This is a genomic window from Pseudomonas capeferrum, from assembly GCF_013523055.1.
In the GTDB taxonomy this organism is placed as follows: domain Bacteria; phylum Pseudomonadota; class Gammaproteobacteria; order Pseudomonadales; family Pseudomonadaceae; genus Aquipseudomonas; species Aquipseudomonas capeferrum_A.
In genome coordinates, this window is sequence record NZ_JAAMQM010000008.1 from 57,672 (window position 1) to 115,064 (window position 57,393).

Annotated in this window: 50 protein-coding genes (1 of these 50 cut by a window edge); 24 read left to right on the forward strand and 26 right to left on the reverse strand. The window is 62.7% G+C overall.

From position 1 onward, the window contains the following. The 4 genes from G7009_RS10750 to G7009_RS10765 all read left to right on the forward strand — a co-directional run. Window positions 1-913, forward strand: the 3' portion of a protein-coding gene (locus G7009_RS10750) for an aryl-sulfate sulfotransferase (protein WP_181130040.1). Its footprint begins 803 nt before the window's first position; 913 of the gene's 1,716 nt are visible here — the last part of the coding sequence; the start codon falls outside the window, past its left edge; the stop codon is at window positions 911-913. A gap of 510 nt (window positions 914-1,423) precedes the next feature. Beyond that, window positions 1,424-2,866 (forward strand): NADP-dependent succinate-semialdehyde dehydrogenase, encoded by a 1,443-nt coding sequence (gabD, locus tag G7009_RS10755; protein ID WP_181130041.1) that lies wholly within the window; start codon window positions 1,424-1,426, stop codon window positions 2,864-2,866. A gap of 183 nt (window positions 2,867-3,049) precedes the next feature. Continuing rightward, entirely contained in the window at window positions 3,050-4,330 is a 1,281-nt protein-coding gene (gene gabT, locus G7009_RS10760) for a 4-aminobutyrate--2-oxoglutarate transaminase (protein WP_181130042.1), read from the forward strand. 137 nt (window positions 4,331-4,467) lie between these two features. Then, window positions 4,468-5,727, forward strand: coding sequence for a response regulator (locus G7009_RS10765; protein WP_181130043.1), 1,260 nt, complete (start codon window positions 4,468-4,470; stop codon window positions 5,725-5,727). A gap of 18 nt (window positions 5,728-5,745) precedes the next feature. Here G7009_RS10765 and G7009_RS10770 read toward each other — a convergent pair whose 3' ends face one another. Beyond that, window positions 5,746-6,753 (reverse strand): sensor domain-containing diguanylate cyclase, encoded by a 1,008-nt coding sequence (locus tag G7009_RS10770; RefSeq protein WP_181130044.1) that lies wholly within the window; start codon window positions 6,751-6,753, stop codon window positions 5,746-5,748. A 91-nt stretch (window positions 6,754-6,844) separates the two neighbouring features. Further along, window positions 6,845-8,029, reverse strand: a complete 1,185-nt coding sequence (gene desA / locus G7009_RS10775) for a delta-9 fatty acid desaturase DesA (protein WP_181130045.1) — start codon at window positions 8,027-8,029, stop codon at window positions 6,845-6,847. Window positions 8,030-8,180: 151 nt separating this feature from the next. Between desA and dibA the strand changes: the two genes are divergently transcribed. Beyond that, complete coding sequence (gene dibA / locus G7009_RS10780) at window positions 8,181-10,079, forward strand: phosphodiesterase DibA (RefSeq protein WP_181130047.1); 1,899 nt, start codon at window positions 8,181-8,183, stop codon at window positions 10,077-10,079. A 15-nt stretch (window positions 10,080-10,094) separates the two neighbouring features. On the opposite strand, the gene tcyN is transcribed toward dibA, so the two are convergent. Genes tcyN through tcyJ form a run of 3 tightly spaced genes read right to left on the reverse strand, consistent with a single transcriptional unit; the run spans window position 10,095 to window position 12,313 of the window. Then, complete coding sequence (gene tcyN / locus G7009_RS10785) at window positions 10,095-10,850, reverse strand: L-cystine ABC transporter ATP-binding protein TcyN (protein ID WP_181130049.1); 756 nt, start codon at window positions 10,848-10,850, stop codon at window positions 10,095-10,097. A 3-nt stretch (window positions 10,851-10,853) separates the two neighbouring features. Beyond that, window positions 10,854-11,522 carry a cystine ABC transporter permease gene (gene tcyL / locus G7009_RS10790; protein WP_181130050.1) on the reverse strand — a complete coding sequence of 223 codons (669 nt, stop codon included), beginning with the start codon at window positions 11,520-11,522 and terminating at the stop codon, window positions 10,854-10,856. Further along, window positions 11,519-12,313, reverse strand: coding sequence for a cystine ABC transporter substrate-binding protein (tcyJ, locus tag G7009_RS10795; protein ID WP_181130052.1), 795 nt, complete (start codon window positions 12,311-12,313; stop codon window positions 11,519-11,521). Before tcyJ ends, tcyL begins: the two co-directional genes overlap by 4 nt. Window positions 12,314-12,634: 321 nt before the next feature. Here tcyJ and epsC point away from each other — a divergent pair, with 321 nt between their 5' ends. Further along, window positions 12,635-13,570 (forward strand): serine O-acetyltransferase EpsC, encoded by a 936-nt coding sequence (gene epsC / locus G7009_RS10800; RefSeq protein ID WP_181130054.1) that lies wholly within the window; start codon window positions 12,635-12,637, stop codon window positions 13,568-13,570. A gap of 292 nt (window positions 13,571-13,862) precedes the next feature. Next, the gene (betT, locus tag G7009_RS10805) at window positions 13,863-15,863 is read left to right on the forward strand and encodes a choline transporter BetT (protein ID WP_181130056.1); all 2,001 of its coding nucleotides are present in this window, start codon (window positions 13,863-13,865) and stop codon (window positions 15,861-15,863) included. 57 nt (window positions 15,864-15,920) lie between these two features. On the opposite strand, the gene tauD is transcribed toward betT, so the two are convergent. Genes tauD through tauA form a run of 4 tightly spaced genes read right to left on the reverse strand, consistent with a single transcriptional unit; the run spans window position 15,921 to window position 19,412 of the window. After that, window positions 15,921-16,754, reverse strand: a complete 834-nt coding sequence (gene tauD / locus G7009_RS10810) for a taurine dioxygenase (RefSeq protein ID WP_181130058.1) — start codon at window positions 16,752-16,754, stop codon at window positions 15,921-15,923. Between the two features lie 46 nt (window positions 16,755-16,800). Then, window positions 16,801-17,637: a taurine ABC transporter permease TauC gene (gene tauC / locus G7009_RS10815; RefSeq protein ID WP_181130060.1), complete on the reverse strand. Its 837-nt coding sequence runs from the start codon at window positions 17,635-17,637 to the stop codon at window positions 16,801-16,803. Continuing rightward, a complete protein-coding gene (gene tauB / locus G7009_RS10820) occupies window positions 17,634-18,428 on the reverse strand; it encodes a taurine ABC transporter ATP-binding subunit (RefSeq protein WP_181130062.1) in 795 nt (264 codons plus the stop codon). Before tauB ends, tauC begins: the two co-directional genes overlap by 4 nt. Before the next feature lie 12 nt (window positions 18,429-18,440). Beyond that, window positions 18,441-19,412 (reverse strand): taurine ABC transporter substrate-binding protein, encoded by a 972-nt coding sequence (gene tauA / locus G7009_RS10825; RefSeq protein WP_181130064.1) that lies wholly within the window; start codon window positions 19,410-19,412, stop codon window positions 18,441-18,443. Window positions 19,413-19,909: 497 nt separating this feature from the next. Between tauA and G7009_RS10830 the strand changes: the two genes are divergently transcribed. The 8 genes from G7009_RS10830 to G7009_RS10865 all read left to right on the forward strand — a co-directional run bounded on the left by G7009_RS10830 (window position 19,910) and on the right by G7009_RS10865 (window position 27,334). Next, window positions 19,910-21,241, forward strand: a complete 1,332-nt coding sequence (locus G7009_RS10830) for an OprD family porin (RefSeq protein ID WP_181130066.1) — start codon at window positions 19,910-19,912, stop codon at window positions 21,239-21,241. 157 nt (window positions 21,242-21,398) lie between these two features. Continuing rightward, the gene (locus G7009_RS10835; RefSeq protein WP_181130068.1) at window positions 21,399-22,037 is read left to right on the forward strand and encodes a peroxiredoxin; all 639 of its coding nucleotides are present in this window, start codon (window positions 21,399-21,401) and stop codon (window positions 22,035-22,037) included. A gap of 580 nt (window positions 22,038-22,617) precedes the next feature. Then, window positions 22,618-23,211, forward strand: coding sequence for an NADPH-dependent FMN reductase (gene ssuE, locus G7009_RS10840; protein WP_181130070.1), 594 nt, complete (start codon window positions 22,618-22,620; stop codon window positions 23,209-23,211). A 93-nt stretch (window positions 23,212-23,304) separates the two neighbouring features. Then, the gene (locus tag G7009_RS10845) at window positions 23,305-24,270 is read left to right on the forward strand and encodes a sulfonate ABC transporter substrate-binding protein (RefSeq protein WP_181130071.1); all 966 of its coding nucleotides are present in this window, start codon (window positions 23,305-23,307) and stop codon (window positions 24,268-24,270) included. A gap of 54 nt (window positions 24,271-24,324) precedes the next feature. Continuing rightward, window positions 24,325-25,473 (forward strand): FMNH2-dependent alkanesulfonate monooxygenase, encoded by a 1,149-nt coding sequence (ssuD, locus tag G7009_RS10850; protein WP_181130073.1) that lies wholly within the window; start codon window positions 24,325-24,327, stop codon window positions 25,471-25,473. A gap of 10 nt (window positions 25,474-25,483) precedes the next feature. Further along, complete coding sequence (gene ssuC / locus G7009_RS10855; RefSeq protein WP_181130074.1) at window positions 25,484-26,281, forward strand: aliphatic sulfonate ABC transporter permease SsuC; 798 nt, start codon at window positions 25,484-25,486, stop codon at window positions 26,279-26,281. Beyond that, window positions 26,278-27,090, forward strand: a complete 813-nt coding sequence (ssuB, locus tag G7009_RS10860; protein WP_181130075.1) for an aliphatic sulfonates ABC transporter ATP-binding protein — start codon at window positions 26,278-26,280, stop codon at window positions 27,088-27,090. Before ssuC ends, ssuB begins: the two co-directional genes overlap by 4 nt. A 28-nt stretch (window positions 27,091-27,118) precedes the next feature. Continuing rightward, window positions 27,119-27,334 (forward strand): TOBE domain-containing protein, encoded by a 216-nt coding sequence (locus G7009_RS10865; RefSeq protein WP_181130076.1) that lies wholly within the window; start codon window positions 27,119-27,121, stop codon window positions 27,332-27,334. Window positions 27,335-27,471: 137 nt separating this feature from the next. On the opposite strand, the gene G7009_RS10870 is transcribed toward G7009_RS10865, so the two are convergent. From G7009_RS10870 to G7009_RS10885, 4 genes are all read right to left on the reverse strand, one after another. Further along, window positions 27,472-28,098 (reverse strand): TetR/AcrR family transcriptional regulator, encoded by a 627-nt coding sequence (locus tag G7009_RS10870; RefSeq protein ID WP_181130077.1) that lies wholly within the window; start codon window positions 28,096-28,098, stop codon window positions 27,472-27,474. Beyond that, complete coding sequence (gene gshA, locus G7009_RS10875) at window positions 28,098-29,690, reverse strand: glutamate--cysteine ligase (RefSeq protein ID WP_181130078.1); 1,593 nt, start codon at window positions 29,688-29,690, stop codon at window positions 28,098-28,100. The genes G7009_RS10870 and gshA overlap by 1 nt, the downstream gene beginning before the upstream one ends. Before the next feature lie 139 nt (window positions 29,691-29,829). Continuing rightward, window positions 29,830-30,213: a PaaI family thioesterase gene (locus G7009_RS10880; protein WP_181130079.1), complete on the reverse strand. Its 384-nt coding sequence runs from the start codon at window positions 30,211-30,213 to the stop codon at window positions 29,830-29,832. Beyond that, entirely contained in the window at window positions 30,213-32,534 is a 2,322-nt protein-coding gene (locus G7009_RS10885) for a Tex family protein (protein WP_181130080.1), read from the reverse strand. Before G7009_RS10885 ends, G7009_RS10880 begins: the two co-directional genes overlap by 1 nt. A gap of 228 nt (window positions 32,535-32,762) precedes the next feature. On the opposite strand from G7009_RS10885, the gene ompR reads away from it, so the two are divergent. Further along, complete coding sequence (gene ompR / locus G7009_RS10890) at window positions 32,763-33,503, forward strand: osmolarity response regulator transcription factor OmpR (protein WP_181130081.1); 741 nt, start codon at window positions 32,763-32,765, stop codon at window positions 33,501-33,503. A gap of 124 nt (window positions 33,504-33,627) precedes the next feature. Beyond that, window positions 33,628-34,941 (forward strand): ATP-binding protein, encoded by a 1,314-nt coding sequence (locus tag G7009_RS10895; protein WP_181130082.1) that lies wholly within the window; start codon window positions 33,628-33,630, stop codon window positions 34,939-34,941. Here the strand turns inward: G7009_RS10895 and rimK are convergent, their stop codons facing one another. Beyond that, on the reverse strand, window positions 34,942-35,847 hold the full coding sequence (gene rimK / locus G7009_RS10900; RefSeq protein WP_181130083.1) for a 30S ribosomal protein S6--L-glutamate ligase: 906 nt from the start codon (window positions 35,845-35,847) through the stop codon (window positions 34,942-34,944). After that, window positions 35,844-36,326, reverse strand: a complete 483-nt coding sequence (rimB, locus tag G7009_RS10905; protein WP_181130084.1) for a retropepsin-like aspartic endopeptidase RimB — start codon at window positions 36,324-36,326, stop codon at window positions 35,844-35,846. The genes rimK and rimB overlap by 4 nt, the downstream gene beginning before the upstream one ends. 108 nt (window positions 36,327-36,434) lie before the next feature. Here rimB and G7009_RS10910 point away from each other — a divergent pair, with 108 nt between their 5' ends. Next, a complete protein-coding gene (locus G7009_RS10910) occupies window positions 36,435-36,836 on the forward strand; it encodes an RNA-binding S4 domain-containing protein (protein ID WP_181130085.1) in 402 nt (133 codons plus the stop codon). Here G7009_RS10910 and G7009_RS10915 read toward each other — a convergent pair. Then, window positions 36,833-37,636 (reverse strand): phosphatase PAP2 family protein, encoded by an 804-nt coding sequence (locus G7009_RS10915; protein ID WP_181130086.1) that lies wholly within the window; start codon window positions 37,634-37,636, stop codon window positions 36,833-36,835. The two genes, G7009_RS10910 and G7009_RS10915, sit on opposite strands and share 4 nt — an antisense overlap. Before the next feature lie 109 nt (window positions 37,637-37,745). Here G7009_RS10915 and hslO point away from each other — a divergent pair, with 109 nt between their 5' ends. The 3 genes from hslO (at window position 37,746) to G7009_RS10930 (ending at window position 40,960) form a co-directional block, all read left to right on the forward strand. Continuing rightward, a complete protein-coding gene (gene hslO, locus G7009_RS10920; protein WP_181130087.1) occupies window positions 37,746-38,645 on the forward strand; it encodes an Hsp33 family molecular chaperone HslO in 900 nt (299 codons plus the stop codon). A gap of 180 nt (window positions 38,646-38,825) precedes the next feature. Further along, entirely contained in the window at window positions 38,826-40,367 is a 1,542-nt protein-coding gene (locus tag G7009_RS10925) for a phosphoenolpyruvate carboxykinase (protein WP_181130088.1), read from the forward strand. 158 nt (window positions 40,368-40,525) lie between these two features. Beyond that, window positions 40,526-40,960, forward strand: coding sequence for an acyl-CoA thioesterase (locus G7009_RS10930; protein ID WP_258197909.1), 435 nt, complete (start codon window positions 40,526-40,528; stop codon window positions 40,958-40,960). A 65-nt stretch (window positions 40,961-41,025) separates the two neighbouring features. On the opposite strand, the gene G7009_RS10935 is transcribed toward G7009_RS10930, so the two are convergent. The 4 genes from G7009_RS10935 to yrfG form a co-directional block, all read right to left on the reverse strand. Next, on the reverse strand, window positions 41,026-41,493 hold the full coding sequence (locus G7009_RS10935; RefSeq protein WP_181130090.1) for a glycine zipper domain-containing protein: 468 nt from the start codon (window positions 41,491-41,493) through the stop codon (window positions 41,026-41,028). A 588-nt stretch (window positions 41,494-42,081) separates the two neighbouring features. Then, the gene (locus G7009_RS10940; protein ID WP_181130091.1) at window positions 42,082-44,418 is read right to left on the reverse strand and encodes an FdhF/YdeP family oxidoreductase; all 2,337 of its coding nucleotides are present in this window, start codon (window positions 44,416-44,418) and stop codon (window positions 42,082-42,084) included. A 3-nt stretch (window positions 44,419-44,421) separates the two neighbouring features. After that, window positions 44,422-45,252 carry a formate dehydrogenase accessory sulfurtransferase FdhD gene (gene fdhD / locus G7009_RS10945; protein ID WP_181130092.1) on the reverse strand — a complete coding sequence of 277 codons (831 nt, stop codon included), beginning with the start codon at window positions 45,250-45,252 and terminating at the stop codon, window positions 44,422-44,424. A gap of 163 nt (window positions 45,253-45,415) precedes the next feature. Beyond that, window positions 45,416-46,078, reverse strand: coding sequence for a GMP/IMP nucleotidase (yrfG, locus tag G7009_RS10950; RefSeq protein ID WP_181130093.1), 663 nt, complete (start codon window positions 46,076-46,078; stop codon window positions 45,416-45,418). Between the two features lie 68 nt (window positions 46,079-46,146). Here yrfG and nudE point away from each other — a divergent pair, with 68 nt between their 5' ends. Next, window positions 46,147-46,713: an ADP compounds hydrolase NudE gene (gene nudE, locus G7009_RS10955; RefSeq protein ID WP_181130094.1), complete on the forward strand. Its 567-nt coding sequence runs from the start codon at window positions 46,147-46,149 to the stop codon at window positions 46,711-46,713. Further along, complete coding sequence (gene cysQ / locus G7009_RS10960; protein WP_181130095.1) at window positions 46,710-47,537, forward strand: 3'(2'),5'-bisphosphate nucleotidase CysQ; 828 nt, start codon at window positions 46,710-46,712, stop codon at window positions 47,535-47,537. Before nudE ends, cysQ begins: the two co-directional genes overlap by 4 nt. Here the strand turns inward: cysQ and G7009_RS10965 are convergent. From G7009_RS10965 to rfbB, 6 genes are read right to left on the reverse strand one after another with little or no spacing between them, the layout of a single operon-like run. Beyond that, window positions 47,526-47,981: a YiiD C-terminal domain-containing protein gene (locus G7009_RS10965; protein WP_181130096.1), complete on the reverse strand. Its 456-nt coding sequence runs from the start codon at window positions 47,979-47,981 to the stop codon at window positions 47,526-47,528. The genes cysQ and G7009_RS10965 overlap by 12 nt on opposite strands. Beyond that, complete coding sequence (locus G7009_RS10970) at window positions 47,978-49,387, reverse strand: sigma-54-dependent transcriptional regulator (protein WP_181130097.1); 1,410 nt, start codon at window positions 49,385-49,387, stop codon at window positions 47,978-47,980. The genes G7009_RS10965 and G7009_RS10970 overlap by 4 nt, the downstream gene beginning before the upstream one ends. Further along, on the reverse strand, window positions 49,384-51,198 hold the full coding sequence (locus G7009_RS10975) for a sensor histidine kinase (RefSeq protein WP_181130207.1): 1,815 nt from the start codon (window positions 51,196-51,198) through the stop codon (window positions 49,384-49,386). Before G7009_RS10975 ends, G7009_RS10970 begins: the two co-directional genes overlap by 4 nt. Before the next feature lie 37 nt (window positions 51,199-51,235). Continuing rightward, window positions 51,236-52,111, reverse strand: coding sequence for a dTDP-4-dehydrorhamnose reductase (gene rfbD / locus G7009_RS10980; protein ID WP_181130098.1), 876 nt, complete (start codon window positions 52,109-52,111; stop codon window positions 51,236-51,238). After that, window positions 52,108-52,983 carry a glucose-1-phosphate thymidylyltransferase RfbA gene (gene rfbA / locus G7009_RS10985; RefSeq protein ID WP_181130099.1) on the reverse strand — a complete coding sequence of 292 codons (876 nt, stop codon included), beginning with the start codon at window positions 52,981-52,983 and terminating at the stop codon, window positions 52,108-52,110. The genes rfbD and rfbA overlap by 4 nt, the downstream gene beginning before the upstream one ends. After that, window positions 52,980-54,062, reverse strand: a complete 1,083-nt coding sequence (gene rfbB, locus G7009_RS10990) for a dTDP-glucose 4,6-dehydratase (RefSeq protein WP_181130100.1) — start codon at window positions 54,060-54,062, stop codon at window positions 52,980-52,982. Before rfbB ends, rfbA begins: the two co-directional genes overlap by 4 nt. Before the next feature lie 202 nt (window positions 54,063-54,264). On the opposite strand from rfbB, the gene G7009_RS10995 reads away from it, so the two are divergent. After that, on the forward strand, window positions 54,265-57,174 hold the full coding sequence (locus G7009_RS10995) for an aminotransferase (protein ID WP_181130101.1): 2,910 nt from the start codon (window positions 54,265-54,267) through the stop codon (window positions 57,172-57,174). Window positions 57,175-57,393: the final 219 nt, after the last annotated feature.

The window sequence follows — 57,393 nt, forward strand, 5'->3', positions numbered from 1 at the left end:
TACCAGCGACTATCGTCGTCCGGACGGCAAGCGTGTGCGCTCGATCCGTGACCATATCATCGAGGTGGATGAAGCCGGCGACGTGCTGGACTTCTGGGACCTGAACCAGATCCTCGACCCCTATCGCGGCGAACTGCTGGAAACCCTCGGCAAGGCGGCCATCCAGCTGCCCAAGGGGGTGCGCAAGCAGGACACCAGACTGGCCAACGAACTGCTCGAAGGCGACTTGCCTTTCGGTGATACACCGGGGGTCGGAACCGGTCGCAACTGGGCGCACGTCAACGCCATCGACTACGACGCCAGCGACGACAGCATCATCCTTTCCGCGCGTCACCAGGGGGTGGTGAAGATCGGTCGCGACAAGCAGGTGAAATGGATTCTGGCCTCGCCACTGGGCTGGCCGGAACACCTCAAGGCCAAGGTGCTGACTCCGGTGAATGCCCAGGGTGAACCTCTGGTCGAGCAGGACGGTGTCTACGCCGACGGATTCGACTGGTCATGGACCCAGCACACAGCTTGGCTGACCCCTCACGGTACCCTGACCGTGTTCGACAACGGCTGGGGCCGCAACTTCTCGGCTACCAGACTCGACGGCAACTACAGCCGTGCGGTGGAATACCGTATCGACGAAACCGTTGGCACGGTCGAGCAGGTCTGGTCCTATGGACAGGAGCGCGGAGATGCCTGGTACAGTCCCATCACTTCGGTAGTGGCCTATCGCGGCGACACCGATACGCAGTTCATCTATTCCGCTTCGGTGAACTACCTGACTCCGGAGAAGCTCACCACCACGGTGCTCAACGAGGTCAGTCGCGGTACCCAGGAGGTCCAGGTCGAACTCAAGGTGCACAGTCGCCAGCCGGGCAGCGTTGGCTACCGAGCGTTGGTGATCGACCTCGACAGAGCCTTCTGATCCTGTCGGCGGGGCATCGTGTCCCGCCTTCTTCCGACGAATCGTGAAAGCCGACATTATTCGATGTCCAGATACTCGAACATCGTCAAGGTGCCGAGCCTTTCATGGAGGCTGATGGCCCTATCGCGGGACAAGCCCGCTCGCCACGCGTCTGCGGTGCGACAAATACCGGTGGCGAGCGGGCTTGTCCCGCGATAGGGCCATCAGCCTTACACAATATTCGAAAGCTGCAAGATAAGTCCCGGTATCTGAACATCGCATGCTTGTCGGTGACCCACTGACACCGAGATCGTCCTGCGGACCTTCCCAGGCAATGCTTCACAGTGCCGAAAATCGGCTTCCTACGCCGTTCGTTCTTTTTTTCGAACAGGCTCTTGTCCTTTACCCCAGCAGACCCTAGCATTCGTTTGAGATTTCAAACGGGTGCTGAACACTTCAGCCCGATGTGTGTGACGTTCAACAATCACCAATTCGCTCCGTGCGCGCACGGTGCTGTTAAGGGAAGCCGACATGCAGCTTAAAGACGCTCAGTTGTTCCGCCAGCAAGCCTTCGTCAACGGCGAGTGGCTGGACGCGGACAACGGCCAGACCATCAAGGTGACCAACCCGGCCACCGGTGAAGTCATCGGCACCGTGCCGAAGATGGCCGCCGCCGAAACCCGCCGCGCCATCGAAGCCGCCGACAAGGCCTTGCCGGCCTGGCGCGCGCTGACCGCCAAGGAGCGTTCGAACAAGCTGCGCCGCTGGTTCGAGCTGATGATCGAGAATCAGGACGACCTGGCTCGCCTGATGACCACCGAGCAGGGCAAGCCGCTGGCCGAAGCCAAGGGCGAGATCGCCTACGCCGCCTCGTTCATCGAGTGGTTCGCCGAAGAAGCCAAGCGCGTCTACGGCGACACTATTCCAGGCCATCAGCCGGACAAGCGCCTGATCGTCATCAAGCAGCCGATCGGTGTGACCGCCGCCATTACCCCGTGGAACTTCCCGGCCGCGATGATCACCCGTAAAGCGGGCCCGGCCCTGGCCGCCGGCTGCACCATGGTCCTCAAGCCTGCTTCGCAGACCCCGTACTCCGCCCTCGCCCTGGCCGAGCTGGCCACCCGTGCCGGTATCCCGGCTGGTGTGTTCAGCGTGGTCACCGGCAGCGCTGGCGACATCGGTGCCGAGCTGACCGGCAACTCCATCGTGCGCAAGCTGTCGTTCACCGGCTCGACCGAGATCGGTCGCCAGCTGATGGAAGAATGCGCCAAGGACATCAAGAAGGTGTCCCTGGAGCTGGGTGGCAACGCCCCGTTCATCGTGTTCGACGACGCCGACCTGGACAAGGCGGTCGAGGGCGCGATCATCTCCAAGTACCGCAACAACGGCCAGACCTGCGTCTGCGCCAACCGTATCTACGTGCAGGACGGCGTCTATGACGTGTTCGCCGAGAAGCTCAAGGCCGCGGTGGCCAAGCTGAAGATCGGCAACGGTCTGGAAGACGGCACCACCACCGGTCCGCTGATCGATGGCAAGGCTGTCGCCAAGGTCCAGGAGCACATCCAGGATGCCGTGAGCAAGGGCGCCAAGGTCCTGAGCGGTGGCAACCTGATCGAAGGCAACTTCTTCGAGCCGACCATTCTGGTCGACGTGCCGAAAACCGCCGCCGTCGCCAAGGAAGAGACCTTCGGCCCACTGGCGCCGCTGTTCCGCTTCAAGGACGAGGCCGAAGTCATCGCCATGTCCAACGACACCGAATTCGGCCTGGCTTCGTACTTCTACGCCCGTGACATGAGCCGCGTGTTCCGTGTCGCCGAGGCGCTGGAGTACGGCATGGTCGGCATCAACACCGGCCTGATCTCCAACGAAGTCGCGCCGTTCGGCGGCATCAAGGCTTCGGGCCTGGGCCGCGAAGGCTCCAAGTACGGGATCGAGGACTACCTCGAGATCAAGTACCTGTGCCTGAGCATCTGATCATCGTTTAAGGCTTTACCTCTGCCAGCGGGGCGCGAGAGCGACGTCTCGCTGGCCTTTTTTATACCCGCAGTACCTGGTGGCCCGGGCCCTGCAGCAGTCGATCAACGCATGCTGCCTGCAGTCGAATACCAGCCACCCCCCGAATGAAAGCGTCGCGATCGGCGACGCAATGAGGGCATTATGAGCAAGACCAACGAATCCTTGATGCAGCGCCGTGTCAACGCCGTCCCACGCGGCGTTGGCCAGATTCACCCGATCTTCGTCGATACCGCGAACAACGCTACCGTCATCGACGTCGAAGGCCGCGAGTTCATCGATTTCGCCGGCGGTATCGCGGTGCTGAACACCGGTCACCTGCATCCTAAAGTCGTTGCCGCCGTACAGAAGCAGTTGACCAAGGTCAGCCACACCTGCTTCCAGGTACTGGCCTACGAGCCGTACGTCGAACTGTGCGAAAAGATCAATGCCAAGGTTCCGGGCGACTTCGACAAGAAGACCCTGCTGGTCACCAGCGGCTCCGAAGCTGTTGAAAACGCCGTCAAGATCGCTCGTGCCGCTACCGGCCGCGCTGGCGTGATCGCCTTCACCGGCGGCTACCATGGCCGTACCATGATGACCCTGGGCCTGACCGGCAAGGTCGTACCGTACTCGGCCGGCATGGGCCTGATGCCAGGTGGCGTGTTCCGTGCCTTGTTCCCTAATGAACTGCACGGTGTCAGCATCGACGACTCGATCGCCTCCATCGAGCGCGTTTTCAAGAACGATGCCGAACCTCGTGATATCGCTGCGATCATCATCGAGCCGGTCCAGGGCGAAGGTGGCTTCATCACTGCCCCCAAAGCCTTCATGGAGCGCCTGCGCGCCCTGTGCGACCAGCACGGTATCCTGCTGATCGCCGACGAAGTACAGACCGGCGCCGGTCGTACCGGTACTTTCTTCGCCATGGAACAGATGGGCGTCGCGCCTGACCTGACCACCTTTGCCAAGTCCATCGCCGGTGGCTTCCCGCTGGCTGGTGTCTGCGGCAAGACCGAGTACATGGATGCCATCGCTCCAGGTGGCCTGGGTGGCACCTACGCCGGTAGCCCTATCGCTTGTGCCGCGGCCCTGGCCGTGATCGAAGTGTTCGAGGAAGAAAACCTGCTGGATCGCAGCAAGGCCGTCGGCGAGCATCTGATCACCGGTCTGCGCAAGATCCAGGACAAGCACTCGATCATCGGTGACGTCCGTGGTCTGGGCTCGATGATCGCGGTCGAAGTCTTCGACGCCAAGGGCTCGCTGACTCCGAACGCCGCTGCCGTGGCCCAAGTGGTTGCCAAGGCGCGCGAAAAGGGTCTGATCCTGCTGTCCTGCGGTACGTACGGCAACGTCCTGCGCATCCTGGTGCCGCTGACCGCACCGGACGAGCAACTGGACAAAGGTCTGGCGATCATCGAAGAGTGCTTCGCCGAACTCGTCTAATGTGACTTGTGTCAGAAAAAACCCGCTTCGGCGGGTTTTTTTATGCTCAAGCCAGAACCAGGGCACTATGGTAGAGAGAGGAATCGATCAGGAAGCCGCACAGGATTGCGTGCCAGGTTCGTTTGGAGAGTGACCTCATGAGCAGCGATGCCGACCCAAGCCCACCCTGCGTACTGATTGCCGAAGGCGATCCATGGGTGCGTGACATGCTGCGGGAAATGCTGCTCAGTGTCCGTTGCGATGCCCGCCTGCAGGTGTGTGCCGACGGTTCGCAGGCCTTCGCGGCACTGGCCAGTCGTCCGGACCTGATCATCGCTGCCCGTGAATTGGCCGGCATGGATGGGTTGGACCTGTTGCGAAACGTCCGTGCCAAGGGGCGCAGCCCTTCGTTGCCATTCATTCTGCTGAGCGATCGTAGCGACAGTGCAAGCGTGCGCGAAGCCTTGCCGCTGCATCCGACCGCCTACCTGAGCAAGCCGCTCAACCTGGAGTCCCTGCGCAAGCGCCTGGAAACCTTGCTGGCCATTGGTGAGCAGGTGACCTGCCCGGTCCAGCCGCTGCAACCTGGCGCGAGCCTGCCAGGATTTCTCGAGCAAAGGCGCGTGACTGCCGACGGTGCCCCGCTTTTGGCTGACGTAAGAATGGCCATCAAGCGCGCGCTCGACTCCCACGGTCTCGATCTCAAGGTGCTCGAAGGAGAGGTCCGCGACGATCCGCAGATCACTGCCGTGCTGATCGCCGCTGCCAACAGCGCCGCCCTGCACCGCGATGCGCCGGTCCAGACCTTGTTGCAGGCCCTGAACAAGCTTGGTTCGACGCAGAGCATGAACCTTGTACTGGGCTTGACGCTCAAGCGTAGCGCCCGTCTCAGCGACCCGGCGTTGTCCGCTCATGCCGAGCGGTACTGGCGATTGTCGCTGCATACCGCGGAATACGGTCGGAGCCTGGCCCGCGCCTTGAGGCTCGACGAAGAACGCTGTTATTGCGCCGGCCTGCTGCACTGCCTGGGTGAGCTCGCGGTGCTGCGTTGTCTGCAGGAATGGCAGCTGGCCGGCGGTGAACTCGACGAGCAGCGCATCGTGACGTCATTGCGCGAATTCGGGGCCGCCTTTGGCTCGGCCCTGCGTACCCGTTGGCGCCTGCCGCTGAAGTTGCGCGAATTGATTGCCGCCATCTACCAGCTGGGCGGTGGCGTCTATTCACGGGAGATTCTGGCGATGAGCCTGGCAGGGCAACTGGCACGCCTGCCGAACGACGAAAGCGTGGACAAGCTGGCGCAGAACAAGACAGCCCGCCTGTTGAAGATAGAGGCGGCGGAGCTGGGACGCTTGCGCAAAGTCCATAAACCCAAGGCCGGCGCCACGGCAGCGCCTTCTCCTCCGGCGCCGCCAGACTAAGCATCGACGCCGGGCGCCTTACCCTCGCACGATCCGGTTCTTGCCCTGCCGCTTGGCGCGATACATGGCGGCATCGGCACGAGCGAAGAGCTTGTCCAGCAACTGATCGTCCTCGGTCATGCCGGTGAGCCCCTGGCTCACGGTTACTCCGTAGACATGGCCGCCATGGCTGAAGCTCTGACGCTGGATCTCGCGCTGCAGGCGTTCGGCGATCTGTTCGGCGACCTGGGCCGTGCAACCAGGGAACACAGCGGCGAATTCCTCGCCGCCGATTCGCCCGAACAGGTCGCCGCGACGTAATGTGGCCTTTCCGCTGTCAGCGACGCGCTGCAGCACCTGATCACCCTTCTGATGGCCATAGGTGTCGTTGATGTGCTTGAAATCATCGATATCCAGCAGCAGGAACGCCAAGGGCGAGCCATCCTGCCGAGCGTTCTCGAAAGCTTGCTGCGCGCACTCGAAGAAGTGTCGACGATTGCTGCTCTGGGTCAGGACATCGATCGTGGCCAGGCGTTGCAGTTCGCCTTCGAGATGCTTCTTTTCAGTGATGTCCTCGGCGATACCCACGATGATCACGCGTTGATCCTGGGCGCTCTGATGCTTGATGAAGCATTTGTCGCTGAGCCAGCGCAGTTGACCATCAGATGTGATGATGCGGTATTCGCGGTCCTCCACGGCGCCATCGACCAGTACCTGAGCCAGGCTGCGCTCGGCGTATTCGAGGTCGTCGGGGTAAATGCTGTCGCGCCACTCGTTGTAGTCCGCCAGCACCAGGCCGATCGAGCGTCCGAAGATGCGCTCGTAGGCGGGGCTGACGTACAGGACCTGCCGGGTTTCCCAATCGAAGGCCCAGAGTGCGGCGTTGACACTGTCGAGCAGGGAGCTGTACAGCTGTTCCCGCTCGCTGAGGCGGGCGACTTCGCCCTGGGCATGCAGCAAAGCGAGGAGCGTCTGGGCAGCCTCGGGCGGCGGAGTATTATTGACCATGTTGCACGAATGGCTCTTGGCAGTGACGCGTGCGGCCATGACCCCCGGCCCGCCACGCAGGCGATATTGGCGTTTGGAGTCGTGCGCAAAGGCGTAAGTTCCAGCCTGCGGGGCGCGCGGGCTGCAGGCCTCAGGCTGCGACAGGTCGTAGCGAGTAGGTCTTGAGCTGGGCGGCAAAGTCGCGAAGAGACTGTATGCCGCTGGCTTCGGCCTCGAGTACCCAGTCCTTCATGGCGGCCAGCATGTCGTGCCCATTGGCGCTGGTACGTGCCCAGATCTGCTGCAGGGCCAGACGCTTCTCATAGATGATCTTCAGCGACTGGCTGTGAGCGAGCATGGTCTCGATATGCGCATGATGACGCTCGTCGAGCAGGCTGGGTTCCCTGGAGAGCAAGCGCTTGGCACGGCGGAAGCGATGACGCATCGAGGCATCGACCCGCGCCAGTTCCTGCTTGACCAATGGCGCGATGACCAGCTTGCGGTACTGGGCCATGATCTGGAAGCGGTTGTTGAGGATGGCCATGGCGGTATCCATGTCCAGGCTGCCCTTGCCCTCGATCCGGTGGGCGATGGGTGCCACCCGGTTTACCTTGGCCAGGCGCAACAGGCAGAACAGGCGGATCCACGCCCACCCCATGTCGAACTCCCAGCGTCGGACCGACAACTTGGCCGAGTTGGGATAGGTGTGATGATTGTTGTGCAGCTCTTCGCCACCGATGATGATGCCCCATGGCACCAGGTTGGTGGCCGCGTCCCGGCATTCGAAGTTGCGGTAGCCGAGGGCATGGCCCAGGCCGTTGACCACCCCGGCCGCCCAGAAGGGAATCCACATCATCTGCACCGCCCAGATGGTGATGCCGATGGTGCCGAACAACAGCAGGTCGATCACCGCCATGAGCACGATGCCGGTGTGCTTGTAGCGCGAATAGAGATTGCGCTCGATCCAGTCGTCCGGACAGTTCTTGCCATAGATGCGCAGCGTCTCGGGATTGAGTGCCTCCTCGCGGTAGAGCTCCGCGCCCTTGCGCATCACGGTCGAGAGGCCCTTGATCACCGGACTGTGGGGATCGTCCACGGTTTCGCACTTGGCGTGGTGCTTGCGATGCACCGCTGTCCACTCACGGGTGTTCTGCGCCGTGGTCAGCCACAGCCAGAAGCGGAAGAAGTGCTTGAGCCCGGCATTCAGCTCGAGCGAGCGATGCGCGCTGTAGCGGTGAAGATAGACAGTGACGCTGATGATGGTCACATGCGTCATCAGCAGGGTGACAGCCAGCAATTGCCACGCCGACAGGTCGAGCAAGCCGTAGTACCACATAGGTGAAAAAGCCCTCGGTAACACAGGAGAACCAAGTCCCGCATTATCCTCTCACGGGGAAATAAAACCAGTGGCCCGCGCTGATAGGGAGTCACGGGATGTTTCAGCCTTTATACTGCGGACTCTTTTTTCATGGGCCTACCCACCCGACATGTCCGTTTCTGTTCGCGACGCCTTGCGCATGGCCGCGCTCTACCTGGTGCTCTCGCTTCTCTGGTTGTTGCTGTCCGAGCAAGTGCTGGGCACCTTTGTCGATGATCCACAGACCCTTGTCAGAGGTCGTCACGCCAGCGCCTGCCTGTGGGTCGTGGTCAGTGCCGGGCTGATCTTCGTTTCCCGCGCCCGCCTGCTCAATTTCATGGGCATCGGCGCCCAGTTGCGGCGCGAGGACCGTGAGCGGTTGCGCATGGCCGCGGCGGTGTTCGACAGCACGCTCGAAGGGGTACTGGTGACAGGACGCGATGGCGTCATCGTGCACGTCAATCGAGCCTTCATGCGTATCACCGGCTACCAGCACGACGAGGTATTGGGCCAGCGACCCAGCAAATTCAAGTCCGGTCGCCACGGTGCCGAGTTCTATCAGGGGATCTACAGCGCCCTGTCCAAGAAGGATGAGTGGAGCGGGGAAATCTGGAACCGCCGCAAGAGTGGCGAAATCTACCCGCAATGGCAGACCATCCGTGCCATTCGCGATGACGCAGGCATCGTCAGCCACTATGTGGCAGTGTTCAGCGACATTAGCGCCATCAAGCACTCCGAGCGCGAGCTGGCCTACCTGGCGCACCATGATCCGCTCACCGACCTGCCCAACCGCCTGCTGTTCAACGACCGCGTGGAGCAGGCCATCTCCCTGGCCAAGGGCAACAAGCGTGGCTGCGCTCTGCTGCTGCTCGACCTCGATCACTTCCAGAGCATCAACGATGGTCTGGGCCACACCATCGGCGACCAACTGCTCAAACTCGTCGGGGGGCGCCTGCGCGACATCCTTGGCAGTGCTGGGACCCTGGCACGCCTGGGCGGCGACGAGTTCGCGGTGTTGCTGGAAAACTGCCAGCAGGTCGGCCAGGCGGCAGTGCTGGCGCAACGCGTCATCGACCAGATGAAAGAGCCCTTCGCCTTCGACGAGCACCGACTGTTCATCAGTGCGAGCATCGGCATCAGCCTGTTTCCCGCCGATGCCCAGAGCGCCGAGCAATTGCTGCGCAATGCCGATTCGGCGCTGTTCAAGGCCAAGAACAATGGCGGCAGGGCCTGCTATGCGCTGTACACCGAGGAGTTGACCGCGCACGCCCAGCATCGGGTCGAGACGGCGGGCGAGTTGCGCCGTGCGCTGGAGCAGGAAGAGCTGCAAGTGTTCTTCCAACCCGTGCACGACCTGTCTACCCGCAGGATGGTAGGCGTCGAAGCCCTGGTGCGCTGGGAACATCCGCAACGTGGCCTGGTTTCGCCGGCGGAGTTCATCCCCATTGCCGAGCGCACCGGAATGATCGCCGAGATCGATGCCTGGGTGTTGCGTCAGGCCTGCGGGCAGATGATGCGCTGGCAGGCGCAGGGGCGTGCCCTGGAATTCGTCGCGGTGAATATTTCCAGTCGTCTGTTCGGCCATCGCGAATTGTACGAGCAGGTGGCCGCGGTGCTGCATGCCACTGGCATGGATCCGGCCCTGCTGGAACTGGAGGTCACCGAGAGCGCCATCATGGAAGAGCCGGAGGTGGCCCTGGAACAGCTGCACCGGTTGCGTGGACTCGGCCTGCGCCTGGCCATCGATGATTTCGGCACTGGTTATTCATCATTGCTGCGGCTCAAGCTTCTGCCTGTGCAGAAACTCAAGATCGACCAGGGCTTCGTTGCCGGGCTGCCGACCGACGAAGACGATATCGCCATCGTCCGGGTGATCATCGCCTTGGCCCACAGCATGAACATGCAGGTGCACGCCGAAGGTATCGAGCAGGCCGAACAGGCAAACTTGCTCCTGGAGCAGCATTGTCAGCTTGGCCAGGGGTACTGGTTCGGCCGGCCGGTCCCGTCCGAGCAATTGCGTTGGGATTGAGCCGCGCGGTCCGGCTCAGGGTTCGATCGTGCCGATGAACTTGCGCAGGAACTGCCGGGTCCGTTCCTCGCGAGGATGAGTGAGCAGCGCCTTGGCTTCACCCTGTTCGACGATCACGCCTTTGTCGAAGAACACCACCCGATTGGCCACGTCGCGGGCAAAGCTCATTTCATGGGTGACGATGATCAAGGTCCGTTTTTCTTCGGCCAGCTTGCGAATGGTCGCCAGCACCTCGCCGACCAGTTCCGGGTCGAGCGCGGACGTGGGCTCATCGAAAAGGATTACTCCAGGCTCCATCGCTAGGGCGCGGGCGATAGCCACGCGTTGCTGCTGACCGCCCGAGAGCTTGCGCGGATAGGCGTCCTCCTTTCCGGCCAGGCCAACCTTGGCCAATAGCGCCCGGCCCAAGGTCACGGCTTGATCGCGAGGCGTCTTCTTGACCACCACCGGCCCTTCGATGACATTCTCCAGCGCGGTGCGATGGGGAAACAGATTGAAGCTCTGGAACACGAACCCGGCCTGCTGACGCAGGCGGCGGATCGCGCCTTGCTGATTGTTGAGGGAGCGGTCGGCGTCGATGCTGATGTCGCCGATGCGGATGCGCCCGGCGTCCGGTGTTTCAAGCAGGTTCAGGCAGCGCAGGAAGGTGGTCTTGCCGGAACCGCTCGGGCCGATGATGGCGACCACTTCACCCGTTTCGACGCTCAGGTCGATGCCGTCGAGCACGGTCTGGCCGTTGAAGCGCTTGGTCAGGTGCTCGACTGCGATCATGCTTCACTGCTCCCGGTCATGGCGGTTGGCCCGCGCTTCCAGGCGATGCTGGAAGTGCGCGAGGATACTGGCCAGCACCCAATAGATGAGGGCGGCGGCCAGGTACATGGTGAACACTTCGAAGGTCCGCGCGGTGATCAACTGCGCCTGACGGAACAGCTCCGGCACCTGGATGGTGGCTGCCAGGGCGGTGTCCTTGACCAGCGAGATGAAACTGTTGCCCAGCGGTGGCAGGGCGGTACGCGCGGCCTGTGGCAGGATTGCCCGGCGCATGGCCTGGGCACGTGTCATGCCGATGCTGGCCGCGGCTTCCCATTGTCCTTTATCGATAGAGCCGATCGCCGATCTCAAGATCTCGCAGGCGTAGGCCGCCATGTTCAAGGAAAAGCCGATAAGGGCTGCCGGCAGCGGGTCCAGCTCGATGCCCACCTGGGGCAACCCGTAGTAGATGAGGAACAGCTGTACCAGCAGCGGCGTGCCACGAAAGAACGATACGTAGATTCGCGCCAGCCAGTTCACGGGCCACACGCGAGACAAGCGCATCAACGCCAGGCCAAACCCCAGCAACAGCCCGAAGAACATCCCGCCAATGCTCAGTATGACCGTGTAGTACGCGCCCTTGAGCAGAAAGGGCGCGGAATCGATGGCCAGCTGTACGCTTTCCTCGATCATTTAGTGACATCGGCGCCGAAGTATTTTTCCGACAGCTTGGCCAGAGAGCCATCGGCGCGCAGCTTCTCCAGAGCCTTGTTGATGGCCTCGAGCAGTTCCGGCTCGCCCTTGCGCAGGGTGACTCCCGATTCCAGGCGCGAGAACGCATCACCGGTCAGGGCGGTATCCTTGGCTTTCTTCGCGTATTCGAGCGCGGCCAGCCGGTCGATCAGGATGGCGTCGATCCGCCCCACACGCAGGTCCTGGAACTTGCTTGGGTCGTCTTCGTAGGTTCTGATATCAGCCTTCGGCACTTCCTGCTTGAGCCACTGTTCGTAGTTGGTGCCGAGTCCCACACCGACCTTCTTGTCGGCCAGGTCGGCCGCGCCGTCGATCTTCAGCGCATCCTTTTTCTTCGCCAGTACCAGGGCCTGTATACCGGACACCGTGTAGGGCTCCGAGAAGTCGTACTTTTTCTTGCGCTCTTCGGAGATAGTGACCTGGTTGACCACCACATCGAGGCGCTTGGATTCGAGGGCGGCAAGGATCCCATCCCATTTGGTCGGCTGCAGCTTTGACTTCACGCCCAGTTCCTTGGCCAGCATTTCGCTCAATTCCACCTCGAAGCCGGTGAGCTTGCCGTCCGCGTCCACGAAGCTGAACGGTGGGTAAGTACCTTCGAGGCCGACGTTGATCACGCCTTTATCCTTGATCGTTTGCAGTTGCGCGCCGGCGAACGCCTGGCCGAGCAATCCGGTACCTAGCAACAAGGCAAGGCTGACATTGAGCAATGGTCTGGCGAAGTTGGACATGGCAAGCCCCGCAGGTGTGATGAAGTCGTGGATGGCAACCGTGGGATGGGTTGCGCAGGCTTTGAAAAAATAAACCTCGTGGCCCATCGCCTGGTCTCATGCAGTCGCAGCCCAAGGCGTTTCCGATCGCTGTCGCCTGTGCCGATGAGCTTGCCCGATAGAGGTTAGGCCAAAAATGGAGCTTCGGTTGTCCGCCTTATGTCCAGACGCTAGCAACGTGGCACCAAAGGATGTTTTTGCCCTTGGACTCATTACCGTAAAGTGGTGCGCAAACGGCGGCGCCCAGCGCCCTACCAACTGACCGCCCAGCAGGAGAACACCGTGAGCGAACAACCCGCAACAGGGCATTGGCAATTGCACAGCATCGTCAGTGGCTTGCGCAGTGCCCGTGAACAATGGCGTACCCGCAATGGCCGTAGCAGCGGCGAGCAGGGCGGACGCGAACTGCCTTCGCGCGAAGCCGTGCGGCAGATCCTCGAACAGCTCTGTGGCGCGTTGTTCCCCATGCGACTCGGCCCGGTCGACCTGCGTGAGGAAAGCGAAGACTTTTACGTTGGCCATACCCTGGATGCCGCCCTGACCTCGTTGCTGGCCCAGGCACGCCTGGAACTGCGCTATGCCGCGCGCCAGGAAAAGATCGACGAGGCCGGTGTGGACGCGCGGGCCCTGCGCCTGATCCAGGACTTCGCCGCGGCCCTGCCAGGCCTGCGCGTAATGCTCGATACCGATGTCCTGGCCGCCTACCACGGCGATCCGGCGGCGCGCAGCGTCGACGAGGTCCTGCTGTGCTATCCCGGCATCCTGGCGATCATCCATCATCGCCTGGCGCATCATCTGTACAAGTCCGGTCTGCCCTTGCTGGCACGGATAAGCGCCGAGCTCGCTCATTCGGCCACCGGTATCGATATCCATCCGGGCGCGCAGATCGGTCCGAGCTTCTTCATCGACCATGGCACTGGCGTGGTGATCGGCGAGACTGCCGTGATCGGCGAGCGCGTGCGTATCTACCAGGCGGTAACCCTGGGTGCCAAGCGTTTCCCGGCGGACGAGTCGGGGCAGTTGCAGAAGGGCCATCCACGGCATCCGATCGTCGAGGACGACGTGGTGATCTATGCCGGCGCGACCATTCTTGGGCGCATCACCATCGGCAAGGGCTCGACCATCGGCGGCAACGTCTGGCTGACTCGCAGCGTGCCGCCGGAGAGCAACCTGACCCAGGCCAACCTGCAACTCGACTGTGGCAACCGAGGCGTCTGAGTAGGGGCTCTCGAGAGGGATTCGAACCTTGCGCGTGGCTCCCGCGAGCCACCTGTACGGCCCCTCGGCAAATAGGGATGACCGTGGCGCGGGAGGCTATCCGTGGGCCGCCGCCAGTACCGACGCAAAGGTACCGACGGGCGGCAACGGGTCGCATTGATAGCCGATCCATGTTTAACTTGAACGCTTGTTCAATATAAACGCTGGTCCGCTGCCGGTGTTCAACAGGAGGATAACCTTTGCTGAACCCGTTCAACTCGAACCCTTTCCCCCGCGGTGAGGTGCACGCTCGATGAGTGCATCCGCTACCTCTTCCACCAGTAACATCCGCATGAACCCCCCGGTGTTCTACTTCGCGGCAAGCTTCATCCTGATCTTCGGCCTTGCCGTCATCGCCAACCCGCAAGCGGCGGGCGAATGGCTGCTCATGGCCCAGAACTGGGCGGCCAACACGGTTGGCTGGTATTACATGCTGGCCATGACGCTGTATCTGGTCTTCGTGGTGGTCACCGCCTTGTCCGGCTACGGCAAGATCAAGCTCGGTGCCGACCACGACGAGCCCGAATTCAGCTATCTGTCCTGGGCCGGCATGCTGTTCGCCGCCGGTATCAGCATCACCCTGTTCTTCTTCTGCGTTTCCGAACCCCTGACCCACATGCTCCAGCCGCCCCAGGGCGAGGCAGGCACCGCGGAAGCGGGGCGTCAGGCCATGCAGTTGCTGTTCCTGCATTGGGGCCTGCACGGCTGGGGCGTATTCGCCTTCGTCGGCATGGCCCTGGCCTACTTCGCCTACCGTCACAACCTGCCGCTGGCCTTGCGCTCGGCGCTGTATCCGCTGATCGGCAAGCGCATCAACGGGCCGATCGGCTATGCCGTGGATGGCTTCGGCATCATCGCCACGGTATTCGGGCTGGGCGCGGACATGGGCTTCGGTGTGCTGCACCTGAACTCAGGCCTCGACTACCTGTTCGGCATCGACCACACCCAGTGGGTGCAGGTCGGCCTGATTGTCCTGATGATGGGCGCGGCCGTGGCGGTTGCCGTGGCCGGGGTCGAGAAGGGCGTGCGGGTGATGTCGGACATCAACCTGTTCCTGGCCTGCGCGCTGTTGCTTTTCGTGTTGTTCGCCGGGCCCACCCAGCACCTGCTCAACACACTCATCCAGAACATCGGTGACTACCTCGGTGCCTTGCCGCGCAAGAGCTTCGATGTCTATGCCTACAACGGGCAGAGCGACTGGCTGGGCGGCTGGACCGTGTTCTACTGGGCCTGGTGGATCGCCTGGGCGCCGTTCGTGGGCCTGTTCATCGCACGTATCTCGCGTGGCCGGACGATTCGCGAATTCGTCTTCGGCGTGCTGCTGATTCCCCTGGGGTTCACCCTGGCATGGATGTCGATCTTCGCCAACAGCGCCTTGACCCAGGTTCTCGACCACGGCATGACCGCGCTCGGGCAGTCGGCCTTGGACAACCCGTCGATGACGCTGTACCTGCTGCTGGAGACCTATCCTTGGAGCAAGGCGGTGATTGCCGTCACCGTGTTCATCAGCTTCGTGTTCTTCGTCACCTCGGCCGACTCCGGCACCGTGGTGCTGTCGACCCTTTCGGCTCGCGACGGCAATGCCGACGAAGACGGCCCGAACTGGCTGCGGGTGTTCTGGGGAGCGATGACCGCGCTGATCACCAGCTCCCTGTTGTTCGCCGGTAGCATCGACTCGCTGAAGTCGGCGGTGGTGCTGACCTCGCTGCCGTTCTCGGTGATCCTGCTGACGATGATGTGGGGCTTGCACAAGGCCTTCTACCTGGAGTCGCAACGGCGAATCGCGCAGATGCATTCGCTGGCGCCCTTCGCCAACTCGCGCCGTGGCCGCGGCGGCTGGCGCCAGCGCCTGAGCCAGGCCGTCCACTTCCCGTCCCGCGACGAGGTCTATCGCTTCATGGACGACGTCGTGCGTCCAGCGATCGCCGAAGTCATGGAAGTGTTCGAGCAGAAGGGCCTGAAGATCATTACCCAGGATGACCCGAGCCATGACAACGTCAGCCTCAAGGTCGGTCACGGCGAGGAGCAGCCCTTTACCTACCAGGTACAGATGCGCGGCTACTTCACGCCATCGTTCGCCCTGGGCGGCCTCGGTTCGCAGGATCTGCGCAATCGCCGCTACTACCGCGCCGAAGTGCACCTGAGCGAAGGCAGCCAGGACTATGACCTGGTGGGCTACAGCAAGGAGCAGATCATCAACGACATCCTCGACCAGTACGAACGGCACATGCAGTTCCTGCATCTGGTGAGGTAGCTGAGATATTGCTGTGCGCCTGAGGGCCTGAAGCAGGACCGCCTGGTGGCTTCTGCTTCAGAACGGCGCATCTCCCAGGATCGTCGCTCGGTGCATGACCCGTCGCTGCGGACGATAGTCGTCCACCGCGTAGTGCTGGGTCACGCGGTTGTCCCAGAACGCCACGTCGTGCGCCTGCCAGCGCCAGCGAATGCTGAATTCCGGGCGGGTCGCGTGGTTGAAGAGCAGCTTCAGCAGCGCCTCGCTTTCGTACTCGTTCAGCTCGTTGATGCGGGTAGTGAAACCTTCATTGACGAACAGCGACTTGCGCCCGCTGACCGGATGCGTGCGCACCACCGGGTGGGACAACGGCGGGTTGCTGCGTCGGGTGGCTTCCCAGCGCTCCAGGTCTTGCGCGGTCGTGCCGAAGCGTTCGAGCGGGAAGGACTTGGTGAAGTCGTGGGTCGCGGTCAGTCCATCGAGCATCGCCCGCAGCGGTGCCGACAGTGCCTCGAACGCCGCGATGCCGCTCGCCCACAAGGTATCGCCGCCATAAGTCGGCACCTGCCTGGCACTCAGCACGGCACCCAAGGCAGGCGTGGGCAGGAAGGTGACATCGGTGTGCCAGACCGCGTTGTCGCGCACATCGGTCACGGCGGTGTCGAGGACCAGCACCTGAGGCGTTTCAGGCACGTTCGGGTAGATTGGGTGAATGTGCAGATCGCCGAAATAAGCGGCGAACCTTGCCTGTTGCGCGGGTTCAAGGGGTTGGTCGCGGAAGAACAGCACCTGGTGTGCGAGCAATGCCTGTTCGATGGCATCGCGATCGTCCGGCGCCAGGTCACGACGCAGGTCCACGCCACTGATCTGGGCGCCGAGCGCCGGGCTGAGAGGGGTAATGGTCAGGCTCATGTCATTCTCTTCCAAGGCGCCGAGCTGTCGGCGTAGTCAATCGGGATCAATGGTTTTGCCCATGCCAGGGCACCAGCTTGCGCTGCAGGGCGCGCAGGCCCATTTCCAGGGCAAAGGCGATCAGCGCGATCAGCAGGATGCCCAGGACAACCACATCGGTGACCAGAAATTGCGCGGCCGACTGCACCATGAAGCCCAGCCCGCTGGTGGCGGCGATCAGTTCGGCGGCCACCAGGGTCGACCAGCCCACGCCGAGGCCGATCCGCACGCCGGTGAGGATGTCCGGCAGGGCGCTCGGCAGAATCACATGACGGATCAGCTGAGCCCGGCTCGCCCCCAAGGACTGAGCCGCGCGCAGCTTGGCCGAGTCGACGGTGCGCACGCCGGTAGCCGTTGCAATGGCGATGGGCGCGAAGATCGCCAGGTAGATCAGCAGCACCTTGGACAGCTCGCCGATACCGCACCAGATGACGATCAGCGGCAGATAGGCCAGTGGCGGGATCGGTCGGTAGAACTCGATCAGCGGATCGAGGATGCCGCGCGCCACGCGGTTGTAGCCGATGGCGATGCCGACCGGGATAGCGGTGAGGATCGCGGCACCCAAGGCCAGACCGATGCGCCCCAGGCTCGCGCCCAGGTGCTGCCAGAGGCTGGCATCCATGTAGCCCTGGGTCAGCAGCGTCCAGCCCTTGGCAAGGATGTCGCCAGGCGAAGGCAGGAACAGCGGCTCGATCCAACCCGCGGCTGTCACCAGCCACCAGGCCAGCAGCAGCGTGGCGAGGGTCAGGACACTGATCCAGCGGGTAGCGAGCGGTCGGCACGGACCCGTGGCGGATACCGGGACGTTGCCCTTATGGGTGACCGGCAGTTCAAGGCTGCTCATGCGGACTCCTGCCGGCGAGCGGCGTTGCGTTGCGAGAACACGCGAGCGAGCACGTGTTCGCGGGTTTCGATGAAGCCTGGATCGGATTTGATCGCACGGGCCGATTCGCCAGCGGCATAGCGCTGGCCGAAATCCAGTTGCAGGCGCTCGACGATCCGCCCTGGGTTCGGCGCCAGCAACACCAGTTCGCTCGCCAGGAAGACGGCTTCCTCGATGTCATGGGTGATAAGGAAGATCGGCTTGGCGGTACGCTGCCAGACCTTCAGCAGCAGCTCCTGCATCTGCTCGCGGGTAAAGGCATCGAGGGCACCGAACGGCTCGTCCATCAGCAGTACCCTTGGGTCGGCGGCCAGCGCTCGGGCCAGGCCCACGCGCTGTCGCTGCCCACCGGACAACTGCCAGATACGACGGTCGGCAAAGCCGGACAGGTCGACCAGCGCCAACATTTCGCGCGCCGTGCGTTCACGCTGGGCGCGAGGCATGCCGGCCAGCTCCAGGCCAAAGGCGACATTGCCCAGGACATCCTGCCAGGGCAGTAGCGCATCGTCCTGGAAGACCACGCCACGGTCGGCGCCGGGTCCAGTGACCGGCTGGCCGTCGAGCGTGATGCGACCGGTACTGGGCGCGACGAACCCGGCGATCAGGTTGAGCAGGGACGTCTTGCCGCTGCCGGATGGCCCCAGGGCCACGACGAGCTGGCGCGGTCCCAGGCTCAGGTTGATGTCGGCCAGTACCGGGGTGGCAACGCCGGGGTACTGTGCGCTGATGCGCTCCAGTTCGAGCAAGGCCATGGCAGGCTCCGATCAGTGTGGGATGTAGTGGGCGCTGACGTAGGGCGCGTAATCCGGCAGCACGGCGTCGACCTTGCCTTGCTGCTTGAGGAAGGTGGCCGTGTCGGCAAGCGCCTGGGTGGTGGGTGCCCCGAGAGCGCCGATCTGGTCGGCTGCCAGCGGGTAGGTATTGCCCTCCAGCAGTGCCGGGATGTCGCCAGGCTTGGCGCCCGACAGCTTGGCCAATTTGGCGATGTTGTCGGGGTTCGCTACCCAGGCCTGGGTGTCCTTGCGGTAGTCGGCATAGGCATCAAGCGTCACCTTGGCGAATGATTTGACGACGTCCGGGTGCTTGGCGGCGTAGTCCTTGCGCACGATCCAGGCATCGAAGGTCGGGGCGCCTTTCTTGGCCAACTCGCCGGAAGTGATCAATACCTTGCCGTTTTCCTTGGCCACGCCCAGCGCAGGGTCCCACACGTAGGTAGCGTCGATGTCGCCGCGTTTCCAGGCGGCGATGATCGCGGGTGGGGCGAGGTTGAGGATCTGCACCTTGCCTGGATCGATGTTCCACGCCTTGAGCGCGGCCAACAGGCTGTAGTGACCGGTCGAGACGAACGGCACCGCGATCTTCTTGCCGATCAGGTCTTGTGGCGACTGGATGCTGTCGCGGGCGATCAATGCCTCGCCGGCGCCGATCTGGGTGGCGATCAGAAAGGTTTCAACGGGCAGCTTGCGGGTCGCGGCAGCGGCCAGCGGGCTCGAGCCGAGATAGCCGATCTGCACGTCACCAGAGGCCACGGCAGTGATCACATCCGCTCCGTTATCGAATTTCCGCCAATCGATGCTGGCCTGGCTGGCCTTTTCATAAGCGCCGTCGGCCTGCGCAACCTTGGCGGGATCGAGGGTCGTCTGGTACGCGACAGTCAGGTCGGCTGCCTGGGCGAGCCAGCTGGCGCCACCAAGAGCCAGGGCGGCGAGCAAGCGTAATGGGGCGTGCGGGATCATGGGTGGAAGTCCTCGACAGGCATCGGGTGTGATGGATGTCGAAAATCCTAAATGATCTAAGAAATATTATATAAATAACTTTTTTGCATTAGCTTAGGGGTATTCGGAAGGCTCCTGGAAAGCCGTGCGTCCAATCCAGTGGCACATCCTGGATCCCTTGCTAGGCTCCTTTGCCACAGAGAATAGGCAAGCACTATTAATAATGGATTTTTAATAGCTAAAAAGAATTACTAGAAAGGTTTTTTACAACCTTTTGTTTCAAAGGCTTAATCTATATTCCCTAAAAATCTTACCGATTTCTAAAACAGTCATTTTGGATTTATAGGATTGTCATTATCCTGTAACTGAGAGGGCGTATTAGACCAAGGTAGTGAAATGGTTAGTAACGATTGACGTCATGACCACACTTTGGTGCTAAATCGCCCATCGACGAAAGAGCCGGGCATCAGACCCTGCCTTTAGCGAAAGACAAAAATTAGAACGTAGAGGAGCAAATCATGTACAAGTCCAGCCTGGCCGTGGCCGTGGCGGTAGGGATTCTCGCCCAACAAGCAGGTGCTGCCGGTTTCGTCGAGGACAGCAAGCTGTCCGTCAGCTCGCGGACCATGTATTTCGACAACGACAACCGCGATGGCGGCGCCGATAACCGTGAATCGGGTCAGGGCTTCAAGCTCGACTACCTGTCCGGTTACACCGAAGGAACCGTCGGCTTCGGCGTCGACGTTCAAGCCCTGTGGGGTATCCACCTCGATGGCGGTCGTGGCCATCACCCAGACAACAGCAGCTTCTTCCCGAGCGACAGCGACGGTTCCGCCGTGCATGACTGGTCGCGCATCGGTGGCAACGCCAAGGCGCGCTTCTCCAAGACCGAGGTTCACTACGGTAGCGCGCTGGCGCCAGCCCTGCCGATCCTGGTGTCCAACGATGGTCGACTGCTGCCGCAGACCTTCGAGGGTGGCACCATCACCTCGAAGGAAATCGACAATCTGACCCTCAACGCCGGTCAGCTGACCCACGCCATGGGTCGCGCTTCGAGCAACCGTACCGGCCTGTCGGTGAACGGTGCTACTGCCGACAGCAACAAGTTCCGCTACGGCGGTGCTGACTGGAAGGTCACCAAGGACCTGACGCTGCAGTACTACTACTCGAACCTGGAAGACTTCTACAAGCAGCACTTCCTGGGCTTGACCCATGTGTTCCCGATTGCCGAGGACCAGTCCTTCAAGACCGACCTGCGTTATTTCGATAGCAGCAGCGATGGCAAGAACGGCGGGCCAGGTGCGTACAACTTCAACAACAACGGCGGTTACGAAAAGAACGACGGCAAGGTCGACAACAAGACCTGGAGCGCCATGTTCACCTACACCCTGGGTGGCCACTCGTTGCTGCTGGGTCACCAGCAAGTGGGTGATGACGGTGGCTTCGTCTGGCTGAACCAAGGTGCCGTTCGCGATGGCAACGGTCGTTCCGAAGGCGCTGGTGGCTCGAGCTTCTACCTGTTCACCGATAGCATGATCAACCAGTTTGCCCGTGCTGGCGAGAACACCACCTTCGGTCAGTACGGCTACGACTTCGCACGACTGGGCGTTCCAGGGTTGAAGGCATCGGTTTCCTACCTGCGTGGCGACGACGTGCGGTATCAATCCGGTAACGGCACTTATCACGAGTGGGAGCGTGATGCACGCGTGGACTACGTCATCCAGGAAGGCCCGCTCAAGGGGCTGGGTGCAAGCCTGCGTCACGGTGTCTACCGTGGCGAGGGTACCGAGGCTTCGGCTGACCAGGATCAGACCCGTCTGATCTTCAACTACACTTACAGCTTCCTGTAAGGGTGGATTCAAGAGAGCCTCGCCTAGTGCGAGGCTTTTTTGTACCTGTCGATCGTTATTCTTATAAGTTATAAATAAATCAATATTTATTCTTTTTGTTTTATTTCGATTGCAGGCACATTGAATCCATCAAGCGGAACCTACAGGAGCCCCGACCATGAGCCTCAGACTCGGCGACATCGCCCCAGATTTCGAACAGGATTCCAGCGCGGGCACGATCCGCTTTCACGAATGGCTCGGGGATAGCTGGGGGGTGCTTTTTTCTCATCCTGCCGATTTCACACCGGTGTGCACTACCGAGCTAGGATTTACCGCCAAGCTCAAGGATGAATTCGCCAAACGCGGCGTGAAGGCCATCGCGCTGTCGGTCGACCCGGTCGATTCGCACCATCGCTGGATCGAAGACATCAACGAAACCCAGGCCACCGTGGTCAACTTCCCGATCATTGCCGATGCCGATCGCAAGGTCTCGGATCTGTATGACCTGATTCATCCCAACGCCAACGACACCCTGACCGTTCGCTCCTTGTTCGTTATCGATCCGAACAAGAAGATCCGTCTGACTATCACGTACCCAGCCAGTACCGGTCGTAACTTCAACGAAATTCTCCGGGTGATCGATTCGCTGCAGCTCACCGACAGCCACAAGGTGGCGACGCCGGCCAACTGGCAGCAGGGCGAGGATGTGGTCATCGTGCCTTCGCTCAAGGACGAGGACGAAATCAGGCAGCGTTTCCCTAAAGGTTATCGCGCGGTGAAACCTTACCTGCGCCTTACTCCGCAACCGGATCGCTGATCACACGTTGCTTGCTCTACACCCAGCAGGGATCTTTGGGCCGTTTCGACGGCCCTTTTTTATGGGCGATAAAGGCGACACGCCAACGGCCCCAGAAGCCTGCACAAATCCTGCCCCCGCTGCTCCTGAGGCCTGCACGACTCCCTGTAGAAGTCCGCTCCTTCCGTAAGGCTACGCTGTCGCGAAGAAACCAACGCGTGGAGGGGCAGCGCATATCTTGTGGGAGCGGGTTTACCCACGAAGCAGGCACTGCGGTTCATGGCACCGGCTTCGCCGGTGTTCGCGGGCAAGCCCGCTCCCACAGGGTATGCGTCGCCTTTGCGAGCTTTGGTTTCTTCGAGACACCGCAGCCCCGTGGCTGGGCGATCTTTTACAAAGTTGTGCAAGCCTATAGAGCGGTGGCGTGCCAGGCTTTGTGCTATCGCGTAACGACGATGGAGCGAAATGCCTGCATATCTCTATATAGAATAACCAAATGAAAAAATATGATTTATAGATATATCAAACATACTGTTAATGTCTGCTCTACCAAGCGAGACATGCACCTCGCAGCTCTGGAATGAACCTAAGGAAGCGCTTCATGCTGGTCTTGACACTTGGCGGTAGCCCCAGTCTTCGTTCTCGCTCCGGTGTGCTGCTCGACCGCTCGCGCCAGTGGTTACAGACGCAGGGCGTCGAAGTGGTGAGCTTCCAGGTACGGGACTTCCCGGCCGAAGACCTGCTTCACGCTCGCTTCGACAGCCCCAGGATCCAACACTTTCAGCAACTGGTGCAGCAAGCCGATGGCCTGGTCGTCGCCACGCCGGTGTACAAGGCCTCGTTCGCCGGTGCGTTGAAGACAATGCTGGACCTGTTGCCCGAACGTGCGCTGGAACACAAGGTGGTACTGCCGATCGCGACCGGTGGCAGCATCGCTCACATGTTGGCGGTCGACTATGCCCTCAAGCCGGTGCTGTCGGCGCTCAAGGCCCAGGAAACGCTGCAGGGGATCTTTGCTGACGACAGCCAGATCGCCTACGGCGAAGGCTCCAGGCCGGCGCAACTGGCCCAGGCATTGGAGCAACGCCTGCAAGACTCGCTCGAACTGTTTCACAGTGCCCTGGCGCGACGGCCCAACCCTGTCGCCCCAGGCATACTCAACGACCGCCTGCTCGCTGCTCGCTGGAGCATTTGAGCCGGTACCCAGACTTTACCGTTGTCCCCACCTTACTCGCCCGCCAACGGGCAAGCAGGTGCAACCTGAACCCCATTCGCACTGGAGAGCGCCATGCGCACAATCTTCCTGCGTCGCGGTCTGGTCGCCCTGTTTGCGGCGGCAGTGACCTTCGGCGCCATTACCCAAGCCCAGGCACAGAGTCTGCGTATCGGTTACCAGAAATACGGCACCCTGGTGCTGCTCAAGGCCAAGGGCTCGCTGGAGAAGCGCCTGGCGGATCAGGGCATCGACGTCCAATGGACGGAGTTCCCCGGCGGCCCACAGCTGCTCGAAGGGCTGAACGTCGGCTCCATCGATTTCGGTGTGACCGGCGAGACGCCGCCGGTGTTCGCCCAGGCCGCGGGCGCCGATCTGCTCTACGTCGCGTACGAACCGCCGGCGCCGCACAGCGAGGCGATCCTGGTGCCCAAGGATTCGCCCATCCAGTCGGTAAAGGCGCTCAAAGGCAAGAAAGTTGCCTTGAACAAAGGCTCCAACGTGCATTACCTGCTGGTTCGCGCGCTTGAGGACGCGGGCCTGAAATACAGCGACATCCAACCGGTCTACCTGCCGCCTTCCGATGCCCGCGCCGCGTTCGAACGCGGCAGCGTCGACGCCTGGGTGATCTGGGACCCGTACCAGGCAGCCGCCGAACAGCAGCTCCAGGCCCGCACCCTGCGCGATGGCAAGGATCTGGTCGACAACCATCAGTTCTACCTCGCCACCCGCAACTATGCGTCCCAGCACCCCGCGGTCATCGGCACCCTGATCGAAGAGGTGCGTACGGTAGGCGAATGGTCCCAAGGCAACCCGCAGCAAGTGACCGACCAGGTTGCACCGCTGCTTGGCCTGCCTGCCGACATCACGCTGACCTCGGTCAAGCGCCAGGGCTACGGCGCTGTCCCGCTGACCGCCGAGGTCATCGCCGCACAGCAGAAAATCGCCGATACCTTCCATGCCCTGAAGCTGATTCCCAAGCCTCTGAGCATCAAGGACGTGATCTGGACACCCCCGGCCAAGGTCGCGAGCGCGCCTTGACGCATTGCTTGCCGGGGCGTCGCTCCGGCATGAACCCTTCAGGAGACAACTCCAATGAGCCTTGAAATATTCTGGTTTCTACCCACCCATGGCGACGGCAAGTACCTGGGGACGACCGAGGGGGCCCGCGCGGTCGACCACGGCTACCTGCAGCAGATTGCCCAAGCGGCGGATCGCCTCGGTTTCGGCGGTGTACTGATCCCTACCGGACGCTCGTGCGAAGACTCCTGGCTGGTGGCCGCGTCGTTGATCCCGGTAACCCAGCGGCTGAAGTTCCTTGTCGCCCTGCGGCCCGGCATCATCTCGCCGACCGTGGCGGCCCGCCAGGCCGCGACCCTGGATCGGCTGTCCAATGGACGTGCGCTGTTCAACCTGGTGACCGGTGGAGACCCGGATGAATTGGCCGGCGATGGCCTGTTCCTCAGCCATGAGGAGCGTTACCAGGCATCGGTCGAATTCACCCGCATCTGGCGCCGTGTGCTGGAAGGCGAAGTCGTCGACTATGACGGCCAGCACATCACCGTCAAGGGCGCCAAGCTACTCTATCCGCCCATCCAGCAGCCGCGCCCACCATTGTATTTCGGCGGATCGTCGGAGGCCGCCCAGGACCTCGCCGCCGAGCAGGTCGAGCTGTACCTGACCTGGGGCGAACCGCCCGCGGCCGTCGCCGAAAAGATCGAGCAGGTGCGTGCCAAGGCGGCGGCGCAAGGGCGCAGCGTGCGCTTCGGTATCCGCCTGCACGTGATCGTGCGCGAGACCAATGCCGAGGCCTGGCAGGCCGCGGACAAACTGATCTCGCACCTGGATGACGACACCATCGCCCGTGCCCAGGCCTCGCTGGCGCGATTCGACTCGGTCGGCCAGCAACGCATGGCCGCCCTGCACGGCGGCAACCGTGACAAGCTGGAAGTCAGCCCCAATCTGTGGGCGGGTGTAGGCCTGGTGCGCGGCGGCGCCGGTACGGCACTGGTGGGCGATGGTCCGACCGTGGCCGCACGGGTCAAGGAATACGCCGACCTGGGTATCGATACGTTCATCTTTTCGGGTTATCCACATCTGGAAGAGTCCTACCGGGTGGCCGAACTGTTGTTCCCACACCTGGATGTACAGCGTCCCGAGCAGCCACAAGGCGCTGGCTACGTGAGTCCGTTCGGCGAGATGGTAGCCAATGACATCCTGCCTCGATCCGCGTCGCAGAGTTGAGGAACGGAGCATGAGTCGTTCCACGTCATTCCTCTGGTCACAACGCCTCGCGCCTTGGGCCTTGCCCATCCTGCTGCTGGCGATCTGGCAACTGTCGGTCAGCGCGGGCTGGCTGTCGACCCGCATCCTGCCCGCGCCCAGTGCCGTGGTCAGTGCGGGCGTCGAACTGGTGAGCAGCGGCGAGATCTGGACTCACCTGGCGATCAGCGGCTGGCGCGCGGCACTGGGCTTCATCATCGGTGGCAGCATCGGCCTGGCGCTGGGCTTCATCACGGGCCTGTCGAAGTGGGGCGAGCGCCTGCTCGACAGCTCGGTGCAGATGATCCGCAACGTACCGCACCTGGCCTTGATTCCGCTGGTCATCCTCTGGTTCGGCATCGACGAGTCGGCGAAGATCTTCCTGGTCGCGCTGGGCACCTTGTTCCCGATCTACCTCAATACCTATCACGGCATCCGGAATGTCGATCCGGCCCTGGTCGAGATGGCGCGCAGCTATGGGTTGTCCGGCTTTGCCCTGTTCCGCCAGGTGATTCTGCCAGGCGCACTGCCTTCGATCCTGGTGGGCGTGCGTTTCGCGCTCGGGTTCATGTGGTTGACCCTGATCGTCGCCGAGACCATTTCGGCCAACGCGGGGATCGGCTACCTGGCAATGAATGCCCGTGAATTCCTGCAGACCGACGTCGTGGTCCTGGCCATCGTCCTCTATGCGGTGCTCGGCAAGCTTGCCGACTTGGCCGCCCGTGGCCTGGAGCGGGTCTGGCTGCGCTGGCACCCCGCCTATCAGACCGCCAAGAAGGAGGGCGCATGACCTCATTGAAGGAGCAGCCGCCCCGCCTGCTGCGTGGCATCCCCCTGGGCGCGCACGACGTGCGCAAGACCTTCGGCCAGCGGGAAGTGCTGCAGGGCATCGACCTGCACATCCCGGCCGGCCAGTTCGTGGCCATCGTTGGCCGCAGCGGCTGCGGCAAGAGCACCTTGCTGCGCTTGCTGGCCGGTCTCGACCAGCCCAGTGCCGGGCGGTTGCAGGCCGGCACGGCGCCGCTGGCGGATGCGCGTGAAGAGACGCGCCTGATGTTTCAGGACGCACGCCTGCTGCCATGGAAGAAAGTCATCGACAACGTCGGGCTGGGCTTGTCGGGCAACTGGCGACAACGCGCCCTGGATGCGCTGGAAGCCGTTGGCCTGGCCGAGCGGGCCAACGAGTGGCCCGCGGCCCTGTCCGGCGGACAGAAGCAGCGTGTGGCATTGGCGCGAGCGCTGATCCACCAGCCGCGCCTGCTCTTGCTGGACGAGCCGCTGGGAGCCCTGGATGCGCTGACGCGTATCGAGATGCAGCAATTGATCGAGCGTCTCTGGCGCAAGCATGGATTTACCGTGTTGCTTGTCACCCATGACGTCAGCGAAGCCGTCGCCGTCGCGGACCGCGTGATCCTCATCGAGGACGGCAAGATCGGCCTGGACCTGGCCGTCGACCTGCCACGGCCTCGTGCTCGTGGCTCGCACCGCTTGGCCGCGCTGGAAAGCCAAGTCCTGGACCGCGTTCTTTCGACCCCGGGCTCTGCACCTGACCCCGAACCCGTAACCCCTTTGCCCACGCAATTGCGCTGGGCTCACTGAACCCCACGAAGCCAAAAGGAATACCGCCATGACTATCAAAGCGATCAACGTCCGCAACCAGTTCAAAGGTACCGTGAAGGAAATCCTCGAAGGTCCGGTCCTGTCCGAAATCGACGTGCAGACGGCCTCTGGCGTCGTCACCTCAGTGATCACCACCCGTTCGGTTCGAGAATTGGAACTGGTCGTCGGCAGTGAAGTGATTGCCTTCGTCAAATCCACCGAGGTGTCGATCGCCAAGCTTTGAATGTGGTGATGGCTTGCGAACCCCTCGGCCTCGATTCGACCGCCGCCGAGGGGCTTGCGAGACAATGCAGGACGCTCCCGGGCAGGCGCCAGGGGAGAGGGAAGTTGAAGCGGCTTTCGCGCGTACCGACAGCCTGTTCAGCGCTTGGGCAGGTACGGTGGCAGGTAGAGCCCGACATAGGCATCGAATACACGCATGCCTTCCTCGGCCATGCGGGGTGTGATTTGTCCGTGCAGTTGCACGGAGCGGGCATAGACCCGATCGCCCAGCTCCATGGCCAGGGTGAACACGTCCATGTCAGCGGGCAGCGCCGGCAGTTGGAAATGCTGCTCGAAGAGCTTGTGCATCAGGTCGCCCAATTCCATGTCGTGCTGGCGATCGGCCTGGGTCACTTCGCTCAGCCCATGCTGGGCCAGGATCAGTTGGCGAGCGGCGGCGTCCTCGTTGTAGATCATCAACATGCGCTGCTCGACCAGGCGGGACAGGTCGTGCCAGGTCGTCAGCGTGCTGGTGTCGATCGGCGCCTGCAGGCAGGCGCGAAAAGCGCCGTGCACGTCACTGGTCAGCGCCTCCAGCAGGGCCGGTACGCTGGCGAAGAAGTGATACACCGAGGACGGCGGAATCCGCGCGCGCTCGGCAACGCTGTAGATCGACAGGCCGGCCACCCCCTCGTCCGCCAGCAACGCGCGCGCGGCCGCGAGAATCGTATCGATCCTCGCCTGGCTGCTCGCGCGCGGCTTGCGTGCGTTGGCTGACCGGGTCATCAGTTGCTGAGCCCCAGGATGCTGGCTTGATAGGCACCTACGAAGAGGTCGAAATCACCGACTTCCTGCTGCTCCAGCTTGGCCTGATCTTCCAGCGACTGGCGCGCGAGTGTCTCGAAAGCCGCCTGGCGAGAAGCCTCCAGCGGCTGGCCACGCAAGCTCTTGGCATGCGCCTGGCTCTGACGCAGGGAAAAGCGCACGAAGCTTTCCTTGTGCTCGGTCATGCTTGCCAGGACCTGGGCCGAGGGCGTCAGCGACGGGTCCAGCACCTTGCTCTTCTGCAGCGCCATGCTGCCGGCATGCTCGTCGCCGCCATGTGCCTGGTCGAGCAACGCGGCCAGAGGCGCGATGCGCTCGAGCAGCTCTTCGGCCCAGGCCTTGAGGGTAATGGACTGGCCATCGCGCTGCAGCTCGAGCCCCGGGCGACGGCCTTCCTTGACCACCGACAGGAAGTTGCTGGTGCAGTGGCCGCACTCGCGGTTGTCCAGCTGCGGGCTTTCTTCCAGCGCGCAGAACAACAGGAAAGCGTCCAGGAAGCGTGCTTCCGGCAGGTCGATCCCGACCGGCAGGAACGGGTTGATATCCAGGCAGCGCACTTCGACGTACTGCACGCCTCGCGCCATCAGGGCCTGGATCGGACGCTCGCCGGTGTAGGTCACGCGCTTGGGACGAATGTTCGAGTAGTACTCGTTCTCGATCTGCAGGATGTTGGTGTTCAGCTGTACCCACTCGCCATCCTTGTGCGTGCCTACTTCGACATAGGGTGCATAAGGCGTGGCGACAGCCTTGCGCAGGCTGTCGGTATAACTGGCCAGATCGTTGTAGCAGGGCGTCAGGCCGGCCTGGGCGTTGCTCTGGTAGCCCAGGTCGCTCATGCGCAGGCTGGTGGCGTAAGGCAGGTACAGGGTCTGCGCGTCGAACTCGTCGAGTTGGTGCGGGCGGCCGCGCATGAACCCGGCATCCAGGGCGGGCGAGGCACCGAACAGGTACATCAGCAGCCAGCTGTAGCGACGGAAGTTGCGGATCAGACCGATGTAGGCCGCCGACTGATAGTCGCGATCGCTCTGCTCGCCGCCTTCGGCCTCACGCAGCAGTGGCCAGAGGGTCTCGGGTAACGAAAAGTTGTAATGGATGCCCGCGATGCATTGCATGGTCCGCCCGTAGCGCAGGGCCAGGCCCTTGCGGTACACGTGCTTGAGCTGACCGATGTTCGAGGTGCCGAACTCGGCGATCGGAATGTCCGCCTCGGCTGGCAGCGAACACGGCATCGACGGGCTCCACAGGTATTCGTTGCCGAGCTTGGCGTAGACGAAACGATGAATGTCCTCGAGGTTCTCCAGCACCTGGGCCGGATCCGTCAGGGCCGGGGTGATGAATTCGAGCAACGACTCCGAATAGTCCGTGGTGATCTGCTCGTTGGTCAAGGCAGAGCCCAAGGCTTCGGGGTGGGGAGTCTGGGCCAGGCGACCTTCTTCGGTCACGCGCAGGCATTCGCGCTCAATGCCGTGCAGGCACTGCTTGAGCAGAGAGGGGTTGGCGCCGAGCAGGCTCAGGCGGCGGTTGAGGAGTTCGCTCAAGATGGATTCCTTCACGCGTCGGTCGCCCCAATATGGGGGTAGAAATGACGGTCTACAAGGGTAGGGACAGAGGAACTGGCGTAGTCGCCTGGTTTACGCAAGCTTCGGCAGTGCCAGCGCACTGCCGAAAGTACCGCAGAACAGGGTTTGCGGGCTAGAGGACAGCGAAGGTGCCTTGTGCCTTGGCGACCAGCTTGTCGTCCTGCCGCACGTCCGCTTCGACCACCAGTGTGCGTCGCCCGGCGTGCAGGACGCGGGCGATGCAGAGCACCTCGCCTTCGTTGACGCCGCGCATGTAGTTGATCTTGCACTCCACCGTCACGCTCTGCTGCTCGAAGCCGTGACTGCTCGAGCAGGCCAGGCCCATGGCGATGTCGACCAGGCTGAACAGGGCCCCGCCATGCAGGTTGCCGCCCCGGTTGCGCAGGTGCGGCTCAAGCGCCAGGGCGACCTCGGCAACGCCTTCGTCGAGGCGTTGCAGGCGGCAGCCCAGAAGTCGGCTGAAGGCACTTTCCATATACTCTGGCGTGGTCTCCATCACTTCCTCTTCAACTGTTTGGCGTTGGCGAACAGCGCCGCCATGGCATTGTTGGACGGCGCCGCAGTCTCACGCTGACGGGCCGGGGCCTGCTGCTGACGAGCGCCACCGCCCTGGGGACGGCTGCCACGATTGCCTTCCACTTTCTCGCCGGGCGTGTCGCTCATGCGCATGGACAGCCCGATACGCTTGCGCGGGATGTCCACTTCCATGACCTTGACCTTCACCACGTCGCCGGCCTTGACCGCTTCACGCGGGTCCTTGACGAACTTCTCCGACAGCGCCGAGATATGCACCAGGCCATCCTGGTGCACGCCAATGTCGACGAAGGCACCGAAATTGGTGACGTTGGTCACCACGCCTTCGAGGATCATGCCCGGCTCCAGGTCCTTGAGGTCTTCGACGCCCTCCTGGAAGGCAGCGGTCTTGAACTCCGGACGCGGGTCGCGACCGGGCTTGTCGAGTTCCTGAAGAATGTCGGTGACGGTCGGCAGGCCGAAGGTTTCATCGGTGAATTGCTTGGGGTCCAGGCGCTTGAGGAAGGCGCTGTCGCCGATCAGCGAACGGATGTCGCGGTCGGTGCCCGCGGCGATGCGTTGCACCAGCGGGTAGGCCTCCGGGTGCACCGCCGAAGCATCCAGCGGATTGTCGCCATTCATCACGCGCAGGAAGCCTGCCGCCTGCTCGAAAGTCTTCTCGCCCAGGCGGCTGACCTTTTTCAGCGCGGCGCGGGTGGCGAAGGGGCCGTTGGCATCGCGGTGCGCGACGATGTTCGAGGCCAGGGTCGCATTGAGTCCGGAGATGCGAGTCAACAGCGCCACGGAGGCGGTATTGACGTCCACGCCGACGGCGTTCACACAGTCTTCGACCACGGCGTCCAGGCCGCGAGCCAGCTTGACCTGCGACACGTCGTGCTGGTACTGGCCGACACCGATGGATTTCGGATCGATCTTCACCAGTTCGGCCAGTGGGTCCTGCAGGCGACGGGCAATGGAAACGGCGCCACGCAGCGAAACATCCAGGTCGGGAAATTCGCGTGCCGCCAGTTCGGAGGCGGAGTACACCGAAGCGCCTGCCTCGGACACCATGACCTTGGTCATCTTCAACGCCGGGTACTTGCTGATCAGCTCGGCCGCCAGCTTGTCGGTCTCGCGGCTGGCGGTGCCGTTGCCAATGGCGATCAGTTCGACCGAATGCTTGGCGCACAGGGCGGCGAGCACGGCAATGGTGCGGTCCCAGTCGTTCTTCGGGACATGCGGGTAGACGGTGGCGGTATCCAGGACCTTGCCGGTCCGGTCGACCACCGCCACCTTGCAGCCGGTGCGCAGCCCCGGATCCAGGCCCAGTGTGGCGCGCGGGCCCGCGGGCGCCGCGAGCAGCAGGTCATGAAGGTTATGGGCGAAGACGTTGATCGCCTCGCTTTCGGCATTGTCGCGCAGCTCGCCGAACAGGTCGGTTTCCAGGTGGGTATAGAGCTTCACCTTCCAGGTCCAGCGCACCACTTCGGCCAACCACTTGTCAGCCGCGCGGTTGTGGTTGGCCACGCCGAAATGCTTGCCGATCATCATCTCGCAAGGGTGCAAGGTACCGGGCAGTTCTTCACCGACTTTCAGCGAGGCGCTCAATATGCCTTCGTTGCGCCCGCGGAAAATCGCGAGAGCGCGATGCGATGGGGCGGTGCGCAGCAATTCGTCATGGGCGAAATAGTCGCGGAACTTGGCGCCTTCCTCTTCCTTGCCGGCCACCACGCGAGCGCTGAGGACCGACTCCTGCTTGAGGAAGCTGCGCAGCTTGTCCAGCAGGCCGGCATCTTCGGCGAAGCGCTCCATGAGAATGTACTTGGCGCCGTCCAGGGCCGCCTTGACGTCGGCCACGCCCCTGGTTTCGTCGACGAAACGCGCCGCCTCGCCTTCCGGCGACAGCTGCGGATCGTCGAACAAGGCATCGGCCAGCTCGCCGAGACCGGCTTCGAGGGCGATCTGGCCCTTGGTCCGGCGCTTCTGCTTGTAGGGCAGGTACAGGTCTTCCAGGCGGGTCTTGGTGTCAGCCAGCTTGATCTCGCGGGCCAGCTCCGGCGTCAGCTTGCCCTGCTCCTCGATACTGGCGAGGATGCTGGCGCGGCGATCGTCGAGCTCGCGCAGATAACGCAAGCGCTCTTCCAGGTGGCGCAGTTGGGTGTCGTCCAGGCTGCCGGTGACTTCCTTGCGGTAACGGGCGATGAAGGGCACTGTCGAGCCTTCATCCAACAGAGTGACGGCCGCTTCGACCTGCTGTGGGCGAACGCCCAGTTCCTCGGCGATACGGCTGTTGATGCTGTCCATAAAACCACCTGAAAAATTGTGAGTGCTAGAGGCCGCAAGCGGGCGTCGGGGCCGGCGGCGCTGGATAAAAGTCGCGCAGTATACCCCCGCAGCCGACGTCGTGGTGATGGCCGCAGGCCAGCCGGCAAAGGGCAGGAGTGGCACCAGGGGAAAAATCTGCTAACAATGCACACGGCACGTCACCCGGTGGCTACGCCATAATGCGCGCCGAGATCAGAGGAGTTATTCATGAGCAGCACTGCAATCCCCGCTGAAGGCGAAAAAATTCTCATCGTCGATGATGACCCGGGCTTGAGCAGCCTGCTGGAGCGTTTCTTCACCAGCAAGGGCTTCCGTGCTCGCGCAGTGCCCAATGTCGAGCAGATGGACCGCCTGCTCGCCCGCGAAGTCTTCAACCTGGTGGTGCTCGACCTGATGCTGCCCGGCGAGGATGGCCTCTCGGCCTGCCGCCGCCTGCGCGCGGCGAACAATCAGATTCCCATCATCATGCTCACGGCCAAGGGTGACGAGCTGAGTCGCATCAAGGGCCTGGAACTCGGCGCCGACGACTACCTGTCCAAGCCGTTCAACCCCGACGAGCTGGTGGCGCGGGTCAAGGCTGTCCTGCGTCGTCAGGCACCGAGCGTACCGGGTGCGCCTGGCAGCGAGGACGAGACGGTCACCTTCGGCGACTATTCACTGTCGCTCGCGACCCGAGAACTCAAGCGGGGCGATGAGGTGCACATGCTCACCACGGGCGAATTCGCCGTGCTCAAGGCCCTGGTCATGCATGCCCGCGAGCCGCTGACCCGCGACAAGCTGATGAACCTGGCCCGTGGTCGCGAGTGGGACGCCCTGGAACGATCCATCGATGTGCAGATTTCGCGCCTGCGTCGCATGATCGAGCCGGACCCGTCCAAGCCACGCTACATCCAGACGGTCTGGGGCGTGGGTTATGTATTCGTGCCGGACGGCAACGCCGGCAAATGATGTCGAGCCCGCGCGCTTGCCTCATCGCGGCAGGGCGTCCCGGACGGGACGCCCTGTTTTCGTCTTTGGCAGGCTGGCATTTCCAGCGAGCCGTATTCGCCCTTGCACTGTGTAGTACTCCCCGATGAAAACGCCTCTCTGGTTTCCGCAAAGCTTCTTCGCCCGCACGCTCTGGCTGGTGCTGATCGTCGTCCTGTTCTCCAAGGCATTGACCTTGGTCTACCTGCTGATGAACGAAGATGTGCTGGTCGACCGGCAATACAGTCACGGCGTGGCTTTGACCCTGCGTGCCTATTGGGCGGCCGACGAAGAAAACCGCGACAGGATCGCCGAAGCTGCCGGTCTGATCCGCGTGGTGGGTTCCGGGGTGCCCGAAGGCGAGCAGCATTGGCCCTACAGCGAGATCTACCAGCGTCAGATGCAGGCCGAGCTGGGCGAGGACACCGAAGTGCGCCTGCGTGTGCATGCACCGCCCGCGCTGTGGGTAAACGCACCGAGCCTGGGGGATGGCTGGCTGAAAGTGCCGCTTTACCCGCACCCGTTGCGTGGCCAGAAGATCTGGAACGTGCTGGGTTGGTTCCTCGCCATCGGCCTGCTGTCCACGGCATCGGCCTGGATATTCGTGCGCCAGCTTAGCCAGCCGCTCAAGCGTCTGGTATTCGCGGCGCGGCAACTGGGCCAGGGACGCAGCGTGCGCTTGCCGATCAGCGACACGCCCAGCGAGATGACGGAAGTCTATCGCGCCTTCAACCAGATGGCCGAGGACGTTGAACAGGCCGGGCGCGAGCGCGAACTGATGCTCGCAGGGGTATCCCATGACTTGCGCACGCCCCTGACCCGTTTACGTCTGTCGCTGTCGTTGCTGGCCAACGATAACGACCTGACCGACGACATGGTCCGCGACATCGAGGACATGGACGCGATCCTCGACCAGTTCCTGGCGTTCATCCGCGATGGCCGTGACGAGCCGGTCGAGGAGGTCGATTTCGGTGATCTGGTGCGTGAAGTGGTAGCGCCCTTCAACCAGCCTGAAGAGCAGGTGCGCTTGTGCCTGGAGCCTATACCGCCGTTCCCGTTGCGTCGGGTTTCGCTCAAGCGTCTGCTCAACAACCTTATCGGCAATGCGCTTCATCATGCCGGCAAGGGGGTCGAGGTGGCCGCCTATGTATCAGGAGATCACAGCGCGCCCTACGTGGTGCTGAGCGTGCTGGACCGTGGCGCCGGTATCGATCCCGCGGAACTGGAAACCATCTTCAACCCGTTCATCCGCGGTGATCGTGCCCGCAGCGGCAAGGGCACGGGCCTGGGGCTGGCGATCGTCAAGCGGATCGCCGCCCAGCACGGTGGCAATGTCGAATTGCGCAATCGGTCTGGCGGCGGCATCGAGGCCCGTGTGCGACTGCCTCTGGGCCTGCTGCTGCCACGCGACGCGGTCTGATCAGCCTTTGCCCTTGGTGCGGGTCAGGTTTGGCCCGCCGTTCTTCTCCAGGTGCTCGATGATCATTCCCGCCACGTCCTTGCTGGTGGTGACCTCGATGCCTTCCAGCCCAGGCGAGGAGTTGACCTCCATTACCAGCGGGCCGTGGTTCGATCGCAGGATGTCCACGCCGGCGACGCTCAAACCCATCACCTTGGCGGCCCGGATGGCGGTCATGCGCTCTTCGGGAGTGATCTTGATCAGGCTGGCCACGCCACCGCGGTGCAGGTTGGAGCGGAACTCGCCCGGCTTGGCCTGACGCTTCATCGAGGCGATGACCTTGTCGCCGACGACGAAACAGCGGATATCGGCACCACCCGCTTCCTTGATGTACTCCTGGACCATGATGTTCTGCTTCAGGCCCATGAAAGCCTCGATCACCGACTCGGCCGCCTTGGTGGTCTCGCAGAGCACTACACCGATGCCTTGGGTGCCTTCCAGTACCTTGATCACCAGTGGCGCGCCGTTGACCATCTGGATCAGGTCGGGAATGTCATCCGGCGAGTGGGCGAAGCCTGTGATGGGCAGGCCGATGCCACGGCGCGACAACAGCTGCAGCGAGCGCAGCTTGTCCCGCGAACGGGCAATGGCCACGGATTCGTTGAGCGGGAATACGCCCATCATTTCGAACTGGCGCAGCACGGCGCAGCCATAGAAGGTCACCGAGGCACCGATCCTCGGGATGACCGCATCGAAACCCTCCAGCGGCTTGCCGCGATAGTGGATCTGCGGCTTGTGACTGGCAATGTTCATATAGGCGCGAAGGGTGTCGATGACCACCACCTCGTGGCCACGCTGAGTGCCGGCTTCGACCAGACGACGAGTGGAATACAGACGCGGATTGCGCGACAGCACAGCGATCTTCATGCAGCACCTGTGGCAGGGAAAAGGGTGGCCGGAAAGGCCGGTTTGTCCTGGACGTACTTGAGGCCCGGGTTGACGACGAGCTGACCGTGAATCAGTGCCTTGGAACCTAGCAACAGCCGATAGCGCATGGCCTTGCGGCAGGCGAGGGTGAACTCGACCTCCCAGACCCGATCGCCCAGCGCCAGAGGCGTGCGGATCACATAGCGCACCTGCGCGTGGCCGTTGGAGCTCTTGATGGTCTTCATGGTCACCAACGGTGCTTCGCAGTGGCGGTGACGCAACTGCACCATCGACCCCAGGTGCGCATTGAAACGTACCCAGGGCTTGCCATCGCGTTCGAACGGCTCGACCTCGGTGGCATGCAGGCTGGAGGTGCTGGCACCGGTGTCGATCTTGGCGCGAAGGCCTGCGACCCCGAGGTCGGGCAAGGCGACCCATTCGCGCAGGCCGATCACTGTCAGATGGTCAAATGTCTTCAAGATGCACAACCTGCGGTAAAGAGGTGAACTGTAAGCACGCCGAGGACTTTTTGCATCCGTCAGTTACGGTAGTACAGTTCCATGAAAGACTGAATTCGAGGATAAGCGATGGCATACAAGTCGGAAGAAGACGACAAGGTTCGTCTGGACAAATGGCTATGGGCGGCACGATTCTACAAGACTCGGGCACTGGCCAAGGCCGCAATCGAGAGTGGCAAGGTGCATTGCCGGGGCGAGCGTTGCAAGCCCGGCAAGGAACCCCGCGTGGGCGATGAGTTCCTCCTGCGCACCGGATTCGACGAGCGCACCGTGGTAGTGAAGGCGCTATCGGCCGTGCGCCGAGGAGCGCCTGAGGCACAACTGTTGTACGAAGAGACCCCGGACAGCCTGCGCCGCCGTGAAGAAGCGGCGGCGCTGCGCAAGTCGGGCGCGCTGGGCGTCAGTACCGATGGCCGGCCGACCAAGAAACAGCGTCGGCAGATCCATCAGCTGCACGGCAACTATGACTAGACTGGATAGCGGAGCACTTCAAGGCGGCCCAGTACGGGAAGCCGAGCCAGTCCACGAAACAGCGGTGCGGTCCAGCGCAGCAAAGCCGCGCTGCCCTTGGCGGCAAGCGGGGTATAGCAGCTCCAGCCAATGGCGAAAATGGCCATCAGCAGCCCACCGATGTAGTCGTCCTGGCCCCAATGGGCGCCCGCGACCAGGCGGGGCAACATGAACAACAGCGCCAGCCCCCAGATCACCAGGTGCTGGAGCAAACGGCGAGCGAACAGGCTCATGAACAGCGCCCAGACCAGCAGTACCGAAGCATGGTCGCCTGGGAAACTCTGGCTTGAACGGTCCTTTAGCTCCCAGCGCGCTTCCAGGTCCGGATAGAAGTCACTGAGGTGAATGGCATCGGGAAACACCATCGAAGGACTGTTGTGTTGCCATCCCATGGCATCGGTCCACTTGGAAAACAGTGCGCGCACCACCACTAAGAGCAACAGGGTTACCAAAAAGCCGAAGAAGGCCTCACGAATCTTGACCGCCTTGAATACCCAATTGCCGCGGATCAAGACGGCAAGGAGGATAAGGCCGACAACGATGTCGAAAGGACGCATGCTCCCGACAGTCCATACATGACGCCATGTCGTATTGGTCGCTAAGGGGCCATTGAGCGCGTGGAACAGCCACTCGTCGAATGTCAGGCAAAGGATCTGGCCAAAAGGCCATAGCCAGAAACACAGTAGGGCCATGGGCAGCAAGGTGCAGACTGCCAGTGGGCCGATGGACCACCTTTCTTGGAAGAGTGGCCGATTGTCCATAAGATACCTCTATTGCAAACGTAAGACTGTAGTGCTCTCGGGAGCGCTCTGGATCAGGCTCAACAAGCCTGCAAACATTTTGTCACCATTTTTTAGATAGCCAAAACCTATGTCTGACTTGCCTGATACCGATTCGACCCAGCGTTTTCTTTTCGACGACCGCGATATCCGTGGTGAATGGGTAACGCTGGAACACAGCTACGCCGATGTGCTGGCGCGCCATCCCTATCCTCAACCGGTCGCCCTGCTGCTTGGCGAGCTCATGGCCGCCGCCGCTCTGCTGGTCGGTACGCTCAAGTTCGACGGCCTGCTGATACTGCAGGCACGCTCCGAAGGGCCGATTCCCATGCTCATGGTGGAATGCTCGAGCGAGCACGATATCCGTGGCATGGCCCGTTATGAGGCCGACCTGATCGCTCCAGACGCCACTCTGTCGCAGCTGATGCCCGAAGGCGCCCTGGCCTTGACCATCGATCCCATCAAGGGGCAGCGTTACCAGGGCATCGTCGACCTGCACGGGGCGGACCTTTCGGAATGCTTCACCAATTACTTCATCCAGTCGCAGCAGCTCAACACGCGCTTCTGGCTCGACGCGCGGGACGGTCGCGCTCGCGGACTGCTGCTGCAGCAGTTGCCGGCGGACCGCCAGCGGGACGAGGAAGAACGCGACGAAAGCTGGCAGCATGTGGTTGCCATGGCCGGGACGCTCAGTGCCGATGAATGGGCGCTCGACAACGAAACCTTGCTGCACCGTCTCTACCATGAAGACGCCGTGCGCATGTTCGAAAGCCAGGCGCTGCGGTTCCGCTGCAGCTGCTCGCGAGAGCGATCCGGCAACGCGTTGGTCAGTCTGGGCCTGGAAGATGCCAGTCAACTGGTCGAAGAGTGCGGGGGGCAGGTAGAGATCGATTGCCAGTTCTGTAATCAGCGCTACTTCTTCGATAACACCGATGTGGCGCAACTCTTTGCAGGTGGCGGAACGGACGAGCCGTCAGAAACTCGTCACTGAAACGTTTCACTTCGGGACTTTTTCCTGTCTAACCGCGCTAAACCGCTGTTCTGACAGGAGGGCCCTACTTTTTTTGGGCGTTTCTGGCATAATCCGGCCACTTTTTTCGCTGTAGTAGTTTGAAACGAACAACTACAAAACGTTTGGAGCACTCGGCCGCAGGCCGGATGGGGAAATCTCATGACGCAAGCCATCAACACCGTGTACACCGACCTGAGCGTCGATGAGCTGGTAAAAGAAGCGCTGAACCGCGGTGAAGGCGAGCTGGCCGATACTGGCGCGCTGGTCGTGAAAACCGGTCATCGAACAGGCCGCTCGCCGGCTGATCGTTTCATCGTCGAAGAGCCGTCTACTCAGGAAGCCATCGCCTGGGGCCCAATCAACCGCAAGTTCCCGGCCGACAAGTTCGATGCCCTGTGGGACCGCGTCCAAGCGTTCAACAACGCACAAGAACACTTCGTTTCCCATGTCCACGTAGGGGCTTCGGCCGATCACTACCTGGCCGTCAAGATGACCACCCAGACTGCCTGGCAGAACCTGTTCGGTCGTTGCCTGTTCATCAATCCGGAACAGTACAACCCTGCCGGTCGTGAAGAGTGGCAAGTGCTCAACGTAGCCAATTTCGAATGCGTGCCAGAGCGTGACGGCACCAACTCCGACGGTTGCGTGATCATCAACTTCGCCCAGAAGAAGGTGCTTATCGCGGGCATGCGTTACGCCGGCGAGATGAAGAAGGCGATGTTCTCGGTGCAGAACTTCCTGCTCCCGGCCGCCGACGTATTGCCGATGCACTGCGCGGCCAACATCGGTGAAGACGGCGACGTGACTCTGTTCTTCGGACTGTCCGGCACCGGCAAGACCACCCTGTCCGCCGACGAAAGCCGTTACCTGATCGGTGACGACGAGCACGGTTGGGGCCCCGGTATCGTCTTCAACATGGAAGGTGGTTGCTATGCCAAGTGCATCGACCTGTCCGAGAAGAACGAGCCGGTCATCTGGAAAGCCATCAAGCATGGCGCCGTTCTCGAAAACGTCGTCCTGGACGACGCCAAGAAGGCCGACTATGCCGATGGCAGCCTGACCCAGAACAGCCGCGCCGCCTATCCGGTCGAGCACGTCGAGAAGCGTTCCGAGAAGAACCTGGGCGGTGAGCCGAATGCTGTCATCTTCCTGACCTGCGACCTGACTGGCGTGCTGCCGCCGGTGTCGATCCTGAACAACGAGCAGGCGGCCTATCACTTCCTGTCCGGTTACACCGCGCTGGTCGGCTCCACCGAAATGGGCTCGGGCGGCGGGATCAAGTCGACTTTCTCCACCTGCTTCGGCGCGCCGTTCTTCCCGCGTCCGGCCGGCGAATACGCCGACTTGCTGATCAAGCGCATCAATGCGTTCGGTTCCAAGGTCTACCTGGTCAACACCGGCTGGACCGGCGGCGGCTACGGCGTGGGCAAGCGCTTCAACATCCCGACTACCCGCGCGGTGATCGCAGCGATCCAGAGCGGCGCACTGATCGGTACCGAGACCGAGCACCTGGGCGTCATCAACCTGGACGTGCCAAAGGCTGTACCGGGCGTCGAGACCCAACTGCTCAACCCACGTAACACCTGGGAAGATGTTGCCGCCTACGATGAGGCCGCTCGAGGGCTGGCCAAGCTGTTCATCGAGAACTTCAAGAAGTTCGATGTTTCCGACGTCATCAAGGCCGCGGGTCCGCAGCTGTAAGCGAAACCGGCAGGAAACAGGAGCCGCCCCGAGGGGCGGCTTTTTCATGGGCGCGAATTGCAGGGCGCGAGGGGCAGCGGCATGCTCGCCAGATTGGTGGGGCGATGGAAATCGCGGGTTACACTGCGGCCAATCCACCTCGATTACCGGAGTTCGACTTGACCGACCTGACCCACCGCCAACGGTTTACTCATTTTCATCCCATCCTGACGCGCTATCAGGACGCCGACCTCAACGGCCATATTGGCGGCGCTCTGGTGCACGGGTACTTCGAGACGGCGATCCTGGCTTTTCTGGCGCAACAGGCCGGCCTGGACCTGCGAGAAGGCCCGATCACCGGTTTCGTGGTCAGTTCATCCGCGGACTTCCTTGCCTTGCCGAGTTTCCCCGATTCGTTACAGGTCGGTATCGGCGTGGCTCGCCTCGGTGGCAGTACGGTGGAATATCAGTTGGCGCTGTTCCGGGTCGCAGAGGACGAGGCGTGCGCGGTGGGCAATGTGGTGCAGGTATTCGTCGATCGTGCCACTGGCGCGCCGGTGACCGTGACCGGTGATCTGCATGTGGTGCTGTCAGGGCTGCTGATGCCCACCTGAACGAAAAGAGCCCTGTCCAGGGCAAGAGGACAGGGCTCTATCGGTATCGGGATGCAGCCAAGGACTTAGCGGTGACGCCAGTGGCGCTTGTTTTTGCGATGGCCATAGTGGTGACCGCGGTCGTGGCGACGGTTGTCATAGCCACGGCGATCGCGACGATCGTCTGCATCGGCCTTGTTGCCCATGTAATTGCCCAGGGCACCGCCGGCACCGCCGCCAGCTGCCGCGCCGATATAGCTGCCAGTCGTGCCGCCTACGCTACGGCCCAGCACGTTGCCGCCTGCCGCGCCCAAGGCGCCACCGATGGCCGCCTCACCGCGCTGACGCTTGTCGGCGCCTACGGCACTGCCTGCGGCACCACCCAGCCCCGCGCCGATCGCGCCGCCGGTGCTGCCGCCAATCTGTTGACCGACCACCGAGCCGAGTACCCCGCCCAATGCGCCGCCAATGCCAGCTTCGGTGGAGCCACCAGCCATGGCAACGCCGCTGAGCAGGCCGAGGGACAACAACAGAATCGAGGAGTACTTCTTCATCGAGAAAGCCTCATAGGGATGACGAGGCGAATTTGCAGGGGCGCAGGGAGGTTGGCAATGTAAATCCGACGATTGGTAGAAGTTGTACACAATTCTATAAGTTATTGTTTTTGCTGTGAAACTTAATTGATTTTCGAGGGTCAGAGAATTCTTGAGACCAAAGCCCTGAACCGTGCGAACAGGGCTTTTTTGTGGGCGTTGAAGGTGGGTGTGCGGTGGTGAACTGCTTGTATATCTGCTCCTCTGCTCGCGCATCGGGTTTGCAGGCTGTATTGCCAGGCGAGCCCTTTGGCCTCGATCGCGAGCGGTCCGGCGTTCCGACAAGCCAGCTTTCATAGAGCAGATTTTATCTTACTGCTTTCAATGATTTTTGAGGCCGTCGCGATACTTGGGGGAGCGGGTTTACCCGCGAAGAGGTCCGCCCTACCACTCTTTAGGTATGGGCAAAGGCCGCGGCCTTGTTCGCGGGTAAACCCGCTCCCCCAGGTATCGCGGCGGCTGCAGAAATGTCAGACCGGCAAACCAATGCGCTAGCAAGGGGAGCAGATAAAGGGAGCGGTTACCTACCGCCCCTCTTACCAGCCCCACTCAAATAATCCGGGCGCTCTCTCGCACGGCTTCCAGCTTGATCGCGATGAACTTCGACGTAGGCGTATGGCTGCCATCGCCGACGCTCTCCAGCGGCACCAGCGGATTGACCTCGGGGTAGTAGGCAGCCGCCTGGCCCGCCGGAATATCGAACGCCAGCAAGGTGAAACCCTTCACCCGACGTTCACGCCCATCGCCCCAGAGCGACACGATATCCACCCGCTGACCCGGCACGAACCCCAGGCGCATGATGTCGGCCTCGTTGACGAACAGGACGTCACGCTGACCCTTGACCCCACGATAGCGATCATCCAGGCCGTAGATGGTGGTGTTGTACTGGTCGTGCGAGCGCATCGATTGCAGGATCAGGTCCGGCAATTGCCCACTGGCTCGTATACGCTCGTCCAGCAAGGTATCGGGCAGGGCGTTGGCCTTGAAGTTGGCGCGACCGGACGCGGTCTTCCATTGCCGCTTGGCGGCCGTGCTGCCCAGATAGAACCCACCCGGATGCTTCAGCCGTTCATTGAAATCGGTAAAGCCCGGAATGGTATCGGCGATCAGGTCGCGGATGCGGCCATAGTCGGCCACCAGCCATTGCCAATCCACCGGTTTGTTGCCCAACGTGGCGGCGGCGATGCCAGCGACCACTGCGGGCTCGGAGCGCATCTGCCGGGACAATGGCTGCAACTGTCCGTTCGAGGCATGCACCATGCTGAACGAGTCTTCCACCGTCACCGCTTGCGGGCCATCGGCCTGGCGGTCGATGTCCGTACGGCCCAGGCAGGGCAGGATGAGTGCCTGCTTGCCATGCACCAGATGGCTGCGGTTGAGCTTGGTGCTGATCTGCACGGTCAGGTCGCAATTGCGCAAGGCTTGGGCGGTCAGCTCGGTATCCGGAGTCGCCTGGGCGAAGTTGCCGCCCAGGCCGATGAAGACCTTGGCCCGGCCTTCGAACATGGCCTGGATCGCTTCGACGGTGTTGTGGCCATTGTGCCGCGGGACCGGGAAATCGAAGCGCTTCTCCAGGGCATCGAGGAGAAACGCCGGGGGACGTTCGTTGATGCCCATGGTGCGATCGCCCTGCACGTTGCTATGGCCGCGTACCGGGCACAGACCCGCACCGGGCATGCCCAGGTTGCCGCGCAAAAGCATGAGGTTGGCGATTTCCTGGATGGTCACCACCGAGTGGCGGTGCTGGGTGATCCCCATGGCCCAGCACATGATGACCCGCTTGCCCTTGCAGTACATGCGCGCAGCTTGCTCGATGTCGGCCAGCGGCAGGCCCGACTGCGCCAGGAGCTGGTCCCACGAGGTGGCGTCCACCGCGGCCAGGTAGTCCTGCACGCCGTGGCTGTGCTGTTCGATGAAGGCATGGTCGAAGATCGCCGGATCGCCGTTGGCCTGGGCTTCGCGTTCCCACTGCAAGAGGAACTTGGCCATGCCGCGCAACAGGGCCATGTCGCCGCCCAGGGCCGGACGGAAATAGGCGGTATTGGTCGGGCGGTCGCTGTTGGTGAGCATCTCCATGGGGTTCTGCGGATGCTGGAAACGCTCCAGCCCACGTTCCTTGAGCGGATTGATACAGACCACCTGAGCACCGCGTTTCACCGCGTCGCGCAACGGATCGAGCATGCGCGGATGGTTGGTGCCCGGATTCTGTCCCCAGACGAAGATCGCATCGGCATGCTCGAAGTCGTCGAAGGTCACCGTGCCTTTGCCGACACCGATGCTTTGGCCCAAGGCCACGCCACTGGCCTCGTGGCACATGTTCGAGCAATCCGGAAAGTTGTTGGTGCCGAACGCGCGGACGAACAGCTGGTACAGGTAGGCCGCCTCGTTGCTGGCTCGGCCCGATGTATAGAACTCCACCTGGTCGGGGCTGGCGAGGGCGTTCAAGTGCCGAGCGATCACGGCAAAAGCGCCGTCCCAGTCGATGGGCTGGTAGCGATCGGTGGAAGGGTCGTAGACCATCGGTTCGGTCAGGCGGCCCTGGTATTCGAGCCAGTAGTCGCTCTGCTCCAGAAGGGCCGTGACGCTGTGCTTGGCAAAGAACGCCGCGTCGACGCGACGCTTGGTAGCTTCCCAGTTGACTGCCTTGGCGCCGTTCTCGCAGAACTTCACCATACCGCTTTCCGGCGAATCGCCCCAGGCGCAACCCGGGCAATCGAATCCACCGTTCTGGTTGGTCTTGAGCAGGGCCCGGATGTTCTTCAGGGCGTTGTCGCTGCCGACCCAAGCGCGGGCCACGCTGCGCAATGCGCCCCAGCCACCGGCCGGACCAGCGTACGGCTTATAGCGGGGGGTGGGTTTCTGGTCGGCTTTAGAGTGCAGGCTCACGGTCTATTTCTCCGCCACGGGGCTGAATACCCGCGGTGCGCTGTGTTTGGGCAGATGAATGAGGTTCAGGTTATGCCGGCGGGCCCATTGCAAGGCTAACCCGGTGGGGGCCGACAGGCTGACGAGCGTCTGGATGCCGGCGCGCAGGACTTTCTGGATCAATTCCAGGCTGCAGCGGCTGGTGACGATCGCAAGACCGCCCTGGGTGCCGATGCGCTCGCGCAGCAGGGCGCCGATGAGCTTGTCCAAAGCGTTGTGCCGACCGATGTCTTCCCGCCCCATCAGCAACCGACCTTGCGCGTCCATGAACAGGGCCGCATGGACTGCGCCGCAGTGCTGGCCCAATGGCTGGTAATCGTCTATCCGCTGGCGCAGGCCTTCGAGCCAAGCCGCGGGCGGCAAGGGTGCGCCTGGCAGCACGCTCAGCTCGGGCAGGGCCTGTTCGAGCGCCTCGACACCGCACAGGCCGCAGCCGCTGGTTCCGGCCAGCTGGCGGCGCTGGTTCTTGAGGTTCCAGAAGGCCCGGCTGGAGATCTCGAGGTCGGCGTGCAGCGCCGATCCGCTCCCGGAAAAACGTATGTCGTAGATATCCGACGGCTCGGTGACGATCCCGCTGCCGACGCTGAAGCCGACCACGAAATCCTCAAGGTCGGTCGGGCTGACCAGCATGACCGCCTGGTTCAGGCCGTTGTATGCAATGGCCAGCGCCACCTCTTCGGCGAGCGGGGTGGTTGACGGCTGATCATCGGTCAGCTGCACGTAGTCGTAGGTATTGCTGGCGGCAGGCAGGGCCAGGGGCGTGGATGCCGCACAGACCGGTGGCTTGCTGTTCATCAGGGCGGATTACCGGCGGCGTGTTGTCCCTGAAGACTAGGCCTGTGCCGGGCCAGCGTCTAATCGCTAGGGTCTATACCCTGATAGAGACCGTCGATGAGTCGCGCCGGAGCACGGCTGGAGCGTTCTCTCGCATGGCATGCCCAGGCCCGACATGCGTCGGCTAGAGCCCGACGAGCAGCTCGCGATAATCGTCCACGGCAGCGAATTCCTCCGTGTCCTTCGCTCCGCGACGGCTGTCCGGATGACGCACGGCAAGCAAGTGCGCGACGCCATGACGTCCGGCGCTGCGCAGGATGGGCAGGGTATCGTCGATGAACAGACTGCGCATGGGATCGAAGTCGATGTCTGCCTGCAAGGCGTCCCAGAATTGCGTGCTTTCCTTGGGATAGCCATAGTCGTGGGAGCTGATCAGGCGCTCGAAGTAGGGCGCCAGCTCGATGCGCTCGAGCTTCAGCGACAACGAATCGCGATGGGCATTGGTGATCAGGATGACCCGCTTGCCGGCCTGGCGGATCGCGGCGAGGAAGGTGTCCGCGTCCGGACGCAAGGCGATCAGGTCGGCGATCTCCTGTTTCAGCTCGCGGATCGGCAGCCTCAGCTCCCGGCTCCAGAAGTCCAGGCAGTACCAGTTCAGCGTCCCGGCGTTGCGCTCGAACAGCGGCTGCAGTTCCAGCTCCGCCATGGCTCGACTGACGCCGTGCAGTTCGGCGTAGCGTTGTGGCAGGTGCTCCAGCCAGAATTGGTTGTCGTAGTGCAGATCGAGCAGGGTGCCATCCATGTCCAGAAGAACGGTGTCGATCGCGGACCAGGCTAAAACAGGCATATGAATTCTCGTGCAGTCAGGGCGCAGGGTCACGGTATAGTAACGCGTTCACGTCCAGGAGCCGCCCCATGCACCAGAAACCCACCGTTCTCTCTCGAGAGATCGTCGCCAGTAGCCGTCTGTTCCGTGTCGAAGCCGTGCAGTTGCGTTTCTCCAATGGCACCGAGCGGACCTACGAGCGTCTGGTCGGTCGCGGCAATGGCTATGGCGCGGTGATGATCGTGGCGATGCTCGATGCCGAGCATGCGGTGCTGGTGGAAGAGTATTGCGGTGGCACCGATGCCTACGAGCTGTCCTTGCCCAAGGGCCTGATCGAACCGGGTGAGGACGTGCTGGCGGCGGCCAATCGGGAGCTCAAGGAAGAGGCCGGCTACGGCGCCCGGCAACTGGAACACCTGACCGAACTGTCCCTGTCGCCTGGCTACATGAGCCAGAAGATCCAGGTGGTGCTGGCCACTGATCTTTTCGAAGAGCGTCTCGAAGGGGACGAGCCGGAGCCGATGCGCGTCGACAAGGTCAATCTGCGTGAGCTGTCGGCCTTGGCCATGCACCCGCAGTTCAGCGAAGGACGAGCGCTGGCGGCCCTGTACCTGGTGCGCGATCTGCTTACCCAGCGGGGAGTGATCAGCGCATGAACGACCGGCAATTGATGCATCAAGTGGTCGAGCTGGCCAACCGTGCTGGCGCGGCCATCCTGCCATTCTGGCGAACCGGCGTGGCGGTGACCGCCAAGGCCGACGACTCACCCGTGACCGCCGCCGACCTGGCCGCGCACGAGGTGATCGCCGAAGGCCTGCGCCAGCTGGCGCCGGAGATTCCGGTGCTGTCCGAAGAGGATTGCGACATCGCCCTGGCCGAGCGTCAGGGCTGGCAGCGGTGGTGGCTGGTCGATCCGCTGGACGGCACCAAGGAATTCATCGCCGGTAGCGAGGAGTTCACCGTCAACATCGCCTTGATCGAGGCGGGCGAAGTGGTCTTCGGCGTGGTTTCGATGCCCACCAACGGCCGCTGCTATTTCGGTGGCAAGGCGCTTGGCGCCTGGCGGACCGACACAGGCAGCGCCGCTCGACCGATCCATGTGCGTACCGCCCCCACCGCGCCAGGCCGTTTCACGGTCGTGGCCAGTCGTCGTCATTCGAGCCCCCGACAGGAAGCGCTGCTGGCCGGCCTCGCGAAGGCCGTGGGTGAGCTGGAACTGGCCAACATCGGCAGTTCGCTGAAATTCTGCCTGCTGGCCGAAGGCGCCGCCGATTGCTACCCGCGGCTGGCGCCCACTTCGCAATGGGACACCGCCGCCGCCCAGGGCGTGCTGGAAGGCGCCGGTGGGGAAGTGATCGGTCTCACGGGCGAGCCCTTTCGCTATCCGCCTCGCGAATCCCTGCTCAACCCATTCTTCCTGGCCTTGCCCGCCACCGTTGCCTGGCGCCAGGACCTGCTCGAGCTGGCTTCAGCGGTGTAGCACGTACTGCCCGCCGAACCTTACAGCGGGCTCCTCGCTGCCTGCATTGGTCACCACGCTTTCCAATGTCAGGCGCGCACGACCGCGGCGCTGGTACAAGTTCAAGAAACGTTCCCAGACCTTCTCGTCCGGGGCCGCACAGGAGGCTATCGCGGCGCCGGTAACCGGCAGCGGATAGCTGATCTCGCCGCTGTGGATGACAATGTGCCCGTCCTCGATACCCAGCTCACGCAGCCGCAGGTGCAGCCAGCCCCAGCCAGCCAGGACGGCGACGCAGTACAGGCTGCCGCCGAACATGGTGCTCTTGTGATTGACGTTGGCTTCGAGCGGTATCTGCAGACGCAGTTGTCGGTCCCGCCAGTCGAGGACTTCCAGGCCCATCTCGCGGGTCAGCGGAATGTCGCGGTGCAAGATGGACTGCAGGTAACGGCTGTCGCTGTTCATGGACGAGCGTCCTCCGAATCATCGTGGCCAGTGCCGTTGTCGGCGAAGCTCAGGCCATGTTTGCGCAGTTTGTCATGCAGGGTTTTGCGCGGGATGCCCAAGGCCTCGGCAAGACTGCGCATCGAGCCGTGAGGTTGGGCCAGTTCAGCAGCGATCAATGAGCGTTCGAACTGCTCGACCTGCTCGCTCAGGGTGCCATCATTGGCCGGCTCCGTGTTCTCGTCGGATGCCGCTTCCTGCCCGTCCAGCGCCAGTTCCAGGCCGAGGGCGAAGCGCTCGGCGGCGTTCTGCAGCTCGCGCGCGTTACCTGGCCAGGCATGGCGCAGGAGCATGGCCCGCTGCGCCGGTTGGAGGCTATGAAGCGGTAGCCCGTGGCGCTGGCTGGCGGCGTCGGCAAAGTGCTGGAACAGTACCAGGATATCGTCGCCACGCTCGCGCAACGGCGGAATGCGCAGCGGCGCCACGTTGAGGCGATAATACAAGTCCGCGCGAAAGCGTCCCTGATCGGCGGATTGGCGCAGGTCTTCCTTGGTCGCCGCGATGACACGAATGTCCAGTGGAACCTGCTGATTGCTACCCAGACGCTCGACCACGCGCTCCTGCAACAAGCGCAGCAGCTTGACCTGGACATCCAGGCTCATGCTTTCGATTTCGTCGAGGAACAGCGTGCCGCCATTGGCGAACTCGAATTTACCGATGCGGCGTTTCTGCGCGCCAGTGAAGGCGCCGGGCTCATGGCCGAACAGTTCGCTCTCGACCACGGATTCGGCGAGCGCGCCGGCATTGATCGCCACGAAAGGTCCGTCACGGCGGCTGGAAAGGTCGTGCAGCGCTCGCGCCACGACCTCCTTGCCGGCACCGGTCTCGCCCAGGATCAGCACATCGGCGCGTGTGCCCGCCAGGGCGCCGATCTGTTCACGCAAACGCAGCATGCCGGCGGACTGGCCGACCAGCCGCCCACTCAACTCCTGACGATCACTCAGAGCCAGGCGCAAACTGCGGTTGTCCAGCACCAGACGGCGCAGGGCCAGCGCGCGGCGTACGCTGTCGAGCAGCGCGTCGCTGGCGAACGGTTTTTCCAGGAAGTCGTAGGCCCCGGCGCGCATGGCCTGCACGGCCAGCGGCACATCGCCGTGGCCAGTGATCAGCAGCACGGGCAGCTCCTTGTCGCGGCCATGCAGCTGCTCGAGCAGTTGCAGGCCATCGATGCCAGGCATGCGGATATCGCTGACCACCACGCCCGGCCAGTCGACCTCGATACGCTGGGCCAGGCCCTGGGCGTCGGCCAGGACGACGACCTTGAGCCCGGCCAGATCGAGCGTCTGGCTCAGGGCCTGGCGTAGGTGAGGGTCGTCATCGACCAGGATGACCTGGGTATGACTGTCGAACGGTGTCTCGGACATCATGCCGATAGGTCCTCCGAAGGTTGCAGGTTGGCGCCGGGCGCGGCCACGCGCAATTGCAGGGTCAGCAGGGCGCCACCTTCAGGGTGGTTGGCCAGCAGCAGTTCGCCGCCCAGGGCGCGCATCAGGCTTTCGCAGATGGCCAGGCCGAGGCCAAGTCCCTGGGTTCGCGTCTTGGTGGTGAAAAACGGCTCCTTGGCATGTTCCAGGGCTTGGCGCGTGAAGCCTGGACCATTGTCACGAATGTACAGGTAGACGTAGTCGTCGCGCCGTTCGGCACTCAGCCACAGACGCCGCGGATTGGCTTTCTCGGTCAGGGCGTCGAGGGCATTGGCCAGCAGGTTGCCCAGCACCTGACGCAGGCGTGTCTCGCCCGCCTGAACCCAGAGCGGTGCATCGGGCAGGTCGCGAATCAGTTCCACGGCCATGGCTCGGCGACGCTTGGCCAGCAACGCCAGGGCATCGTCCAGGGCGGGTTGCAAGGCCACGCTTTCCGGCGCGTGGCGGTCGCGCCGGGCGAAGGCGCGCAGGTGAGCGATGATCGAGGCCATGCGCCCGGTCAATTCGCCGATCAGCTTGAGGTTGCCCCGGGCATCCTCCGTCCGCTGGTGGTCGAGCAGGATCTCGGCGTTCTCCGCATAGCTGCGGATCGCCGCCAACGGCTGGTTGAGCTCGTGGCTGATGCTCGCCGACATGGTCCCGAGCACCGAGAGCTTTCCGGCCTGCACCAGTTCGTCCTGGGCACGGACCAGTTCTTGTTGAGCCTGCTCGCGCTCCAGGACTTCCTTCTTGAGCCGATTGTTGAGGCCTTCCAGGTCGGCCGTACGCGCGATCACGCGTTTTTCCAGCTCCTGGCGTCCCTTGGCTTCGAGTTCGATCCGGTCCATGTAGTGACGTCGCCGCTGCATGATCAGGCCAAGCAGCAGCATCAGTACCAGCAAGGCACCGCCGCCGATCGCCACCACCGTTTGCACCGAGCGGTCGACCAGCAGACGCGGCGCGAGGATGCTGACCTTCCAGCCGGTCTCCGGTATGTCGCGGGTTTGGATCAGCCAGGCGCCCGGCGTGAGGTTCAAGGGTTGGGGAGCCTGGGTCGGGTACGGCTGGATGGCGATCATCGCTTCCTGTTCGGCATCGGTCAGCGGGCGCGTGGCGCGGAACCGCCAGTCGGGCCGAGAGGTCAGCACCACCACGCCGTTCTGGTCGGTCAGCAGCAGTTGCTCGGGCGTATTGCCCCACAGCGTTTCGGTATGATCCAGGTCGACCTTGACCACCAGCACACCTATCACCTCATCTTGATGACGTACGGCCGCGGCGAAGAAGTAGCCGCGCTTGGCCGAGGTGGTGCCCTGGCCGAAGAAGCGCCCCAGCCGCCCCTGCAACGGCTCGATGAAGTACGGACGGAAGGCGAAGTTGCGACCCAGGAAGCTGTCGTGCTTGTCCCAATTGGACGCTGCCAGGGTATTGCCGTTGACGTCCATCAGGTACATGACCTCGGCGCCGGTCTGGTCGACGATGTCCTTGAGCAGGCGATTGGCGTTGGTCACGGCTTCGAGCTTCAGCGGGTCGAGCAGGGCGGCGCGCAGGGCTGGCAGATCGCCGAGGATCTGCGGCAAGGTTTCGTAGCGGTGCAAGGTGCCGAGCAGGTTGGCGACGTAGAGATCGAGGGTCTGGCGATTCTGCGACGCCAGTTCGTCCTGGTAGTAGTGCTCGGCCAGGCGCTGCAGCGGCCAGAGCAGCGGTATCAGGCAGATGGCGAGCAGTGCCAGGCTGCGCCAGCGGGGCCGTCGTGTCGAGGTAAGGGTATGCATCATCGCCTGTTGCGCCAGAAATATCTGGCGCAATTATGCGCTACTTCAGGCACTCGATCAGCGCTTGCTGCCAGTGCGGCTGGACGACTCGCCATTCACGGGCCAGACGACCGCAGTCCAGGCGTGAGTTCGCAGGACGCCGAGCCGGGGTCGGGTAATCGCTGGTCGGGATCGGCAGCAGTTCGGCGCAGGGCAGCCCGCGCGCTTTCAGCTGATCGCCGATGGCCTGGGCGAAGCCGAACCAGGAGGTCTCGCCTTGCGCGGTCAGGTGATAAAGGCCCCAGTCGCCGGCCTCTTGCGCCCGCCAGCGTTCGATCAGGGCCTGTGTGCTGGCGGCAATGGTATCGGCCCAGGTCGGCGCGCCTATCTGGTCGGCCACCACGCGCAGTTCGGGCCTTTCCTGCAGCAGGCGCTGCATGGTCAGCAGGAAGTTGCGACCGTGCAGCGAGTAAACCCAGCTGGTGCGCAGGATCAGGTGTTCACCGGCGACATCGGCAATCGCCTGTTCGCCCGCCAGCTTGCTGCGGCCATAGACGCCCAGTGGGTTGGGCGTGTCTTCTTCGGTGTAGGGCGCCTGCTTTTCGCCGTCGAAGACATAGTCGGTGGAGTAATGGATCAACGGCACCTTCAGGTGAGCGGCTTCCTCGGCGAGGATGCGCGGTGCCTGCGCATTGAGGGCGAAGGCCAGTTCGGGCTCGCTTTCGGCCTGGTCCACGGTGGTGTGCGCCGCGGCGTTGATGATCAGGGCGGGCTTGAGCTGGCGCACCAGCTCACGGACCCCTTCCGGTTTGGCCAGGTCAAGCGTGTCGCGGCCGCAGACATGCAGGCGATGCCCGCTCAGACGCTGCTTGAGCGCCTGGGCCACCTGGCCGTTATGGCCAGTGATGAGGATGTCGAGCTGCGGGCCGATCGTCATTTCTGCTCACCTGCCAGCGCCGCCAGGTATTGCCCGTAGCCGGTCTTGCCAAACAGTTTCGCGCGATCCAATAGCTGTGCCTTGTCGATCCAGCCCTGCTCGTAGGCGATCTCCTCCAGACAGGCCACCTTGAGGCCCTGGCGATGTTCGATGGTCTGCACGTACTGGGACGCTTCGAGCAGGCTGTCGTGGGTGCCGGTGTCGAGCCAGGCGAAGCCGCGACCGAAGCGCTCGACACGCAGGTCGCCGCGTTGCAGGTAGGCATTGTTGACGTCGGTGATCTCAAGCTCGCCACGCGGCGAGGGCTTGACGTTCCTGGCGATCTTCACCACGTCGTTGTCGTAGAAATACAGCCCCGTTACCGCATAGCTGGACTTGGGAGTCTGGGGTTTCTCCTCGATCGACAGGGCGCGGCCTTCGGGATCGTATTCGACGACACCGAAACGCTCCGGGTCCTTGACCCAGTAGCCGAACACGGTCGCCCCGGCGGCATGCCCGACCGCGCGCAGCAGCTGTTCGCTGAAACCCTGGCCATGGAAGATGTTGTCGCCCAGGATCAGGCAGACCGCATCGTCACCGATGAACGATTCGCCGATCAGGAAGGCCTGGGCCAAGCCATCGGGCGTGGGTTGTTCGGCATAGCTGAACCGCACGCCGAACTGGCTGCCGTCGCCCAGCAACTGCCGGTACTGGGGCAGATCCTGCGGCGTGGAGATGATCAGGATTTCCTGGATACCGGCGAGCATCAGGACCGAGATCGGGTAGTAGATCATCGGCTTGTCGTAGATCGGCAACAGCTGCTTCGAGACCCCAAGGGTGATGGGATGCAGGCGCGTCCCCGAGCCGCCTGCCAGGACGATACCCTTGGTCATGCGATGAGATCCTTGTGGTCGCTGTTGCCCAGGCGTTCGCGCTGATAGCTGCCATCCTGTACATGGCGGCACCATTCAAGGTTGTCCAGATACCATTGCACGGTCTTGCGCAGGCCGCTCTGGAAAGTTTCCCGCGGGACCCAGCCGAGTTCGCGCTCGATCTTGCCCGCGTCGATGGCATAGCGCAGGTCATGACCCGGACGGTCCTTGACGAAGGTGATCAGGTCGGCGTAATTCTCTACGCCGACCGGACGCTGCGGCGCCAGCTCTTCGAGCAGCGCGCAGATGCCGCGCACCACGTCGATGTTCTTCTGCTCGTTGTGGCCGCCGATGTTGTAGGTCTCGCCCACCACGCCCTCGCTCACGACCTTGAACAGGGCCCGTGCGTGATCCTCGACATACAGCCAGTCGCGCACCTGCAGGCCATCGCCGTAGACCGGCAGCGGCTTGCCGTCGAGCGCATTGAGGATGACCAGCGGAATGAGCTTCTCCGGGAAGTGGAATGGCCCGTAGTTGTTCGAGCAGTTGGTGATCAGGACCGGCAGGCCATAGGTGCGCTGCCAGGCGCGTACCAGGTGGTCGGAAGCGGCCTTGCTCGCCGAGTACGGCGAGCTGGGGGCATAGGGCGTGGTTTCGGTGAACAGGTCATCGACGCCGTGCAGGTCGCCATAGACCTCGTCCGTGGAAATGTGGTGGAAGCGGAACGCGGCACGCCGCTCATCAGGCAGCTTCGACCAGTATTCGCGGGTCGCTTCGAGCAGGCTGTAGGTGCCGACGATATTGGTCTGGATGAACGCGGAAGGTCCGTCGATCGATCGATCCACATGCGACTCCGCTGCCAGGTGCATGATGGCGTCAGGCTGGAAGCGCTCAAGGACGCCCTGGACGGTGGCTTGGTCGGCGATATCGGCCTGCACGAATTCATAACGGGTGTTGCTGGCGATGCTGTTCAACGATTCGAGATTGCCCGCATAGGTCAATTTGTCGAGGTTGAGCACGTCGTGGGAGGTGTCGTTGATCAGGTGACGCACCAGCGCCGATCCGATGAAGCCTGCGCCACCGGTAATAAGAATTCGCATGTGTCGTGCCATCCCTTCTTGAAGCTGTAGATGTGCCAAAACAAGATAGGTTGTCGGTCGCCCGCGGATTATGCAAGCGAATAGCACAAAGCCGCCTGTCGGGACGTTTTGAAATGTCCGCTGTGCTCCCCAGCAGGGCTGCACTTGCCAATCGGCGGGCAAAGTGGCGATATGGACAGCAAAAAAACCAAGGTTGCTTTCGATGCCTATCACTACTCTGATCATGCGGTCCGGCCAAGCGTCTCCCAACCTTCACGAAAGCCAGCTCCAGGCGTTGTTGCAGACACATTACGGCCTGTCCGGGAGCGTGCGAGCGCTGGGCAGCCAGCAGGACCAGAACGTGCGCGTGGACAGCGAGCAGGGGCGTTTCGTGCTCAAGATCTGTCATGGCGGCTACGCCGAGACGGAACTTCAGGCACAGCATGCAGCCCTGGCGTATCTGGGCGCGCGGGGCGTGCCGGTCCCTGGTGTGCGAACCGCGTCGTCCGGCGAGTCGTTGCTGTCGCTGGAGATCGACGGCCAACCGCTGCGCATGCGTCTGCTCGATTACCTCGACGGCCAGCCCTTGACCCGGCTCAAGTACCTGTCGCCACGACTGGCCGCCGAACTGGGCGCGCTGTGCGGCCAGGTGGACAAGGCGCTCGCGGATTTCGACCATCCAGGGCTGGAGCGCACCCTGCAATGGGACCCGCGACATGCCCAAGTCCTGATCGAGCATCTCTTGCCAGTCTTGAAGGATGACGCCCGGCGCACTCAGGTCGCGCAGGCAAGCCAATGGGCCGCGAAGCGTTTGCAGCCCTTGATCGAGCAGCTGCCGGTCCAGGCGGTTCATCTGGATATCACCGACGACAATACCGTCTGGGCGCGGGATGCCCAGCGGCAGTGGCAACTGGCGGGGGTCATCGACTTTGGCGACCTGCTGCGTACCTGGCGTATCGCCGAGCTTTCGGTAACCTGTGCGGCGCTACTGCACCACTGCGACGGCGACGCGCTGCGCATCCTGCCTGCCGTGCGCGCCTATCACGCCGCCAACCCGCTGCAAGAAGCCGAACTGCTCGCACTATGGCCCTTGGTGGTGATGCGGGCCGGGGTGTTGGTGCTGAGCAGCGAAAGCCAGCTTGCCGTCGATCCGAGTAACCAGTACATCCGCGACAACCTGGCTCATGAGTGGGCTATCTTCAGGTTGGCCTCGGGTGTGTCCGGGGCCTTGATGGAAGCCGCCATCCTGCAAGCTGGTGGCCACGATCTCGCGCCGCTGGATTTAGGTTCCAGCGTGCCATTGCTACCGGCGCTTGCCGGCCAGGCGGTCAGCCAGGTAGACCTGGGCGTGCTTAGTCGTCATTGCGACGCGGGCAACTGGCAGCAGCCTGGGTTCGATCGGCGCTTGCTGGCCGAGCAGGCAGTCGCCACGGGGTCGGCCTGTGCCCTTTACGGTCAATACCGGCTGTCCCGCACCCACATCGACAAGCCCGAGGAGCCCGCCACTTGTGCGCTCGGGGTTGAATTGCACGTGCCCGTCGGTCTCCTGGCGCAGGCGCCCGCGGCGGGGACCTGGCTCGCTATGACTGAAAACGAAGGTTGCCTGCGATGTTCCGGCTGGACGCTGTGGCTGAAGGGGATTACGGCTGTCGCGCAATCGGGGCAACACGTGGCGCAAGGGCAGGCGCTGGGCAGGACACTCGGCACGATGACCGTGCAGCTGTGCCGCGACGACCACCTGCGGCCACCGTTCTTTGCCACGCCCTCACAGGCCGCTGCCTGGCTTGCCCTGTGTCCGTCACCCCAGCCGCTGCTGGGCTTTGCCTGCGACGCCGAGCAGTCGGTCGATCCGCAAGCATTGCTGGCACGGCGCGAGGCCAGCTTCGCCCGGTCGCAGAAGCACTATTACCAGCAGCCCCCACATATCGAACGTGGCTGGCGCAACTACCTTATCGACATGCAGGGCCGGTCGTATCTGGACATGCTCAACAATGTCGCCGTGCTTGGTCATGGCCATCCGCGAATGGCGGCCGAGGCCGCGCGCCAATGGTCGTTGGTCAATACCAATTCACGCTTCCACTACGCGGCCATCGCCGAGTTCTCCGAGCGCCTGTTGGCCCTTGCACCGCAGGGCATGGATCGGGTGTTTCTGGTCAACAGCGGCACCGAGGCGAACGACCTGGCCATCCGCCTGGCCTGGGCCTACAGCGGCGGGCGTGACTTGCTGAGCATCCTCGAGGCCTACCACGGCTGGTCCGTGGCAACCGACGCCATCTCCACCTCCATCGCCGATAACCCACAGGCCTTGGAAACCCGCCCGGACTGGGTGCATCCGGTGATGGCGCCCAATACCTTCCGTGGTCGTTATCGCGGCCCGGACAGCGCGGGCGACTACCTGCGCGATGTCGACGCCAAGCTTGCCGACCTCGACGCTCGCGGCCGTCAGCTGGCGGGGTTCATCTGCGAGCCGGTGTATGGCAATGCCGGCGGCATCGCCCTGCCACCTGGCTACCTGCATGAGGCGTATGCCAAGGTCAGGGCGCGCGGGGGCGTATGCATCGCCGATGAGGTGCAGGTCGGCTATGGCCGTCTCGGCGAATACTTCTGGGGCTTCGAGGAACAGGGCGTGGTGCCGGACATCATCACCATGGCCAAGGGCATGGGCAACGGCCAGCCCTTGGGCGCGGTGATCACCCGCCAAGACATCGCCGAGGCACTGGAGCGCGAGGGGTATTTCTTCTCTTCCGCGGGCGGCAGCCCCGTGAGTTGCCGCATCGGCATGGCGGTGCTCGATGTGATGCACGAAGAAGGACTGTGGCGGAACACTCGCGAGGTAGGCAGCTATTTCAAGGCGCGCTTGCAAGCGCTTGTCGATAAACATCCGCTTGCCGGCGCGGCACATGGCTCCGGGTTCTACCTCGGGCTCGAACTGGTGCGCGACCGTGAGACTCTCGAGCCGGCCACTGAAGAAACCATGGTCCTGTGCGACCGTCTGCGCGACCTGGGCATTTTCATGCAGCCCACGGGCGATCACCTGAACATTCTCAAGATCAAGCCGCCGATGTGCACTACCCGCGCCAGCGTGGATTACTTTGTCGAAAGTGTGGACAGGGTTCTGTCCGAAGGTCTGTAGCAGAGCGATTCAGTACTTATTGAGCCGATTCTTATCGGCTCAATAAGTGTTTTTTCTTCAAATTATTTTTATGTGACGCTTTAAAAGCAGATATTTATCGGCTATAAAGCGGCATGTACCATGGTGACCAGGACGCCCGTACGAGAGTCGAGGCATTCGATAAGACCGAGCATGCCTGCTGGTGCATACTTTTCGACCTGACAGCTGGAGCAGACCCGT

Bases quoted from the DNA above. Each gene is read 5' to 3' on its own strand.
- gabD (WP_181130041.1), top strand. From the start codon at position 1,424: ATGCAGCTTAAAGACGCTCAGTTGTTCCGCCAGCAAGCCTTCGTCAAC.
- gabT (WP_181130042.1), top strand. From the start codon at position 3,050: ATGAGCAAGACCAACGAATCCTTGATGCAGCGCCGTGTCAACGCCGTC.
- G7009_RS10765 (WP_181130043.1), top strand. From the start codon at position 4,468: ATGAGCAGCGATGCCGACCCAAGCCCACCCTGCGTACTGATTGCCGAA.
- G7009_RS10770 (WP_181130044.1), bottom strand. From the start codon at position 6,753: ATGGCCGCACGCGTCACTGCCAAGAGCCATTCGTGCAACATGGTCAAT.
- desA (WP_181130045.1), bottom strand. From the start codon at position 8,029: ATGTGGTACTACGGCTTGCTCGACCTGTCGGCGTGGCAATTGCTGGCT.
- dibA (WP_181130047.1), top strand. From the start codon at position 8,181: ATGTCCGTTTCTGTTCGCGACGCCTTGCGCATGGCCGCGCTCTACCTG.
- tcyN (WP_181130049.1), bottom strand. From the start codon at position 10,850: ATGATCGCAGTCGAGCACCTGACCAAGCGCTTCAACGGCCAGACCGTG.
- tcyL (WP_181130050.1), bottom strand. From the start codon at position 11,522: ATGATCGAGGAAAGCGTACAGCTGGCCATCGATTCCGCGCCCTTTCTG.
- tcyJ (WP_181130052.1), bottom strand. From the start codon at position 12,313: ATGTCCAACTTCGCCAGACCATTGCTCAATGTCAGCCTTGCCTTGTTG.
- betT (WP_181130056.1), top strand. From the start codon at position 13,863: ATGAGTGCATCCGCTACCTCTTCCACCAGTAACATCCGCATGAACCCC.
- tauD (WP_181130058.1), bottom strand. From the start codon at position 16,754: ATGAGCCTGACCATTACCCCTCTCAGCCCGGCGCTCGGCGCCCAGATC.
- tauC (WP_181130060.1), bottom strand. From the start codon at position 17,637: ATGAGCAGCCTTGAACTGCCGGTCACCCATAAGGGCAACGTCCCGGTA.
- tauB (WP_181130062.1), bottom strand. From the start codon at position 18,428: ATGGCCTTGCTCGAACTGGAGCGCATCAGCGCACAGTACCCCGGCGTT.
- tauA (WP_181130064.1), bottom strand. From the start codon at position 19,412: ATGATCCCGCACGCCCCATTACGCTTGCTCGCCGCCCTGGCTCTTGGT.
- G7009_RS10830 (WP_181130066.1), top strand. From the start codon at position 19,910: ATGTACAAGTCCAGCCTGGCCGTGGCCGTGGCGGTAGGGATTCTCGCC.
- G7009_RS10835 (WP_181130068.1), top strand. From the start codon at position 21,399: ATGAGCCTCAGACTCGGCGACATCGCCCCAGATTTCGAACAGGATTCC.
- ssuE (WP_181130070.1), top strand. From the start codon at position 22,618: ATGCTGGTCTTGACACTTGGCGGTAGCCCCAGTCTTCGTTCTCGCTCC.
- G7009_RS10845 (WP_181130071.1), top strand. From the start codon at position 23,305: ATGCGCACAATCTTCCTGCGTCGCGGTCTGGTCGCCCTGTTTGCGGCG.
- ssuD (WP_181130073.1), top strand. From the start codon at position 24,325: ATGAGCCTTGAAATATTCTGGTTTCTACCCACCCATGGCGACGGCAAG.
- ssuC (WP_181130074.1), top strand. From the start codon at position 25,484: ATGAGTCGTTCCACGTCATTCCTCTGGTCACAACGCCTCGCGCCTTGG.
- ssuB (WP_181130075.1), top strand. From the start codon at position 26,278: ATGACCTCATTGAAGGAGCAGCCGCCCCGCCTGCTGCGTGGCATCCCC.
- G7009_RS10865 (WP_181130076.1), top strand. From the start codon at position 27,119: ATGACTATCAAAGCGATCAACGTCCGCAACCAGTTCAAAGGTACCGTG.
- G7009_RS10870 (WP_181130077.1), bottom strand. From the start codon at position 28,098: ATGACCCGGTCAGCCAACGCACGCAAGCCGCGCGCGAGCAGCCAGGCG.
- G7009_RS10880 (WP_181130079.1), bottom strand. From the start codon at position 30,213: ATGGAGACCACGCCAGAGTATATGGAAAGTGCCTTCAGCCGACTTCTG.
- G7009_RS10885 (WP_181130080.1), bottom strand. From the start codon at position 32,534: ATGGACAGCATCAACAGCCGTATCGCCGAGGAACTGGGCGTTCGCCCA.
- ompR (WP_181130081.1), top strand. From the start codon at position 32,763: ATGAGCAGCACTGCAATCCCCGCTGAAGGCGAAAAAATTCTCATCGTC.
- G7009_RS10895 (WP_181130082.1), top strand. From the start codon at position 33,628: ATGAAAACGCCTCTCTGGTTTCCGCAAAGCTTCTTCGCCCGCACGCTC.
- rimK (WP_181130083.1), bottom strand. From the start codon at position 35,847: ATGAAGATCGCTGTGCTGTCGCGCAATCCGCGTCTGTATTCCACTCGT.
- G7009_RS10910 (WP_181130085.1), top strand. From the start codon at position 36,435: ATGGCATACAAGTCGGAAGAAGACGACAAGGTTCGTCTGGACAAATGG.
- G7009_RS10915 (WP_181130086.1), bottom strand. From the start codon at position 37,636: ATGGACAATCGGCCACTCTTCCAAGAAAGGTGGTCCATCGGCCCACTG.
- hslO (WP_181130087.1), top strand. From the start codon at position 37,746: ATGTCTGACTTGCCTGATACCGATTCGACCCAGCGTTTTCTTTTCGAC.
- G7009_RS10925 (WP_181130088.1), top strand. From the start codon at position 38,826: ATGACGCAAGCCATCAACACCGTGTACACCGACCTGAGCGTCGATGAG.
- G7009_RS10935 (WP_181130090.1), bottom strand. From the start codon at position 41,493: ATGAAGAAGTACTCCTCGATTCTGTTGTTGTCCCTCGGCCTGCTCAGC.
- fdhD (WP_181130092.1), bottom strand. From the start codon at position 45,252: ATGAACAGCAAGCCACCGGTCTGTGCGGCATCCACGCCCCTGGCCCTG.
- yrfG (WP_181130093.1), bottom strand. From the start codon at position 46,078: ATGCCTGTTTTAGCCTGGTCCGCGATCGACACCGTTCTTCTGGACATG.
- nudE (WP_181130094.1), top strand. From the start codon at position 46,147: ATGCACCAGAAACCCACCGTTCTCTCTCGAGAGATCGTCGCCAGTAGC.
- cysQ (WP_181130095.1), top strand. From the start codon at position 46,710: ATGAACGACCGGCAATTGATGCATCAAGTGGTCGAGCTGGCCAACCGT.
- G7009_RS10965 (WP_181130096.1), bottom strand. From the start codon at position 47,981: ATGAACAGCGACAGCCGTTACCTGCAGTCCATCTTGCACCGCGACATT.
- G7009_RS10970 (WP_181130097.1), bottom strand. From the start codon at position 49,387: ATGATGTCCGAGACACCGTTCGACAGTCATACCCAGGTCATCCTGGTC.
- G7009_RS10975 (WP_181130207.1), bottom strand. From the start codon at position 51,198: ATGATGCATACCCTTACCTCGACACGACGGCCCCGCTGGCGCAGCCTG.
- rfbD (WP_181130098.1), bottom strand. From the start codon at position 52,111: ATGACGATCGGCCCGCAGCTCGACATCCTCATCACTGGCCATAACGGC.
- rfbA (WP_181130099.1), bottom strand. From the start codon at position 52,983: ATGACCAAGGGTATCGTCCTGGCAGGCGGCTCGGGGACGCGCCTGCAT.
- rfbB (WP_181130100.1), bottom strand. From the start codon at position 54,062: ATGCGAATTCTTATTACCGGTGGCGCAGGCTTCATCGGATCGGCGCTG.
- G7009_RS10995 (WP_181130101.1), top strand. From the start codon at position 54,265: ATGCCTATCACTACTCTGATCATGCGGTCCGGCCAAGCGTCTCCCAAC.